The sequence below is a fragment of the Nostoc sp. 'Peltigera membranacea cyanobiont' 232 genome (genome assembly GCF_002245985.1).
Classification (GTDB): Bacteria; Cyanobacteriota; Cyanobacteriia; order Cyanobacteriales; family Nostocaceae; genus Nostoc.
The window spans coordinates 1-57,671 of record NZ_NOLK01000044.1; the positions used below are offsets into that span (position 1 = coordinate 1).

The following is a 57,671-nucleotide window of genomic DNA, read 5'->3' on the forward strand; positions in this document are numbered from 1 at the left end:
ATACCCAAGGAACTCACACCAGCACGACGAGGAGTACTTCCTGTTTTCCATTCTGCTAGCTTTGCATTGATATAAAAGGGGCTGTTGGCAAAATCTATCTGGGGATTTGGCTGCTCAAAATTCAAGCTTGCTGGTATCTGCTTGTGTTTCAGGGCTAAAACTGTTTTAATCAGTCCGGCAATCCCAGCTGCTGCATCTAGATGACCAATGTTTGTTTTCACTGAACCAACGGCACAGAAGCCTTTTTTGTTGGTACTGCTACGAAAGGCTTGAGAGAGGGCGGCAATTTCAATCGGATCGCCTAAAGCTGTACCAGTACCATGAGCTTCAATATAGTTGATTGTCTCAGGCTCAACTCCCGCCAGCATCATCGCTTCGGCAATCACCTCTGCTTGACCATTGACGCTAGGCGCTGTGTAGCCAACTTTACCAGAACCATCGTTATTAATGGCTGAACCTCTAATTACAGCATGGATGCAGTCACCATCTGCAAGAGCATCGCTCAATCGCTTGAGGACAACAACTCCTACACCATTACCAATAGTCGTTCCCTGTGCTTTGGCATCAAAAGCACGACAATGACCATCAGGAGATAGTGTTCCTCCCGGTTCATGCAAATAACCTGTTTTCTGGGGTACGTGGATAGAAACCCCACCAGCTAAAGCCATATCACATTGATAATTCAACAAACTTTGACAAGCAAGTGTTGTTGCAACTAATGAGGTAGAACAAGCTGTTTGGATCGTAATACTTGGGCCAGTTAGATTTAATTTGTAAGAAACACGGGTAGTCAGAAAATCTTTATCATTACCAATTAATGTTTGATAGCATTGCGCCGATCCTATGGGATCGCGGTTTAAATCTAATGAATAATAGTTATTTAGGCTAGCACCAGCGTAAACTCCGATCCGACTATCATACCTGTTGGAATCATAACCAGCATTTTCTAATGCTTCCCAAGCACACTCTAAAAAAATCCGGTTTTGCGGGTTAGTAACTTCTGCTTCTTTGGCATTAAAACTAAAAAATGCAGCGTCAAATAAATCGATATTTTCTAATATGGCACTAGACTTTACATAATTGCGATCGCTAAGTGTAACGGAATCTATACCGTCAGATATTATCTCTTCATTTGTGAAGATAGAAATTGACTCTACACCAGATTGCAAATTCTGCCAAAATTCATCAATATTTTTAGCACCGGGAAAACGCCCTGCCATCCCAACAATGGCAATGCCTTCTATAGCATCATTATCTATAGTGCTAATCATAAATCTTTTTACCTTGCTTACTCAATTGTTGTTTTTTGCGATTTATAGCCTCAATTTGCTTATTCGCGCGATCGCGTGTTCCTGTAAAAGAAAGCTGTCGCTGTTGACTTAAATATTGCGCCAGTGAGTAAATAGTCGGGTTCTGAAACATTTCTACAACTGATATATTTCGCTGCAAATTTCCTTGCAGTTTATGATTAACCTGAATCATCAGTAATGAATGCCCACCAAGATCAAAGAAATTATCATGAATACCTACTCGATCGAGATGTAGCACCTCTTGCCAAAGTTTTGCTATCTGCTGTTCCATTTCCGACTGGGGTACTTCATAAGTAGTCGTCAATGTTGGACGCAAGTCTTCTGGTACAGGTAAAGCACGACGGTTTACTTTTCCGTTAGGCAAAAGTGGTAAGGTATCTAAAAAGATAAAAACACCAGGAACCATATATTCTGGTAACAGTTCTTTGAGATAAGTTCGGAGTTCACTAGTTGTAAGTGTTTCGTCTGGTAAAAGAACAATATAAGCCACCAATTCTTTAACACGTGGTTTATCTTCTCGCGCCAAAACTATAATTTTCTGCACTGCTGCATGTTTGAGTAATGCATTCTCAATTTCACCCAACTCAATCCGAAATCCTCTAATCTTAACTTGATGATCGATTCGCCCCAAGTACTCTAAATTCCCATCAAGTAAATAACGAGCTAAATCTCCAGTTTTATATAGCCGCGATTCAATTTTTTTATTAAATGGATTAGATATAAACCGCTCCTTTGTTAACTCTGGTCGGTTTAAATAGCCTTTAGCTAAACCAGCACCACCAATATAAATTTCTCCTGGGACACCAATTGGTACTGGTTGCAATTTAGTATCAAGCAAATAAATTTGTGTATTGGCAATGGGACGACCAATAGTTACGTTACTATCTCTATTTACTTGAGCAAATGTGGAATAAGTTGTATCTTCAGAGGGGCCATAAAGATTCAAAACTTTCTGAATACGATCGTTTTGATAAATCTGCTGCACAAGTTGATTTTGTAGTGGTTCGCCAGCAAGATTAACCGTCCTGACTGAAGAAGGTAAACCATCTACTTGCAGTAATTCTGCAATGATGCTTGGGACTGTATTAACCAAGCTTACCTCAGCAACCAACGAGGGTAAGTGCAAAGCATTCTCTACAAGAATTACTCTACCACCCCAACTTAGGGGAACAAACAGTTCAAATACTGATAAATCAAAGCAAATAGAGGTTGATGCTAAAACTCCAGCAAGGTCATCATCTGTAAAAACTTTTCTTGACCATGTTAATAAAGCAACACAACTTTCATGAGCGATCGCAACACCTTTTGGTACACCAGTAGAACCAGAAGTATAGATGACATAAGCTAGGTGATTGGATTTTACTTCACTCAACAGATTTTCTCTGCTCTGTTGGCTAAGTAATTGTGAATCTCTATCAATACAGAGAATATGCACATTCGATTTGGCAAACAATTCAACTAGATGGCTTTGAGTCAGCAGTACCTTGGTCTGACTATCTTCTACCATGAAAGTTAAGCGTTCCTGGGGATAGGCTGGATCTAGTGGTACATAAGCCCCACCTGCTTTTAAAATAGCCAATAATGCAATCAGCATTTCTGGGCTGCGCTTCATGCAGACACCTACGATTACTTCTGGCTTTACCCCTAGTCTTTGTAAGTAGTGTGCTAGTTGATTAGCTCGATCGTTTAACTCTTGGTAGGTTAATTTTTGGTTTTCAAAAATAACAGCAATATTAGATGGCGTTTTCTCTACCTGTGCTTCAAACAGTTGATGAATACATTTATCTTGTGGGTAATCTGTCTCGGTATTATTCCACTCAACTAATAACTGCTGTACTTCAGATGGTGAAAGTAATTGCAAGTCTGAAATTCGTTGTTTGGGATCGCTAACTATACTTTCCAATAGAGTCTGGAAATGTAACAGCATCCGAGCGATAGTATCTGCATTAAATAAATCTGTGTTATACTCGCAATTCGCAATTAACCCTTGTTCGTTATCCTCCATAAATAATGTCAAATCAAATTTTGATGTGCCGTTATAACCCTCCTGATAAGTAAGAGAGACATCTGACAGTCTGGTATTTAATATTGGCACATTCTGGAGAACAAACATCACTTGAAATAGTGGATTGTAACTTAAGTCTCTATTTGGCTGTAGTTCTTCTACTAACTTTTCAAAAGGTAAGTCTTGATGAATGTATGCCTCTAAAGCTGTTGACTTCACCCGCGTTAGTAACTCCTGAAAACTCAGGTCGCCAGAAAGGTCTGTACGCAACACCAAAACATTAACAAAAAAACCGATTAATGACTCAACTTCTGCTCTGTTCCGATTGGCGATTGGCGAACCTACTACAATATCAGTCTGACCAGTGTAACGATACAGCAACGTTTTGAAGGCTGTAAGCAAGGTCATAAACAGAGTTACTCCCGAATGACGGCTCAAATTCTTTAGCTCTTTTGTCAGAGTTTGAGATAGAACTACTTTCTCTTGAGCGCCTTTGAATTTTTGAACTGGTGATGTCTGATGATAAGAAACAAAGCTTCTACGCGGACGGTCAGTTGGTAAATTTAGTATAGGTAGCTCACCCTGCAACTTTTGTTTCCAATAAGTCAATAAAGATTGAATACGCTCAAAATCAAGCCATTTTCGTTGCCAATTGACAAAATCCCGATACTGAATGGGTAATTCAGGAAGTGGTGTTCGCGTAGCGTCTCGCAGAGAGAGTTCGCCCGTGGAGAATGCTTCATATAATACAGCTATTTCTTTGATCAGAATACCGATAGACCAACCATCTGCAATTATATGATGCAGAGTGACAATTAAATGATAATTTTTGTCAGTTAATTGTAAAATTTTAGCACGCAAAAGCGATTGAGCAGATAAATCAAATGGCTGCTGTGCAAATTCTGTAGCCAAACGTTGTGCTTCTTGAGAACGTTCTCTTTCTGATAGTGAACGCAAATCTTCAACCGCCAAAGTTAAAGATGGTGCTTGATTTATAACTTGGGCTGGTTGTCCATCAACTACCGTAAAGCTCGTCCGTAATACTTCGTGTCGTCTAATAATTTCGTTAAGACTATCTTGTAAGACTGCTAAATTAATGCAGCCTTTTAAGCTAATAACTATCGGAATGTTATATGTAGGACTATTGGGAGTTAGCTGATTGATAAACCATAATCCCTGCTGGCCAAAAGATAGAGGCTGAATGGATGTATTTTTCTCTTGTTTGGTAAGGGATATTGACGGTAGTGCATCTGTTGTCAGTTGAGCGAGGATCTTTGTAGCTAGCTGTTGCGTACTCATCCCTGCAAAGAAGTCTGCTACTGATACTTCTACCTCTAAATCAACCTCAACTCGGTTTTTCAACTCAAACACTTTTAAAGAATCAAGCCCCAGAGCGCTTAATGGTTCTTCAAGACTGATATCATCTGGTGCGATCGCCAGTACTCTCGCTTCCTGTTCAATCAGATATATTTCTAAAAGCTGTTGACATTCCTTGGGAGAAAGCGCCAAAAGCTCAGAACGCTGTAATCGAGTTTCCTCTCTGACAATATTGCTAATTTTGAGAATCTTACTGATAATAATATTCAGTTCACCATTTTGAAACTGAGCGCGAGTTGCACGACGTTGAATCTTACCGCTAGAAGTTTTAGGAATACTACCTGGTTTAATCAAAACCACAGCATAAACTTGTACTTCATGTTCTTCAGTCACAGCTTGGCGAATTGCAGATATAACTTCTTCTAAATTTGGCTTGGCGCGAAACTTCAATTCTTGGACGATTACCAGCCGTTCTTCGTTGTCAACCTCGACTGTAAATGCTGCACTAGCACCAGAATTTAAAGATGGATGACTGCGTTCTGCGGTTAATTCTATATCCTGTGGGTAAAGATTTCTACCGCGAATAATAATTAAATCTTTGGCTCTACCTGTAATGAAAAGCTCGCTATTCTGCAAAAAGCCTAAATCTCCCGTCCGCAGAAAAGGGCCTACACCTGTATCTGATAAATAAGCATGAAAAGTTTCTGCTGTCTCTCGATCGCGATTCCAATAACCTTGACCAACACTCGGCCCCGATACCCAGATTTCCCCAATTTCATCAGGTTTACAACTACTGAGGGTTTCGGGATTAGCGATCGCCACTTCCTGTTGTGGTATGACTCGACCACAACTAACGAAATGATAGACATCTTCAGTACTCTGGGACTGGGTACTGGGTACTGGGTACTGGGAAGGAAGGGACTGGGTACTGGGTACTGGGTACTGGGAAGGAAATTCTTTTAAAGCCTCCACTTCACTCGGCTTTAATATTTGGTTCGGATCTGAATCCTCATGCAAATCTTCCCGCTCCCCAGTCCCCAATTCAACTACCCGATTCAATTCTAATGCAGACTTTTGGACTGTCTTGATAATCGGTGATGTTGCCTTCTGCACACCAGAAACCATCAGAGTTGTTTCAGCCATTCCGTAACAAGGGTAGAATGCCTCTTTACGGAAGCCACAATCGGCAAAAGCTGCTGCAAAGCGCTCTAAAGTATCATACCGAATCGGTTCCGCGCCGTTAAATGCTACACTCCAACTACTCAAGTCAAGAGTTTCTTTTTGTTCAAGAGTAATTTTTTGAGTACATAACTCATAAGCAAAATTCGGGCCACCACTGGTTGTACCTTTGTAGTGAGAAATAGCCTGCAACCAACGATAAGGACGTTGGAGAAAGGAAGTTGGAGGCATGATGATGCAAGGAAAACCTCCATACAAAGGTTGCAATATTCCCCCAATCAGACCCATATCGTGGTACATCGGCAACCACGTTACGAACTTACTTTCTGGAGAATGCTCCATAAATTGGTAAGTTGTGTCAGCATTGTGCAGTAGGTTCCCATGACTAATCATTACACCCTTGGGTGTCCCTGTAGAACCAGAAGTGTATTGCAGAAAAGCTAAGGTATCTCTATCAATGGAGGGTTCTTGCCAAGCATCTTCTATTCCCTCTGCAAGATTATCAGTAGTCAGCCACTGTAAGGATTCTAAATCAGTGTTATGCGACATTAAAGACCGCACTGTAGGCAGGATTTCTGTTGTGGTGAGAGCGATCGCTGCTTGTGCATCTATAGAAATAGCTTTTATTCTCGGTGTGTTGCGCTCATTTCTAGGGGGATATGCCGTTACAGCCACAACTCCCGCATATAAACAACCGAAAAAAGCAACCAAAAAATCTAGTCCGGCTGGATAAAGTAGTAAGGCGCGTTCTCCAGTCAAACCCAATGCTTGTAATTGAGCAGCTATTCGACGCGATCGCCTATCCAACTCTTGATAGGTTAGCGTTGTTTGTTCTGTTTCTCCATCCAGCAAGAAGGTAAAAGCATCTCTGTTTGGCTGGGTAGAGCTTCTCAAGCGCAGTAAATCAACAAATGTAGAACCACTGCCAGAAGTTTCAAGGAAGCAATGAGAATATTGATTCATTTTGATTTTCAACTAGATGCGACCCTGATACACTGCTGCTCTTTTTCCCGCTCTGACTAGAGAAAAATAAAGAGGAAATCCTTAATTAATTCAGCCAATTACTTAAAATTGCCTAAATCCTAATTAGTGATTTTTTGGGAGCAATATCTAGCTTATTGCGATTAATTTTTATTTGCCTTCGATTACACTAACGAGAATGAGTTGCTTTAGCAATAGAGAAATTATAGAAAGTTAGTATCAACAAAATCACATTACATAAGTTTTGCTTATAAAAGTTTATTTATATCTGTAGATAGATGATAAATATACAAACGTCATTTTAAGACAGTCAATTATGGTAAAATCAATATTCCCTGACAAAAGACAAATGACCAATGCCCCATATTCAAGTTAAAACTCCACGAGCGATCGCCCGCAACCACTCGATGGAAATTAACTTGTCCTCATCCCTAATTCCTAGACACTAATCCCTGTTTTCAATACAGAAAAGTAGTTTTAGCTAGCAATACAATTTCTGATTATGTGTCAAGCAAATAAGCTGTTTTAGAATAATTTATTATTTAGTATCTATAGCTAAATGAAAAAAACTATTAATTATCTTGTGTCTTGCATTGCTTCATAATATGATTCAAATAATTTCAACTTAAATGACAATTTTTTTTAGAGATCGTCATTGTATCTTCAGGTACAACCAAGTAGTGTGATTGAGTGTAAGCGGATAAATGAAGTTAGATAAATTGTTTCAAAGCCTGCTGCTGACAGGTACGGTAGTTCTTTGTATCAGCGCTCCTGGTAAAGGCGAGGAAGTACGAGAAGATGTTCAAGGCGAATCTTTTACCAAAGTGATAGGGAAATCTACTTCACCGCAAACAGCAAAGTCTGGTAAAGCAAGTAAAAACATTTCCCAACTTAGCGAAATCGAACTTCCTGCAACTAGCGCTCAAATGCTAGTACAGATACCAACACCAAGCAACCCCCCGAATCCAGAACAAAGAAGTGGGGATCGAGTTGTACCAATCATGGGAGTTAAAGCCAATCCCACAAACAAAGGTGTGGAGTTGATTTTAGAGACGACTCTTGGGGAACAACTACAAGTAAAAAATCGCAGTACGGGTAATAATTTTATTGCAGATATACCTGGCGCACAGTTGCGTTTAGCATCGGGAGAAGCTTTTACATTTCGTTCCGAAAAACCCCTTGCAGAAATTACTGAGATAACTGTTACAAATATTGATGCAAATACTGTCCGAGTGACGGTGGTGGGTGAGAAAACTTTACCCACAGTTGAGTTATTTGATGATAAGACAGGGCTGGTGTTTGGTATAAATTCTGCGGCAACGGCAACGGCAACTTCTCCACCGCAACAACCCCAAACACCACAAGATCAACAAAAGCCAGCAAGCGAGACACCGCAGCAAGAACCAACAGCACAGCAGGACGAGCCGATTGAGTTAGTGGTGACGGGGGAGCAAGATAGGTATAACGTACCAGAAACGTCAACTGCTACTAAAACCGACACACCATTGCGCGATATTCCCCAATCGATTCAGGTGGTGCCGCGACAAGTGCTGGAAGATCGCAAGGTAAGAAGTGTAAATGAGGCAGTGGAAACGGTCAGTGGCGTTGTTGATGGCGGAACCAACTTCGGTGCGCCTTCAGGAGGCAGAGTTATTAGAGGATTTGTGCAGAACGGAGATTTCCGCAATGGGTATCGAGATACAAATGATAGCTTTTCGCTGACAGGCATTGGGACAATCGAACAAGTAGAAGTTCTCAAAGGCCCCGCCTCAGTTCTATTTGGCGCTGTAGAACCAGGTGGAATCGTCAATGTTATTACCAAACAACCTTTGAGCGAACCCTACTACAGTCTCGGATTTGAGGCAGGAAATTTTGGATATTATCAACCCAGCATCGATTTTTCAGGGCCATTAAATACTGATAAAACTGCACTCTATCGCTTTATTGCGACCTATCAAGATTCGAGCGGATCTCAAGATTTCGTCCACACAAATATAACCACGATCGCACCTTCAATCACTTTGAAATTAGGCGATCGGACAGACCTGAATCTATACTATGAATACACTAACTATAAGGGATATCCGAATCAGTCTGGCAGTTGGTTTTTCAGTGATGGTAGCTTCCTGCCTCGGAATCTCTTTCTCGGTTATCCTGATTTAACCTTTATTGATGCCACAACTCAAAAATTTGGCTACACCCTGAATCACAAGTTGAATGACAACTGGCAGATTCGTAACAATTTTTCAGTGGCTGCTACTAACACTAGAGACGGATTTGCCTCAGGATTAGATATAGTCAACGATCGTTTACTAGTAGGTATTGACACTGAAAAACGTGAATACACAATAGATAACTATTTTGGACAGATCGACTTGCTTGGAAAGTTTAAGACGGGATCGATTTCGCACCAACTTTTAGTAGGTTTTGATTTTAATCGCAATGTTCAGACTTTTGAATCTCTGATTGCCGATCCTGCCCTTCCCGATCTAGATATCTTCAACCCAAATTACAATATTTCAAACCCCGTATATATTCCAAATTATAGTTTCGATTCAGCTACTCAATCTTACGGTGCTTACCTTCAAGATCAAATCAGTGTTTTAGATAACCTGAAGCTATTGATTGGCGGGCGGTTAGATTGGGTTTCACAGAATGTAACAAATAGCGGAATTGATTCTCCTGAACAGAATGATAGTGCTTTCAGCCCCCGAGTTGGATTGGTGTATCAGCCGAGCAAATCTGTTTCTCTCTACACCAGCTATAGTCAATCTTTTCTCCCTACCTCTGGATTCAATCCTGATGGTAGAGCGTTTAAGCCAACCAAAGGAACCCAATATGAAGCAGGCATTAAAGCTGACTTTCTAGACGGAAAGCTTTCAACAACATTGGCAGCCTATCAAATCACCAAAACGAATGTTACAACTCCCGATCCAAATAACCGTGATTTCTCAATTCAAGTGGGAGAGCAAAGGAGTCGAGGGATTGAGTTAGATATTGCGGGTGAGATTCTACCAGGGTGGAAGGCGATCGCTTCTTATGCCTATACTGATGCAGAAGTTACCGAGGATAATGCCATTGCTGTAGGCAACAAATTGCTGGGTGTACCAGAGAATCAAGCTAGCTTCTGGACAACCTATGAAATCCAGAAGGGGGATCTCAAAGGTTTGGGATTTGGTTTAGGGCTTTTTTATGTGGGTGATCGGGCGGCACTTTCAGACAACTCGGTTGAACTACCCAATTACTTGCGTACCGATGCGGCAATTTTCTACCGTAGAGATCGCTTTAATGCTGCGATCAATATTCGTAATCTATTTGATACGGACTATTTCAGTTCTACCTACGGTTATACTTTAGGTCTTGAAAGAGGTGCGCCCTTGACAGTCATCGGCTCTATTCGTTGGGAGCTTTAACTCGCTGTTGTGTTGGTAATCGGCTGAACAACGTGTTGCAATTATCCTATTGATACTTATCCTCAATGTTTTTACGTCGCTTCATGTATCTACTATTATTAGGAGTTTTGATGTTTGTACTTGTTTCGGCTTGTAGCAGAAATTTGAATTATAGTGCTACAAGCTTGAAACAGCCAACGCAAAACTGCCGAAAGGTGGAACATTTGATGGGAAAGACTTGTATCCCTCTCCAGCCTCAACGGGTGATAACGATATGGTCAAGTTTTTTGGCTGATACTTTAGCATTGGGGATTAAACCAATTGCAACGGGATATGATTCTAGTGAGCCTTTTCCAGAATATCTTCGAGACAAAGTAGATGGAGTTGATTTGATTGGAAGCGTAAATGAACCAAACCTCGAAAAGATTTTGCTCCTGAAACCCGACCTAATTTTGGCTCATCCTTATATTCTGAATGTTTATTACAAGCAGATATCTACGATTGCGCCTACCGTCATAATAGGGCATCCCGATTTACTCACTCATCGTTGGGATCAAGATTTGGTAGACCTTGGCAAGGTCTTGAATAAAGAAGAAGCTGCCAATCAATTCATGAAGGAATATTGGCAGCGGATTGAAAAACTTAAACAAGCCTTAGGTAGTCGCCGTCATCAAATGCAGGTTTCAGTTGCCTCGACAAAAGCATTATCTGGAATTTGGTCTTATGGCGAAAAAAGTCCTGTTGGCAGAGTCCTTAATGATATTGGGCTAGAACGCCCATCCTCACAAAGGGGGAATTTTTTCTATATAGAAAATATTTCTGAAGAGCGTCTGTCTGATATTGACGGTGATGTTCTCTTCTTTTTATCTTGGGGAAGCAAGAGTGCTAAGGAGACTTTAGAAAAGCTTCAACAAAAACCTTTATGGCGACAACTGAAAGCGGTTCAACGAAATCAAGTTTATTTCGTTGACGGGCTGCGCTGGCATGAAGGCGATATCTTCGCAATCAATACAATAATTGATGACTTATTTAGATACCTGATCGATCGTCCCAGGTTTTAGCACCTCACCAAATAGCTGCGACTTATACCCAATAGAAGAATGTAGCGAAGTAATAGACCATCATCCAGAAGAATGTGCAGGTTGTGGAGGAATCCTGACTGGAGTTGATACAAATCCCTTGTACACTTTCTCCGCAAGCCCTACTTAGAGAGTAACTGCGCGTTTAATGCTTTGGTGATGCGATCGCCAGAAGCTTCTAAGTGGGCTAAGGTGTAAATATCAAGGCTTTCAGTAAGTTGCTTAAGTCTGACATCAATGGCTTTTTGCAGTTGACGCAATTCATACCAAGCCAATGTCCGTCCATCTTCAGGTGTATTAGTAGTACCCAACATCATCTCTAGCAGAATATTCAAATATTCCCGTTGCAGCGAACGGCGGACGCTAGAAATTGGCTTTGGTTCTCCTGGGGTTAAAACTTCTGTCCAGATGCCTGTTTGCAGAGTGTTAAACAGTTCTGGGATAGAAAGTGCTTGCCCAGGCAGCGTTTTTAATTCGATATCTTGTAAACGATTCAGGCGATCGCTGTCTAATAGCGATCGCAGCACCGCACTTTGAAACTTCAAAATACTTTCGTGAATTGGATAATCAAGGCGGTTATTAGGTACAGAACTACCCCAGTGTTCCCAGTGCGATGGTGCTAGTTGATTGAGCAATTGTGGTGAAAAACTGAAAGCATCGTCAGCAAATACATACTCTTGCAACTTAGTCAATGCCTGACGTTGTTTTAAAAGTGAAACTGGTACAAATGTCCAAGAAGCATCATCACTAGCATGGAGACGGCGAAACGATTGTCCACCAATGTATTTAGAAAGCAAAGTGGCGTTCCGAAAATAATATTTAAAAACTCTATTGAATGAGACGCGCAGGTTACTATAGCTTTCTCCTTTTGATAGATAACCCTTATCAAGACGCTCCCACATCACGCGGGCATTATCCATTTGCCACTGCGAATAAAGTAGCACATCACTACTCATATCCCAGACATTTGCTAAAGGATTAATGTCCCAAATATCCTCATCAGTTGCGTAAGATAATTCTGGTTGAGGCGATGCCAGTGCAATCTGTTCTAAAAAACTTTTTTCTGATTCTGGAATGATTCCCTCAATTTCTACTGATGGGCTTTTTTTATAACCATACTCAATTGCCCATTCGTCATAAGGCCCAACAACTCCTGGGAAATAGTCACCTTGCTGTACTCCCTGTGGTGCTATATTCACAGGTAGATAGTCCATCACTGAACCCACTAAACCTTTGGTGTGAGTGATTTCAGTATTATTTAATTCTTCAGGCGTTAACATCGTGCTGCCGTGAAAATTGTGGCGCAACCCAAGAGTATGCCCAACTTCGTGAGCAATCAGAGAACGCAAATATTGATGCACATACTCTTTCATTGTTTCACTGCTGGGTGTAATATTTGGCAAAATTGACAACGCCAGTGCCCCCATCTGGGCTTGATTTGAAGATTCCATACCATAGCAAAACTCAGAGTTTGGCAGAAGATAATTCTTAGCATCTGCATTCTGCTTTCGCCAGAATACTTGACATGATTTTTTGTCCACTAAAGATGAATTGACTTCCATCAATGCATGATATTCTTGCTGAACTGAACGCACCATATTGGCATCCACAATAATATCTGCATCCAATATTTCTCCGGTGAATGGGTTAACGCGCATCGGCCCTCTAGCAAAACCTTCATCCAAAGAGTTGAACCAGCGAATAGTATTGTAATGTACATCTGCGGGTTGCCAATCAGCATCATCTGGCATTTGCTGCACTTCAATGGCATTTTGAAATCCGGCTTTTTCAAATGCTTTATTCCACATCAAAATGCCTTCACGAATTGCATCGCGGTACTCTAGTGGCACAGCATTTTCAATCCAATACACAATTGGCTTTTTGGGTGGAGATAAAGCAGCATTAGGGTTGTTGGAAGTAGAAGAGAAAATCAGAGAGAGGTAATCCACTATAAATTCCCCTTTCCCCAACGCCTGATTCTAATGTTACTATAGCTAGGTAATCTTTATTTAGCTGCTCTGGTTTGATTTCTAAGTAAATTTTGCCCGAATTATCCGTGCAATAAAGTGTGAAGAGTCCTTCTAGTTTATCTATCCCTTTGACAACCTTATTAAGTCGGCAAAAATCTTGCTTTCTATTCTTAGCAAGATTATTATCAGTACTTACTAAGTTTTCAACTACTGGGAGTGCATTTACTTGCTGCACATCATTTGAAAGTTGGTTTGCTGCTGCGTAATCACTTGAGAGAAACAAGTTATACAGTAATACTATAAAGATTGCTAATTTACTTATCCAGTATTTCATCCTTTGGCTTTCCACTTGAAGCAACTCTCGTGTTGAGAAAAATGTGGATTGATTTTTCGTCTGCAAGCCCTTCAAATATCTAGGGATGACGGTATAAATCCACTCAAAAAGTCGTGTGACTATTGATTGTTATTAGTGGCTCTTTCGGAATTTTCCATTAAGCATCTATGTTTGAAGATAGATATGTTCTCAAACTAAAGATACATGTTTTTTTTACTTGTATATGTATTAAAACCCAAATGTAGCATCGAAAATGTATTTAGTGCTACATTTGCGAGTCGAAGAAATATCAAGCATGATTTATAAAGAAAGAATCAGACTTTTAAGAAAGCTGTTATTAAGTAGGTAAATGCTTTTTTCGGATGAATTCTGGAAAATTGTGGTAATTTCAAGCATTCTGTTACATAGTCAAAAATTATTGAGTCGAACCCACTCTCAAAGGTTTTTAGCATTGCCTTGATAATTTTAGGACTTACGCAAAACTCAATGCTGTAGAGGCAAATATCCTGCGGCTAGTACAGCTTGGCAAAAATAAGCAGACCATTAAAAGCCACAAAAATTCAGTAGACTGCAAGGCTTAAAAATGGTATGTATATTTCCGCCGCATGATACTAGGGTTTCGGCTATTTTTTGCGTAAATCTGGAATTTTTCGGAGAATAGCCCAGAAATCTGTTGTTCTGATTTCAGGTGAGTTGGCAATAAAATGATTCTTAACCTTTGATCGACTTAAAGATAGATCCAGAGATACGTCTAATTCGATACAATTTATAGGTAGAGAGAGCCGAGGAGAACAAGGTGGTCTTATTAAAAGGCTTTGAGATTGAGATGTATACTGGCACGCCTCAAGGTGAAATCGTCGGCCTCTCCGACAAAATTGTTGCAGCTTTGGATGGATTTATGCGGGAGCCAGATAGCCGCAACGTTGAATATATAACCCAACCATCCCATAATTACGATAATTTATTGTGTGCGTTGCTGCGTCCCCGGCGGGAGTTGCGAAACTACCTGAGTCGCTTGGGCGATTACACCTTGATACCGGGAAGTACTTTATCTTTAGGTGGGGGCGATCGCTTTCAACGTTCCGATCCAGCCAACGCTTATCATGATTATATTGAGAACACCTACGGGACGAAGGTAGTCACCGCCAGCGTACATATCAATATAGGCATCAGCGATCCAGAAGTATTGATGCGGGCCTGTCGAGCGATTCGGATGGAAGCACCTCTATTTCTCGCCCTCAGCGCCTCATCCCCCTTCCTTGATGGTAAAACTACTGGCTATCACTCCACCCGATGGGGCTTATTTCCGCAAACGCCTAGCCACGTGCCGTTATTTGCCAGCCACGCCGATCATATCCAGTGGGTGGAAGATCAACTCGTTGCCGGAACTATGCAAAACGTGCGGCATTTGTGGACATCAGTCCGGCCAAATGGCGATCGCCGTCCTTACGATCTAAATCGCCTAGAATTGCGAATTTGCGATTTAGTCACAGATCCCATTGCTTTGCTAGCCATTACAGCCTTATTAGAAGCGCGTTTGTTGCAAATAATCGAAAATCCCAGCATCGATCCCTTAACCCAAAGTATTTTCTCTGGTGAAGAACTTGTCACCCTAACTGCTGAAAACGAAGCTGCTGTGGCGGCTGCTAGTCTTGATGCTCATTTGAGACATTGGCAAGATGGTAGAAGCATTTTAGCGAGAGATTGGATTTCGGAAATGTACCAAGATGTTTGGGCGATCGCTAAACAACAAGGCTTTAGCTGTTTCCTTTCTCCATTGCACAAAATCCTTCGCGAAGGCAATGAAGCTCAACAGTGGTTGCAGTTACACACAGTCGGTTTTGACCCCCAGCGCGTCGTCTCCCAGGCTATTCTCGCCACCCAAGAGCGCGAAATGGAACTCGAAGATAAATTGTGTTCGTCCCTGCTGACTTAATTGAAGAGGTAGAGAGGCATTAGGTATGGAGAAAAGGCAAAGAGGCAGGGGAGAAGTTGGAGTAAATCTTTCCCCTTTTTACCTCCTATTGCCTCTGCACCTCTACCTTTTCCCTATTCCCTACTCCCAGAATGCAGCCACTGCGTGCGGGAAGAGTTAATGACAAATGCTGAGTTTCTCCTTCACGATTCCACTCAACTTCAGCATTACCATATAACAGCTTGTTAGGTTGAGTATGCAAACTAACCACATCTGCATTCGCTGTTGCCGAACTTGTACCAGCGTTGATGCCAATTATCAATTCCTCTGTTCCTAAAGTTCGCGCAAAGATATAAAGTTGTCCTTGAGCATGGAGAACTTGATAATCACCTGTACGCAAGGCTGGGTAAGTTTGGCGGAGGGTAATTAACTGACGATGAGTATTGAAAATTTCTCGCTCCCACTTGGCTTCTAAAGGAAAGCCACGTCGTGAGTCGGGATCTATGCCACCAGGTAAACCAACTTCATCACCATAGTAGATGCTGGGCGCACCGGGAAAGGTGAGTAGCAGTAAAGTTGATAATTCTACACTGGCTACATCGCCGCCTGCAATGGTCATCAATCGGGCTGTATCGTGACTTGCTAACAAATTGAGTTGAGTTAGCTGAATTTCCCAAGGGTAAAGTTGCAGGACTTCCTGAATTTTGGTGGCGTATTCGGCAGCAAATAAGGGTGGGTAGGGTTGATAGTCGCGGCCTTGGACTTGTTCTAAGACTACGCGATCGCCAGCTGCAAAGGCAATTGTCGGCCCAGCAAATAGATAATTCATCACGCCGTCAAATTGCGTTCCATCCAACCACTGGCGGGAATCTCCCCACACTTCGCCCACAATGTAAGCTTCAGGATTGACTGCCTTAACGCGATCGCGGAATTCCTGCCAAAAACCAGGAGTTTTTATTTCAAACGGTACATCCAATCGCCAACCGTCGATGCCGAATTTAATCCAATATTCGGCAATTTCCATAATGTATTCCCGCACTTCTGGATTGTCGTGGTTAAATTCTGGTAAAGCGCGATTTCCCACCCAACCCACGTAGTTTGCAGGAAATTCACCATTATATGGTGCTAGAGGCCAGCCTTCTATTTTGAACCAATTTACCCAAGGCGAATGGGGGCCATTTTCTAAAACGTCGTGGAAAAAGAAAAAGCCACGACTGGAATGGTTAAACACACCATCTAGAACGACTTTGATATTCCGTTTATGAGCAGCATCTAGCAATTCCTTAAAAGCCTCGTTGCCCCCCAGCATCGGGTCAACTTGGTAATAATCGTGGGTATGATAGCGGTGATTACTGGCGGATTGAAAGATCGGTGTGAAATAAATCGCGTTAATCCCCAAATCTTGGATGTAGTCTAAATCCTCCATAATGCCCCATAAATCCCCGCCTTTATAACCTTGGAGTGTAGGTATAGCGTCCCAATCTTCCCAACGGGCTTCGCGCAACAGCCGTTTGCGCGGTTGTTTGCTTCTGGCAAAGCGATCTGGGAAGATTTGGTAGAAAATAGCGTGCTTTACCCAGTCTGGTGTTTGAATTTGCATGAATAACTTTTTGTACGTTCAGAAGCGATCGTTGCAAATATTAGCTTCTTTATGGCTCCTACTTATGATAGAGAATTTCTTATTTGTCAGTGTTCGTTAGCAAAATCAATTTTTTTTAACAAACAACAAAGGCGCAGAGAAGCCTGTCTATTGCTGGGGTTCCTCCGTTGTAGCAACTTGCGCGACACTCAGAGAAGAAATAAATACTTAACCAAACTATCTTTTTTTATACGCAGTTTGTATTTAGTTGGTTAATTACTCTTATTTATTCTTAATTTTCTTTTCTTCACTTTGTCCGTAATGATTTAGGCAGACACTGGATTAGTTTAATAGGCTTATAAAAATTACCTGTTACCCCAGTATTGGGTAATTCTGAAATGCCGCTGTTCAAAGATGTCTCATGATTATACATCGGAAATATGAGTTATGAATTAGTAATTGTCTTAGGAATAACTTCCCGCCTCCTAAACTTATTTGATGTTATCTATAAAAAAATAGATAACTATAGTCGCATCAAATAATCAAGGCGAAAAAACTACATAATCGGCACTAATGTGAGAGCGACTTATCCCGAGCGACTACTTTGCTTTCGCCCAATAAATTAAATTTGAGGTAAAAATGAGACACGAAAAACTTTCTCCCGGACTACTTTTGGCATTTCAAGACTATCAAAATGAAGGAGATAAAGCTTTAATTACACACAAGCGATCGCTTGGCATCATTGCCCACAAAAGCCCAGTCAAGCCTACCAAGAGCGTTGTTTTTATCTACTGCGATCCTGATGCAGACTTAAGTCACCTATCACAATATAATATTGAAGTCAATCAAAACTCTGGAAGTGTGCGGACAGCTTTTTTACCGATAGAGAGTTTAGATGTCTTATCTGAAGAAGATGTGATTCACCGAATTAAGCCATCACGCAAACTTCATTTGCGAATGGACACTGCAATGGGAGCAGTCAAACTGCCGGAGTTCCAGAAAAAAAGCAAACTGACTGGTAAAGGAGTAATCATCGGCATTATAGACAGTGGTATCGATCCGAAACACCCTGCTTTTGCTGGACGAATTTTACACATTTGGGATCAAACACTGCCAGGGCCAGGTGTAACAGAGGGCGGCTATGGAGCGGAATTTACGGAAGCGCAACTGACAATCTCTCAGGATACAGCCGGTCATGGTACTCACGTTGCTGGAATTGCTGCCGGTGCTGATACTAACTATAGCGGTGTAGCACCAGAAGCAGAATTAGTTATCGTCAGATCGGATTTACAGGATGCCCACATTGCTGATGGTGTGCGTTACATTTTCCGAGTTGCTAGAGAGTTGGGACGCGCAGCCGTGGTAAATCTCAGCGTGGGTGGACATGCTGATGCCCATGATGGTAGTGATTCCCTATCTAAAGTCATTGATGCCGAAACTGGCCCAGGAAGAATTGTTTGCTGTGCTGCCGGTAACGAAGGAAACGCTAACATTCATGGACAAGCGATAATACCCAGTGGACGCACTCGTGGTATGCGCTTTAATGTTCCTTTGAATCAAATAGGCATAGTTTGGTTAAACGCTTGGTATTCCAAAGATAGTGAGTTGGAAGTGTCTGTGCGGAGTCCTAACGGTTTTGTCACCCCTTACCAAAAAATAATTACTGAAGGTAATGCTGCACAAGATTACCAGTTACCAGATGCACGGGTGCAATTAGCAACACCAGGGCCAGATCAAGCCAACGGCGATCGTAATTTCTTTGTACAAATACGTGGTATTGACCCCTCGCCAGTCATGGGAGGTGTTTGGCAACTGCGAGTCCGCAACACTTCTTCAACTGACACACGTTTAGATGTTTGGACACTAGATGACACTTCCTCAGTGTTTTTTACAGGTAAAAGTGTGAAGGATGCATTAAAAATTGGTTCACCAGGAGCCGCCAGCAGTGCAATTACAGTTGCAGCTTATACGACTAAAAGTAAGTACACAGATATTGATAACCAAGTGCGAGAAATGGGGTTAGAATTGCATACTATTACGGAATTTAGTAGTGAAGGGCCTCTACGCAATAATGGACAGAAGCCCGATGTAGCAGCACCAGGGGCAATGATTGTTTCCACCCTTTCCGCCGATGCGAGTTTTGACCGCTCATCGATGATTAATTCCAAGTTTGTGGTAATGGCTGGTACGAGTATGGCGACACCCTTCGTCACTGGGTTAGTAGCACTGCTGTTGCAGCGCGATCCTAAACTCGATCCGGTTGCTGTGAAAGACCTGCTACGTAAAAATAGTGCAATTCCCAGAAAACCCGCAGGCACATTTGATGACAAATGGGGTTATGGAGTGATTAATGCTTTAAATCTGTAATTAGATTGAGAAAGATAGATATTATTTCTGCACAAGGATAGGGGATAAAAACCTATAACTTTGATAAATTTGGGTAGGCAGTAATTGCCTACCCTTTTTGCCAAGGAATTGCTGATGAATTATCAGAAGTTAGATGCCGCCCTTGCTACAGCGCTAAGTGATGTTCAAAATTCAGAAGAATCGAGTTTGGGGGTTTTCATCCATACTGAACCAATTTTAAACTCGGCTGCAACTGCTGTTTTAGAAAGTTTAGGCGTTAGTGGTGTTACCAGTGGCAAAGATATTTTCACCGCAACACTGTCACTAAATGCTATTTCCCAGTTGTCAGAGCAATCTTGGGTGAAGTATTTGAAGCGATCGCAGCAATTAGGTTTGGTTAATAGAAAAATAAGTATAGGGAAGTTGGGTGTTTAATGGGCATTGCCTACCCCTAGACTGCGCTGATAATTTTTTGCAGTTACTGTGGATCGGGTTGTTGTTTTTCTGCAAACTTACACTTCACCTCAATTTGCAGATTACTTTCAGCTGAACCTTCGGTAATGTAAGGAATTCCTGCTTTCCCACCCAATTTAATGCCAAATGTAAGTTTGACTTCCTCAATCTCAGCAGTATTGAAGTCTTTAAAAGCACTAAGGGCATAGATAGTATAAGAGCGAATCATTTGGCGAGCTTGTTGCATCCGAGCGATCGCATCTGTTCGCACATCCTTGTATTCTATGCCATCGTCGTCTTCTTCAATTTCCTGAGTTATTTCGGTGGCTGTGACGTTGATCTCAATCTGCTCAATCTCCCCGTCTGCTTGGAAAAATAATTGCTGTACTTCTGACATAAGCTACCTCGGTTAAAGTTTTGTAACGTATCTGAATAAATTTCAGCTTGCTTGCAGAAAAATAACAAATGGTATTGTTTCTAGTAACACAGCCATGATTGTGTCTGTCAAGATTATCCCGCATTTACCAACCAAGGTGTGTTAAATGGCACGATACGCGCTTGTTATTGGCATCGCCGAGTATCTCAGCCCATCATTACCGCGTTTGTCGAAAACTACAAATGATGCTGAAGCGATCGCGCAACTCCTAGAGCAATATGGTGATTTCCAGTCTGTGCAAAGACTACCTCAGCGCTGGAATAAAGAGAAAAATGGCTATGAAATGGCAGCGTCAAAAGTTACTGGCGCTCAACTTGGCCAAGATTTGAGAACTTTTTTACTAGAGCAAGCTACTAATAATGAAGCGCTGATTTATTTTAGCGGGCACGGTTTCACCATTTCCGACAATTTGGGACAACAAAAGGGATATTTGGCAAGTTCCGATTGTCAGATTGAATTTAAGGATAACGAAAATGTTGAACAAAAATATGGTATTCCCCTGAATAGCCTTAACGACTTAATTCGAGATTCGCAATTGAGTAGTTTGGTAATGCTACTAGATTGCTGTCATAGCGGCTATTTCTTAGAAAGACAATTAATAGAAAGAACTCTTAACGCTTTCAGTTCGCAAAAGGATTATTACTTAATTACAGCTTGTCGTGGCTTTGAACGTGCGGGAGTGATTAAAAGTGAAGAATACAGCATTTTCACAGGTGCAGTTGTTAAGGGATTAACGGCAGAAAATGCAGGTAATAGTAGGCGAATTAGTGGCGATCGCTTATTTGATTTTGTCAGCAATGAACTTAAAGGTTCCGTACAGGAGCCGATTCGCATGGGTTGGGGACGTTCCATTACTTTGGTAACTTATCCCCAATTAGATGCTACCACAGCCGAAAAAGTTGCTTTCAATCAGGAAAATCCTTATCGGGGACTTTATGCTTTTGAATCAGAGCAAGCGCAATATTTTTGTGGACGAGATGAAGCAGTTCGTACCTTAATTTCGCGTTTAGCAGAGAGTCGTTTTTTGGCTGTAATTGGCTATTCAGGTAGTGGTAAATCTTCTTTAGTAAAAGCGGGTTTGTTACCGCAACTGAAAGGCGATCGCCTCCCTGGAAGCAGTGAATGGGCGATCGCATCTTTTACACCAGGAGAACATCCATTAGGTAAATTAGTTGACATTTTAGCTCGACAACAGCAGCAAAATCAGTCACATCTATTATTTATCGATCAATTTGAAGAAATATTTACCCTTTGTCAAGACGATGAGGAACGCAAAACTTTTATCCGCTTAATAGCACAGGAAGTAAAAAAGGCTGAGGTAGAAACGCGGATAATTTTGACAATTCGCGGTGATTTCTTAAATCGTTGTGCTGATTATCGAGAAATTATTACTCTCATTAATAATATTCCTCCCACATCATTCATCATCACACCGATGTCTTTTGCTGAGTTAGAAGAAGCAATTGAAAAACCAGCCAAATTACATGGGGTAACATTTGAGCGTGGTTTAGTTTCACAAATTTCCGCCGATGTAGTCAACCGTCCTGGTGTATTACCCATACTGCAATATGCGCTTAAGGAATTATGGCGAGTTTGCATTGAAGAACCTGAATCGCCAGAACCGCTTTTAACTCGTAAAGGTTATGAGGAAATTGGCGGGGTTAAAGGAGCTTTAGACAAACGAGCGACAATTTTGTATGAAAGTTTAACGACTATAGATCAAGCCTTTGCGCGTTGCTTGTTTATGGAATTGGTACAGTTAGGTGAAACTGGAGAAGTGACGCGGCGGCGTGCTAGCTGGGAGAGATTAGAAGTAGTTGCAGATTCTTCACAACAATTACAACGGGTTGTAGGATTGCTGGCGGGTTCTCAACAACGTTTAATTATCACCGATGAAAAGACGATTGAAGTAGCTCATGAAGCACTTTTATCTGAGTGGAAATTATTAAATAGTTGGATTGCTGAAAATCTGGAGAATATTCGTCTGAGTCGTTCTTTAGAGGAAGATTGCCAGGAATGGGTACAAAGATTTAATAAATCGGATGATGCACTGTTAACAGGTGCAAACTTGGCTGTAATTTCTGAGTGGGTGAATAAGACTCATCCCAGACTTACGCCATTAGAAGGAGATTTTTTGCATAAAAGTTTGGAGAGACGCGATCGCCAAAATCAGGCAGAATTAGAGCAAGCAAAAAAACTCCAACGAGAAGCAGAAGCCAAAGCCAAAGCTGAATCACAAAGAACTAGATTTGCGATCGCTTCTGCAACACTTGTAGCTTTATCTCTGGGATTGGGACTACTGCTGCAACAACGGACAGTAGAGAAGAAACAAGGAGATGCGATCGCTTCTGGCGCATTAGTTGGAACATCTGAGCAACTTTTGGAAGTAGGCAATCAGTTGGAGGCGATGATATCAAGTGTTAGAGCACTCAAGAGCTTTCAGGATTTAGGTGTAGATAATGCTGACACACTCAATCGACTCAAATCAGTAATTGATGGGGTGCGGGAGCGTAATCGTTTAGAGGGACATACAGGTTCTGTTAGCAGTGTAAGTGTTAGTCCTACAGAAAACCTTATTGTTTCTGGAAGCAGAGATAAAACTGTGAAACTTTGGAAGTTGGATGGCACTCTAGTTAAAACTATGACAAATGATGCTGCTATTTATAGTGTAAATTTTAGTCCTGATGGTCAGTATATAGTTTCTGGTGGTGATGATAAAAAAGTTAAATTATGGAAGAAAGATGGTACTTTCATTGATTCGGTTGCAGAAGATAAAAATATTTATTTTGTCAATTTTAGTCCTGATAAAAAAATAATTTATACTACAGAAGATGGCACTGTAAGATTATGTAAATATAATTTATCAAAAATTATACAAAAACCTTGTAAACCTACACTAGCAAATGGCAAAAACCACGTTTGGAGTGCAGAATTTAGTCATAATAATAGGGGTGAAAATATTGTCACTGCTTCCGATGATGGAAAAATTAGAATATTCACCAAAGATGGGACTTTTGTTACTACCGTACCAGCACATAACGTACTAGCACATAATGCAGCAGTAAGTTACGCAACTTTTGGTCTTAATAACGATACTATCATTTCCTCTAGCTACGATAATACAGTTAAAATGTGGCAAAGGAAAAATGATAACAAACAATGGTCAGAAATAAAATCGGTGACGGCTAACAATCCCTACAAAGTTAAATTTAGCCCAAACTATAAAATTATTGCTGCTACTAGTATTGATGGAAATATCCAACTATGGAAAGATGCTCAACTCACTCAAAAACCTCTTTTTATAGGAAGACACACAAATAAAATAAATGATTTGAGTTTTAGCAATGATAGTAAATGGATTGTTACTGCTAGTCGTGACCAAACTTTAAGGATATGGAGCTTAGATTTTCAGCTTGAAAATACATCACAGGCAAACACTGCTAGTTTATTAAAAAAAGGCTGTAGTTGGCTATCGGAATATTTAAATAATAATCATAAGGCACAGCAAAAATATGTTGATGTTCGTCAGATTTGTGAAAATATCAAAAAATAGAAAGATTTAATATGAGTAGAATACATAATTTAACTGTATAATAAAAATGAAAATTATAAGGAATTATAGTAGTATGGAAAACTTAGAAGCTAATTCTGATAATTCCGAATCCACCAGCTTCAAAGTCAGGATGCTAGGAAAAAATACAACCCCCTTTGAAGAATCAGGAGAACATGGACCTGATAACACTGAACCTGGACCTGATCACACTGGACCAAATGCCCCTAAACTCCCCTTTGAAGAATCAGGAGAACATGGACCTGATCACACTGATCCACCACAGGGACCACATAGAGCAAATGAATAGCCGTCTGACGATCAAAGCAATTCTCAGTGCAGGAATTTGACGATCGCACAAATGGCAATTATTTAATTTTAATTAATTAGATTCTTTTTCTACAATTCTCTCTGGAGGGAATTTAATTGCTTAACTGATTTCAAGCGATCGCCTGAATCTATAACCATAACTAGCAAATGGGTTATTAGCAAATAGACCTCTTGCAAAAGTCAAAAAATTAAAAATGTCATTCTGAGCGGAACGCAGTGGACAGAACAATCTCACTACTCTGTTTAGCTCCGCTCAATATGACAATTTAAGCATTTATGCAAAAGGTCTAATCTCTTTAAACTTATGTTTTTTACCATAACCTGAAATTCAGTTATGTCTCTCAGCATAAGTGTAGTAAGCGCGATCGCACCCTATTGTTCATCCCAATTAATACAAATGTTCTATATTTCTACTTATCAGCCGCATCATCTATACACTACCAGCATTCTGTAAAATTCATCCCAAAGAATCAGACGATCCCCCTTACCTATGGTGGCAGACAGTCCTAAACTGAGAATGAGAGTTGAAAGGCAGTCGGGAGAAATTTTGTGAAAAAAGTATTATCAATCATCCTTGGTGGTGGCGCGGGTACTCGACTTTACCCACTAACCAAACTCCGCGCGAAACCAGCAGTACCAGTAGCGGGGAAGTACCGCTTAATCGATATCCCTGTTAGTAACTGCATAAATTCCGAAATTTTCAAAATCTACGTCCTGACACAATTCAACTCAGCTTCCCTGAATCGTCACATCGCCCGTACCTACAACTTTACCGGTTTCAATGAAGGTTTTGTGGAAGTGCTAGCAGCACAACAAACACCAGAAAACCCTAACTGGTTCCAAGGTACAGCCGATGCTGTGCGTCAGTATCTGTGGTTAATGGAAGAATGGAATGCAGAGGAATATCTGATCCTCTCAGGAGATCACCTCTACCGCATGGATTATCGCCAGTTTATCCAGCGCCATAGGGAAACGGGGGCTGATATTACTCTCTCAGTCATTCCCATCGATGAGCGCCGCGCCTCAGATTTTGGCTTGATGAAAATCGACGATTCTGGTAGAGTCATCGATTTTAGCGAAAAACCTAAAGGTGAAGCGTTAATCCAAATGCGCGTTGATACAAGCATACTAGGATTATCAAAAGAACAAGCCCAGCAACAGCCTTACATCGCCTCAATGGGGATTTATGTCTTTAAAAAAGAGGTTTTGTTCAAGTTGTTGAGAGAAGGTGTAGAAAGGACTGATTTCGGCAAAGAAATTATTCCTGATGCCTCTAAAGATTACAACGTTCAAGCTTACCTTTTTGATGACTACTGGGAAGATATTGGGACAATCGAGGCATTTTATCATGCCAATTTAGCACTGACTCAGCAGCCCCAGCCACCCTTTAGTTTCTACGATGAAGAAGCGCCAATTTATACCCGCGCTCGCTACTTGCCTCCAAGTAAACTTTTAGATTGCCAGATTACAGAATCAATTATCGGCGAAGGTTGTATTTTGAAAAATTGCCGCATTCAACATTCGGTGTTGGGAGTGCGATCGCGAATTGAATCTGGTTGCGTCATCGAAGAATCTTTGCTCATGGGTGCAGATTTTTACCAAGCTTCTGTAGAACGCCAATGTAACGTAGAAAAAGGTGACATCCCTGTAGGTATTGGTACTGACTCAATTATTCGCGGTGCCATTGTTGATAAAAACGCCAGTATCGGTCACGATGTCAAAATCATCAATAAAGATAACGTGCAAGAAGCTGACCGCGAAAGTCAAGGTTTCTATATCCGTAGTGGTATCGTTGTCGTGATGAAAAATGCTGTAATTCCTGATGGAACAATCATTTAGTCATTAGTCATTGGTCATTGGTCATTGGTCATTGGTCATTAGTCATTAGTCATTAGTTATTCAGAAAGGACAAATGACAAATGACAAAAGACAAAGGACAAATAACAAATGACTAAACTAATATTGCTGATTGGTCTTCCAGGTAGCGGTAAGTCAACTTTTGCAAAACAATTACTGGCAGAATGCCCCCAGATGTCGCTGATTTCTACAGATGCCATCCGGGGGCAATTATTCGGTTCCCAAGCCCTTCAGGGGCCGTGGCTGCTGATTTGGCGGGAAGTAGAACGGCAATTTCAGCAAGCTATTTCTACAGCAAATACAGCCATTTTCGATGCCACCAATGCCCAGCGTCGCCATCGCCGTGAAGTCATTGCTTTAGCCCGTGAATTGGGCTTTACCCAAATTACGGCAATTTGGGTGGATACACCAGTCTGGTTGTGTTTAGCACGTAATAAAAGGCGATCGCGCCAGGTTCCTGAAGAAATTATTTTGCGGATGCACCGTCAACTCCGGGATGCTCCCCCTAGCCTGGAAGAGGGGCTAGACGGGCTGATCCGCTTATCAGAAAAATCGGAGTACGGAAATTGCGATCGCGCGGTGAGCAAGAACCACACTTGATTTTCTATATTCTTTGTTAATTTAAAATCAGATTGTTTTGCTTTGGCACTATACCTAGCAATTAAATATCTTGCGATCTTAAAAAAAAACATAACAGGAATTTCTATAGGAGGCTAGTAGATGGCTGCAACCGACTTCAAAGACTATTACGCAATTTTGGGAGTTAGTAAGACTGCCACTCAGGACGAGATTAAACAAGCCTTTCGTAAACTAGCCCGTAAATATCACCCTGATGTCAACCCAAATAACAAACAAGCAGAGGCACGCTTTAAAGAAGTTAGCGAAGCCTACGAAGTTGTGTCAGATGTAGATAAACGCAAAAAATACGACCAATTCGGTCAATATTGGAAGCAAGCTGGTGAAGGTTTCCCATCCGGTGGCGGCGTTGGTGCTGATATGGGTGGCTTTGACTTCAGTCAATACGGCAATTTTGATGAGTTCATTAATGAGTTGCTAGGACGCTTTGGCGGTGCTACCCCTCGCGGTGGACGACAAAGTTACTCTTCTTACCGCACTCCTACAGGTGCGCCAAGTGGTTTTGGCGGCTTTAACGATTATGGATTTCAAGATCCAGGTGCGGGTACTTCCCAAGATAGTGAAGCTATAATCACCCTAAGTTTTGCTGAAGCATTTAACGGCGTACAAAAGCGCTTCAGTTTGGGTAACGAAACAATTGATGTTCGTATCCCATCTGGGGCTAAACCTGGTACTCGTCTGCGCGTGCGGGGTAAAGGTCAAATCAACCCAATGACTCAACAACGAGGGGATTTATACTTAAAAGTGGAACTTCAGCCGCACTCGTTCTTCCAAATGGAAGGTGATAACTTGGTGTGCGAAGTGGCAATCACACCAGATGAAGCGACTCTGGGAGCGTCTATTGATGTACCCACTCCTGATGGTTCAGTTAATGTCAAACTACCAGCCGGAGTGCGTTCTGGCCAATCACTGCGTTTGCGTGGCAAAGGTTGGCCTCTCGCTAAGGGTGGACGTGGCGATCAGTTGGTGAAGGTGGCGATCGCACCACCAAAAGACCTCAGCCAACAAGAGCGGGAATATTATGAAAAAATCCGGGCTATCCGTACTTATAACCCCCGCAGTCATTTGCAGCAAGTCAAGCTGTGAAAATTGCAGATTGTAGAGACAGTAAATTTACCGTCTCTACATTTAAGTATGAATTTACCGCGTATTTCTCGCTATTATGACAGATTTCAACGTTTCCATTGCCTCTGGCGTAGCCTGAGTAGCTTGCCATGATGGACGTGCAATTAAGCGATCGTGCCAAGCATTCAGTTTTGGATAATCACTTAAAGAAATCCCTACACTTGGCAGCACAGTTACTACGGTTCCAGCCACAACTTCGGCAAGAGTGAGGTTGTGACTAGCAAAGTAAGGGCGATCGTCAAGTAAATTTTCAAAAAACTTCAGCACTGTGGGAATTTTTTGCTGTGCCTTCTTGATTTTTTCTGGATCTCCTCCAGGTAAGCCTAATATCTGAGGTAAAAACGTGGTGGTTGCTGGCAAAAGCTCATTCACAGTTAGCAGTTGTACCATCCGCGCGATCGCTAAATCCTTGGCATCTTTAGGCAACATTGCAGGTGTGGGATATTTTGCCTCTAAATAGTCCAGAATTGCTAAAGATTCTACTACATTAAAACCGTCATCCACTAAAGCGGGAATGTGATGGAAAGGGTTAATCGCCAAAAAATCTGGTTTAAATTGTTCCCCATCCAATTTTATCTCTACCAATTCAAACTCAAGTCCTTTTTCCAGTAGAGTAATCCAGACGCGGCGTGAGTTGGGAGAAATCGGCATGTGGTAAAGTTTCAGCATGAGAAAACCTCACAGTTTGATAATTAGAGCAGACATTGCCAATTTTACACTTTATACTCAATTGAATTGTTCTAATAAAGTCTCAACACTAGCATTGCGATCCAGAAAAGAAAATAAATGCCAGTAGCTGAGTTTTCCTTCTTTATCTAATACAAACTGGGCTGGTAAAGGCGCTCCTAGTGCTTGCCCTACTTGATAGTTACGAAATACTCGACAACTAGGATCGCTCAATAACGGCATTTTTAAGCTTAAATCTCTCACAACAATTTGACTCTGCCGTTCATCGGTACTAGTAATCATTAAAACTTCTATACCACGATTTTTAAATTGCTCGTAGTTCTTATTCAAGGCTTTGATATGAGGAAAACAAAATGGACAATATTGCTTTTCAGTAAAGATGCGAGTAAAGGCAAGTAAAACTGGTTGCTTGCCTTTATAATCAGACAATTTTACTAAAGCCCCGTTGGTAATATCTGGAAGTTGAAAATCAGGTGTTCCTACTCCCAACCTAAGCTTATTTGTAGCTGGAACTGGTAAAAAATTGCGGAAGAAGCGTTCATTTAATAAGCCACTAAAATCAGTTGAAGTCAACATATTTATTAACCCTGATGATTTAAATACTATTTTATGAAAAAACCACAGATAGATACAGAGGTTGACACGGTTTCACGTATATCTCTATTTATCTGTGGTTTTCATTGATTTTGCTGTCAACTCCAACAACTTGAATTAGAGTTGGCTAGCTAGCGAAATTTAGACAGCAGAGAAGTATACTTTAGACTTCACTGGATCGGGATTCATTGTCTTGTCACCAGGTTGCCAACCAGCTGGGCAAACTTCATCGGGGTGAGACTGAACATACTGAATTGCTTGTAATGTCCGCAGGGTTTCATCAACGCTGCGACCAAAAGCTAGGTTGTTGATGGTAGCGTGCTGTATGATACCATCTTTATCGATGATGAACAGACCACGCAAGGCAATACCGGCTGCTGGATCGAGAACGTTGTAAGCGGCGCTAATCTCTTTCTTAATGTCTGAGACTAGAGGATAATTCAAGTCGCCGACACCACCAGACTTACGATCTGTTTGAATCCAAGCGAGGTGGGAGAATTCACTGTCAACGGAAGCCCCAAGGACTTCGGTATTGATTTTCTTGAATTCTTCGTAGCGATCGCTAAATGCTGTGATTTCAGTAGGACAAACAAAGGTAAAGTCTAGTGGGTAGAAAAATAGGACAACATACTTACCGCGATAATCGGAAAGTTTGATTGTCTTAAATTCCTGATCTACCACAGCCGTTGCTGAGAAATCGGGAGCTTGTTGGCCAACGCGGATGCTTCCTTCGGTTCCGTAAGTAAGGGACATTAACCTAATTCTCCTTTATCGGTTTATTAGCGCTGGAATTCGGGTCAAGTCAAACTCGCCCATCCACGCTCTCACAGTTTAATTACGATCTGTTACGACTATATCATACTCATAACGATTTTGAGTAGCAAATGCTTGATTTAGATACAAGAGAATGGTTGCTTACCAATGGCTTAGGAAGTTTTGCCAGTGGTACAGTTTCTGATGTCCGCACGCGCACTTATCACGGTTGGCTATTTACCGCTACAAACCCGCCTTCTGGGCGAAATCTGCTGCTTTCGCACTTAGACGCTAGCTTAGAAGTATCTGGGAGCGTTGTGGCGTTAGGGACAAATGTTTGGGGCAACGATCGGATTGAACTGACAGGCTACCAACTGTTGCGGTGTTTTGATATTAACCCAGTTCCAAAATGGACTTGGGGTCAAAATAACTGGCAGTTAACCAGACAATTAGTGATGCCTTATGGGTTAGTAGGGATTGGGGATTGGGGACTGGGGACTAGGGACTGGGGATTAGGAGCGAAGAACGAGGAACTGGAAATAGGAAAGAATACTTCCCAATACCCAGTACCCAATACCCAGAGGGGGCCCCAAGTTCCCCAATCCCAATTTTGCCATCGAATTTTGATCCAATATCGCTATGACGGAAGTGATACAGCAATTTTACGGCTGCGACTGCTGATAGCAGAACGTGATTTTCACCACCAGCAAACTGCTAGTTCAGGATTACAGTTTTCAGAATTGCTTGGGCAACAGCAAGTCTGTCTGCAAGCAAAAAAATCTGGGAATTTCGGTATACCTTGGCACTTGCGCTGGACACAAGGAAAATATCAACCAGATGCAGTTTGGTATTGGAATTATGGATTGTCTGAAGAGACAAAACGGGGATTAGGTGACAAAGAAGACCTCTACAGTCCTGGTTACTTAATAGTCACACTGCAACCAGGAGATGTGGTCACTTTAGAAGCACGAGTAGGTTTTCCTGACTCAATGGCAGGTGTTCTCACCTCTGAAACCTTTGCAGAAGCCGTGGAGGTAGAGCAAGAGCGGCTCTCTAAGATTTTTGGATGGAGTGAAGGAGGGACTAGGCAAGAGTTATTAAACTCCCAATCCCCACTCTGGCAAAAACTACTCAAAGCAAGCGATCGCTTTATCGTCTATCGAGGCTCAATAGCAGGCCCCACAATCATTGCTGGTTATCACTGGTTTAATGAGCGAGGACGCGACATATTAATTGCCTTACCTGGGTTGGCACTAGTTCCACAGCGCTTTGACCTGGCAAAAGGAGTATTACGGACTTTTGGGCATTACTGTCGCCACGGTTTAATGCCTAATGCATTTCCTGATGATGATGGTGAACCACTTTATAACAGCATTGATGCGGCGCTATGGTGGATTGAAACTTTAGGGCTTTATTTAGAAGCTACCCAAGACTGGGAGTTTTTGGCAGAGCAATTTCCCATAGTTCAACAAATCCACAAAGCCTTTGTTGGTGGTACACACTACAATATTCAAGTTGATGCTATTGATGGATTAATTAGTTGGGATGCTTGTGGTGTAGCTCTCACTTGGATGGATGTGGTAATTGGGGCAAACCCCGTCACTCCCCGTCACGGTAAGCCAGTGGAAATCAATGCGCTGTGGTATTCAGCGTTATGTTGGCTGAGTCAATGGGCAGAACGCTTGAGCCACTTGAGCCAGCTTAAATTTGGCGATCCAGCGCGTCTCAATAAGCAAGCACAGCGCTATGCTTTACAAGCACAAAAGGTTAAAACCTCGCTGCAAAAGTTCTGGAATCCTCAGCTAGGTTATTTGTACGATACTATTGAGCCAGACGATCGCCGGAATTTTCAAATTCGTCCTAATGCGGTTTTAGCGCTGTCGCTGCACCATTGTGGATTTTCTGAACAACAAGGGTGTCAAGTACTAGATTTGGTAACTGCCAGCTTGCTGACTCCTTATGGTCTTCGCAGTCTCGATCCAGGAGATCCCGAATACAAAGGGAGATATGAGGGAAATCAAGAGCAACGCGATCGCGCCTATCATCAAGGCACTGTTTGGACTTGGCTAATTGGGCCATATATTCGGGCTTGGCAACGTTTTTATCCACAACAATCGTTGCCTTTTGATTGGCAACCCTTGCTAGATCACTTCCTATTTAACGCTTGTCTGGGTTCTATTTCTGAGATTTTTGATGGTGACTCACCTCACACACCCAGAGGTGCGATCGCTCAAGCGTGGTCAGTTGCTGAGGTCATCCGTCAAATCCAAAAATAATTCGTAATGACGCTCTCTACGAGACGCTAAAAGCGATCGCGGACTCGCCTTCTCGTGTCGCTAACGTAATTCGTAATTCTTAAAGGATGTTTTAAAAATTCCAGAAGTTATGGTTTGTCTTAGCTATGGATGCAGTAAAATATTTTACCGTCTTCATCTACAAATTTTTCGGATTTAATGACTCGAAGAAGGTTATTTTCTGGGTGTTTTTTGTTTAGTAAAGCATAGCCCAATATATGTACAATTCTAAAGCGATATCTACAACGAGCTACGCTTACGCTATCTCTCACACCCCATCATGAGCAACATTCCCCAAGTCGGACAACCAGCGCCAGATTTCTCCACTCCTGACCAAAATGGCAATGCAGTCACTCTCGATGACTTCAGCAGTCAGTGGGTTGTTGTCTACTTCTACCCCAAAGATGACACACCAGGCTGTACCACTGAAGCGACAGATTTCACCGAGTTGTATCAAGACTTCAGCGCACTCGGAGCAAAAATCTTAGGCGTAAGTCCAGATTCGGGTAAGTCCCATTGTAAATTTATCAGCAAACATAACTTGTCAATCACCCTGTTGAGTGACCCAGAACATATTTTGACAGAAGCCTACGGCGCTTGGCGCTTAAAAAAATTTATGGGCAAAGAATATATGGGTGTTGCTCGGTCAACATTTCTCATTTCATCTGATAAAATTATTGCCTATGCTTGGCCGAATGTAAAAGCCAAAGGTCATGCTCAGGCAGTTTTAACTAAATTACAGGAATTAGCAGCCACGTAAAGTCCCAAGTGAGTCATGCAAACACGATTGGATGCAGGTAGACTCACATTCTACTTGATGTCAGCAAAACTTCAGGAAGTGAGCAACTAGCACTAGAGTTTGCGTGTAAGTTTGCCAAAAAATGGTCTTGTGTTGTCTATAATTCAAGTCAAACAGTCTACTCAGAACAAGAATTGTTAGGGTTATGCCAAACACAACCAGGTTTTGTTTAGGAAAACTTTTAAGTTAATTATTTTTGCTTTTCATCCGTAGGTTAATACTGGAGCAGTGTCATAAGAATTATACTACATCTTTTCAAGAAATTATGGTTCAATTTATCCAAGCACAAAATGTCGGGCTTGCTTATCTGGAAGAAAGATTTGGTCTACAGTTAGCCGAAGAGGAGGCGTTCTTTATCGAATGGTTTGATAATTTACCGGAAATTACAGATTTAGAAAAGCAAGATTTAGACAGAGTAAAACTTCATTTTCTCCGTTTAGTCAAGCGTCCTCCTTTGTCAGAAGAAACTGTCAAATTAGTAGTTTTATCTCCTTTACTAAATTTAGCTGGATTTTATGATGAGCCTTTTTATATAAGAGGTGAGCAATCAATAGAAATTTCTGCGGAGAATGAAGAAGAAGTTATTAGGGGTAAAATTGATATTTTAGTTATTCAAGAAAAATTATGGTTGTTAGTAATTGAATCTAAAAGGTCTAGTTTTTCTCTTTTAGAAGCCATACCCCAAGCACTGGCTTATATGTTAGCCGATCCTAGTCAAGATAAACCTACTTTTGGATTAGTAACAAATGGCAGTGATTTTATTTTCCTCAAGCTTGCCAAACAAAATCAGCCAAGGTATGCTATATCTGACCAATTTACACTTTTAAAACGAAAAAGCGAATTGTATCAAGTTCTAAGTGTATTAAAAAACTTGAGTCAAATTTTGAGTTAATAATTATGTCCACTCGTCCTATATACCTTGATTGTCATGCTACTACACCCGTAGATGAACGGGTATTAGCAGCAATGATTCCTTACTTCACAGAAAAGTTTGGCAACCCATCTAGTATTGGTCATGTTTATGGCTGGGAAGCAGAGGCTGCTGTCAAACAAACGCGAGAGATTTTAGCAGCAGCAATTAACGCCACTCCCGAAGAAATTGTTTTTACGAGTGGGGCAACAGAAGCTAATAATTTAGCTATAAAAGGTGTTGCCGAAGCTTATTTTAAGAAAGGTCAGCATATTATTACTGTCGCAACTGAACATAATGCAGTTATTGACCCTTGTAACTATTTAAAAACTCTCGGTTTTGAAATTACTATTCTCCCAGTTAAAAAAGATGGATTGATAGATTTAACTGAGTTAAACAAAGCTTTTCGTCCTGAGACGATCTTGGTATCGGTGATGGCTGCAAATAACGAAATTGGCGTGTTACAGCCTTTGGCAGAAATTGGGGAACTATGCCGTGCTTACAACATCATTTTCCACACTGATGCAGCCCAAGCTATTGGTAAAATTCCCCTAGATGTGCAAGGGATGAAAATTGACTTGATGTCGCTAACCGCACACAAAGTATTTGGGCCAAAGGGTATTGGGGCGCTATACGTCCGTAGGCGGGAACCCAGAGTGCAACTGGCTCCTCAGCAACACGGCGGCGGACATGAACGGGGGATGCGTTCTGGTACATTGTATACACCGCAAATTGTCGGCTTTGGGAAAGCTGTAGAAATCGCTTTGGCAGAACAAGCAACAGAAACCCAACGCCTCACCCAGTTAAGACAAAGTTTGTGGGAACAGCTTTCCCAAGTTGAGGGAATTCATCTCAACGGACACCCTCAACAGCGATTGGCGGGAAACTTGAATATCAGTGTTGAGGGAGTGGATGGAGCCGCACTTTTGCTAGGATTGCAGCCAGTAATGGCGGTTTCTTCTGGATCTGCTTGCTCCTCGGCAAATACTGCCCCCTCCAGTGTTCTGACAGCGCTGGGAAGTTCCCAACAGCTAGCTTATGCTTCAGTGCGGTTTGGGATTGGACGGTTTAATACCCAAGAGGAAATTGATATTGTCGCGAAACATGCGATCGCAACTATTCAAAGTTTACGCAAAACCTCTTTTATGGATTCTCGCGCAGGAAAGCCCCAATCTGCTCTAGTTCCTGTTGATTGAGGCGAAATTCCCCAGCAGCGATGATTCCATCCACCTGCTGGGGATTGCGTGCGCCAACGATCGCAGCTGTTACCGCCGGATTATTTAAAGTCCAAGCGATCGCTACCTCTCCGGGAGAGCGATCGTGTTGCTTACCAATGTGCTGCAATACCTCCACTAGCTTCAGGTTACGAGATAGACGTGGTTCCTGAAATTCACTACTCTCTTTGCGCCAATCATCGTCTGGTAAATTGGCAATCCGCTCAGATGTCATCTTTCCTGTAAGCAACCCAGATTGCATCGGTGAATAGACAATTACACCGATGTTGTTTTCCTTACAAAAAGGCAGAATTTCCTTTTCGACATCAGGCTTAACCAGTGAATAAGGCGGTTGCAATGAGGTAACTGGTGCAATCTTCTGGATACGTTTCAACTGTTCAACATTGAAGTTTGAAACCCCGATATAGCGAACCTTCCCTTCATCTTTGAGCTTGGCGAGAGTTGTCCAGCCTTCTTCGATATCTGAGTCTGGATTAGGCCAGTGGATTTGATAGAGATCGATGGTTTCAATATCGAGTCGGCGCAAACTAGCTTCAACTTCCCGCCGCACAGAATCCGCCTTCAGGCTGCGACCAATTTCGCCCTTTTCATCCCAGATCATTGAGCATTTGGTAAAAATGTAGGGGCGACTAGATCGACCTTTGAGTGCCTTAGCAACAACCTCCTCAGAATGTCCCAAACCATAGATAGCTGCGGTGTCAATCCAGTTAACGCCGAGATCGAGAGCGCGATTAATTGCCTCAATGGATTCTCTATCGTCCTGCGCTCCCCAACCAAAAGCCCATCCACCTCCACCAATCGCCCAAGCACCAAAGCCGATTGGGGTAATGTGAAGCTCCGAATTACCAAGCTGTTTGGTTTGCATATCTACCTTCTTCAATGATTTTTGAGTCAATTGCTAGTGTAAACCGCAAATATTTTCTTAACCGCTATCTGAAGTGTGAATCACTACTAGTGGAAACACGACAGCCAATCACGACTTCTGTAAGATTACAACTCATCAAAAACAGCAGTGAATGCCATCACAGTTCTGTTAGCTGCTGAACTTAAAGATACCCCGATTAAAGTCAATGCTGCTGACCCTGGTTTCACAGCAACTGACATTAATCAATACCAAGGGTATCGCAGTGTTGAGCAAGGAGCGATCGCAGCAATTAAACTTGCTACTCTACCTGATGATGGTTCTAGCGGAGGGTTTTTTGATGAGAATGGTGTAGTCCCCTGGTAAAAAGTAAAGGAGCATTGGGCATTGGGGAGGGGGAGTTAAAACTTAGAGATTGAGCTTCTGAGGGTGGAAGTTGAGCTTCTGAAGGTGGAAGTTGAGCTTCTGAGGCTCAACCTTCAAGTTTTAACTCCCCATTCCCCATTCCCCATTCCCAATTCCCAAATCAATAAGGATTTGAATCAATCCGTCCCCTTTTAACACTTCTCAGATAGTACCCAGAGGTTGGTCTGTTTTTTAAGTTAAAGGTGTCACCACTGCGAACTCTCCAAATTTTGTAATTGGAAAAGGTCAAAGGCGTTCGGGGTTCGCATACTTCTGGCGTATGATTGCCAAGTACAAAGTATGCCGCACCCCTACCCATAACTTTCACCAAGCCGTTTTTATCCACAAGAACCGATGTACTTTCACTAACCGCTATGCCTAAAACACTGCTAGATATACCATCCTTAATTTGACGGGCAATGAAAGCCATAATTCGGCCCATTCTTTCCCGCCTGTCAAAGTGTGTATCTACGATAGTTCCTTTTAAATTACTCCAATTGAAAAAGTTGTAAGTAAAAGTAATGTCCCGGTAAGGATCTTCGAGTGCGTCTCTAGTTTCAATGCCTTTTTCAGAAGAAGCACAAGCATCATAGACACAATCACTTTGGATCATCGCCCCCGCACTAGTGCCACCAACACCGCCTCCCTTAAGGTAAACTGACTTAACAGCAGCTTCAAGCTTGGTATCTTTCCAGTTGCGGATGTATTGACATTGGTCGCCGCCAGCAAAGAAAACTACATCAGCTTTTTTGATTTTTTCAAAAATCTCGGCTTTGTTTGCTTCTTCTCTATTGCGAATCAGAAGAGTTTCCACAAAGTTTACACCCGTCATGGCATAAATTAGCCGATTGTAATCGTGATTACCATTCGTGCGGAGAACTACAACATTAACCTTGGTAGCGGAGTTACTACCTCCCCTAACTTGGTTAATCATCCACTGGATAGCATCATCGACATCGGGGCCACCCCCTCCCAAACTCAGGACTGGGCCCGCTAAGGAAGGACGCACATCAAAGGAGGGTGAGGGGGAAGGGCTGACCTCAACAGTGTCACCCAAGAAGTAGCGTTTCCAGTTTTCGATAAAACGGGTTATTAGGAAGGTTCCCATGTTCAACAACTTGATTCCTATATTTTTCAAGCGCCTTGCTATGCTTGGGAATGCCTTTGTCATACTAAGCTTCTGGAGCAAACTGCAATTATTGCTAGGCTGTGACACATTTTGATTGCTTATTTCTTCGTGAAATTTGTCTTTTGTCATTAGTCAGTTGTCCTTTGTGAAGAACCAATGACAAATGACAGTCTTAACGAAAAATATGCAATTTAGACGTGCATTAGCTTAACTGTCGCACCTTAGTGGGTAAAATTTCCAGCGTACAGGGCTTGTACTGTTTTTTCACGTAAAATAACGCAGAGTAATCATTAATTTTCTGCGCTACTAAGTAAGTCGGTGAGAAAAATTCAATGTATATGAAGAAATATAAATTAGCTGTAGGGTGTGTTATGCCGTAGGCTAACGCACCTGAGATTGTTGACGGTGCGTTGCGCTCTGCGACAACACACCCTACATTAAAATTCCTTAACATAGCTGGAAATATTTGCACCGACTTACTTATACAAAAATCTCCACATTGCTTGTGGTGTTTAATTCTGGTCAGATGAAATCTCAAATAGACTAGGTATTACTTGTCACTCTTAAGATTCTTCCGTAGTTGCTGAGAATATTTAAAAATATTCTGAATAGCTAGGAATGCCGACAAAGAATCCAATTCTGTTTTCGTTAGGGACTTCCAAATAAAAAAATACCCCACAAGGTTAGATAATTTATTTGTTGGAAGTCCATAATGTTATCAAAGTTACATTAATCATATCCCCCAAACATAAACAGAGAAACTTGTTCATCTGTAGCATTCATTAAAGCGTGAAGATTACCACCTTTGAGCATGGCAAAGTGTCCGGCTTGTAGTGTACGGATTTCAAAGCAGCGTTCTCGCTCTGGCATTTTGCACCAATCTCCTACTACCATGAAGCCTTGACCATCCATCATCAGAAAAACTTCCTGGTTATCACGATGGCGATGTAAACCAATCCCACAACTAGCATTGAGGACGTGCAAATCCATGTAATCTACCGCAAAGAATCGTTCAAAACCGTTGCCATGATTTTTGCTACCAAAGGCGTTGAAGTTCCATGAGTTTAACTGGCGGCCCAATTCGGGTTTGCTAGAATAGCGTCCATAATTAGACATTAAATTACGATACTCTAAAAAGCCAATACCACCGTGAGGGTTAGAACTGATACCTGTTCCTAAAAAATGATCCCATCCCCGGACAATCATGTTGAATTCGTACTGGTAGTTTGCCCCATTCTGGGAGTCCCAAATTTTCTCGCTAAAGTCTGCCCAAGCAAGCTCTACATGCAGAGGTAGTATCGGATGCATCGTGTTTGTGGGGGCAACATCTAGTATATAGCGATCGCTTAATGCTTCCCGGTTGAAGTCTGCTATGCTGCCATGTACTAAATCATTTCGTACCTGGAGTTCACCGCGATCTAGGGCATTGCGTCCTTTGTCGTCTAGCTGATCTCGCAGATCGTTGCCTGGATAACCCCAAAACTCAACTTCATAGCGATCGCTTAAGGGATTATACGGCACCAAAATCAGTGATGGAGTTGCTACACCTGCGACTTTAATCCAAAGTTTAATCTTTTCCCCCAATTTATGGTTTGCAGCAACAGATAGTTTAGTATCAGGGCCGCCACGGTAAGAAACTCGCAAAAACGGCCCTGTCCAGTCTCCCACAGTCACCAAACCCCGAATTAAAAAGGTATCGGTACTAACAAAATCCTTGACATTTTGCTTTTGGAAATCTGTTTTATTATCCTGCACAGTCGGGTCGAGAATATTCGCATCATTCCCCTGAGGCCCATATAAAACTAGAGACTCATAAGGAAATAGGTATTGCGACTCCCCTGTTAAATAGAATTCACGTTCAGCTGCTAGTTGGGCGCGTTCGAGAAAATTCAGCAACTTCAGCAACGGATTACCCCGATTATAGTCAGGCGGGGTATTGGGATCGACTTTAAAAACACTGTCAGAATGAACAATAAACATAGCAACAGTTGTTCAGAATTAGGTACGGAAATTAAATTGTGTGATACAAGAAAGCAACGAACTTCAGGGGTTTTGTACCAGGGTTACGAATGCCATGCATCCCACCACTTTTGGTAAAAATGATGCTACCTGATTTCACCGGGAGTTCTTTAAATTCGCGGTTCCCCAGTCCCATGACTTGACGTTCTACAGTTGGGTATTTGTCTGTGGCTGGATCGTCGCCGACACGCATATAAGCAATGCCTTCTCCCTCGGTGATGTAGTACAATTCTTCTGTACCAATATGTTGGTGAGTGCCTTCCACTTTGCCGGGAGGAATTGTCACTTCGTGGAAGAAGATGTTGGAACCGCCTAGTTCCCGTTGAACAATCCAGCGCATATCAATAATGTTGTCGTCTGCTCGATCTGGATTGTCGCCATCCATCATTGCATTCCGATAGCGCACAGGCTGAATGTCTGGTGCTTGCAAGAACCAACCGCGTTGGAAGTTAATTAGGTAGTTTTGATCTGCAATCGTGTTTTGCTGTGAACTGGGTTCTTGAGTCCGGGGTTCTTGGTGCGATCGCGAATAGTCATTATCCCAACATGCATCAGCATCACTAATTTGGTAGCCAGTGGGTAAATTGCGATCGTTTTCCCGAAATGCCAATTCTATCTGCTTTAGTGCTTTGATATCTCGCAAAGCTGGGTTAAATGCCTTGACTCGCGTAATTGGCCCGTTACGCCCCATTTGATCCAAAATTTGAAAATCGTGGTAGCTGGTATTAGGAGCTTCTAAGGTTTCCCAAATCTCTACTTCGTAAGCATCAATCCACGGGCAATAGTGCAGCTTTACCCTGCTTTCTCCTTTCTTACTTTCATCTTCCGGTAACAGTTTCACCCAGGCAATCAGATCGTTACTGAGCAACCGTTTTTTCTCGCGTACTTGCTCTACTAAACGACTGGATCTGTATTCCAGTCGCAGAAAATTACTGATAAATTTCCCATCGAGATATACCTCTCCCTTGAGGGCATTGATACCCAAATAGCTGCGAACCTCTCGCACATTGTAACGGTAGCGGGGGCTGCGGGTAGCGTTGAGGTATTCGGCATGGTAAATGCGATCGGGAAAAAAGACGACTTTAAAAATCTCGTTCCACGGATTGGTTTGAATGTCGTTAAATGCTGGATCCATAAAGTTAAAGCCTCTTAAGTAATTCGTCAGCTACCCGAAAAGAATTGGCCTGAATTGTCAACGTGGGGTTTGCGCCTCCCGATGTCGGCATAAATGAGCCATCGGTGACGTAGAGGTTATCAAAGTCCCAAACTTTGCAATTGCGGTCTAGCACCGAGTCTTTGCGGTCAGTACCAAACCTAGCTCCGCCAAGAATATGGTTAGCAATCCGTGCTAAGGCGTTTTCTGCCAGGTACACGCCACCTTGACCTTGAAATTCAAATTTGAATTCGCCTGGAATTGAATTACCACCCAACTTCAAAACCTGGCCGCACATTTCCGCCAAGGTGTCCATGAGATATCTATCGTGGCTGTGCCATTCTTTGATGATGTGAGCCACAGGACGACCCCACTTATCTTTAATTGTGGGATGGAGTTCAATTCGATTGGTCTTCAGGGGTACTTGATTGGCCATAAAGCTGACGGATAAACCCCTACCCATGTTGTTGTCCAAAAAGTCCGTCAACCCTTGAGCCGCTAAACTAGTGTCTTCGATGAAGCCTTTCCAAAGTGTGTCTAAATCACGACTACCGTGGGTACGTCCGAGAGAAATAGGCAAGGCTTGATCGGAAGTATTGTTGTAGATTGCCCCACCTGCCCAAAGTCCTCTGCTTTTGAGAAAGTCGTCAGTGGCGCAAACATCGGTTGCCCAATCAGCATCAAGAGCTAAGGTTTTATCGCTGCGAGTGGGCATCAGGGCGCTAGCACCTCCAAAACAGTGGGTAAGGAAGTATTTACCTAATAAATCATTTTGGTTGATGCGTTGATTGAATTCGGAACTCAGCTGTCCTGACAGCTTCAGCAACCGAATCGATTCAATGGCAGAACAAGCGACGATTACCAACTTTCCTTGAGCAAACCGGGTTTTGCCGCTCGGATCGCGGTACACGACTCGGCTAACTTTCGATCCCTCACTTTCGAGATGGGTGACTACGCAGTTTGTGCGAATTTCAAAATTTGGTTGGTTAGCGATCGGGCTAAGTAAAGATACCCAAGTACTTGATTTCACACCTAGAGGACAGCCAAAGCGGTTCACATAACTGGTTTTGATGGTTTCGGGATCTTTGGGAACTTTGCGTCCACTAGGTTGATGATCGCGGGTAATCACCGCTAGCGGTGTGCGGTAGGGCTTAATCGGCTGACCTTTACCCAATTGTTCGCCTACCTTGTCCATACCAAATTTCGCATAGTTGCTAATTGGGTTAGGTTCTAGGGGCGGTTGATAGCTATCTTTACTAAAAGGCTTGAGTTGATTGTCTGCTGTACCGTTAAGACCTACAAGATATTCGGCTTTCACATAGTACGGTTCTAGCTCGTCGTAACTCACAGGCCAATCACGCGCTTCTCTTTGCACATCCCCATTCGGGTCATTCTTTAAGTCTTTACGTCCAGCATTAAAGCTTTGGAGCCGTAAATCGGTGGGTGTGAACCGCAGGGAAACGCCACCATAAAGTTGAGTACCCCCGCCTACTACTTGAGCCGTATAACCTTCAATTGTGGCTCGGTCTTGTCCATTGGGATCGCGGTAGATATGCGGCTCGTCGTTAATATCTGGTTCAACGTGGCTAGAATAAAAGGCTTCGTTCTGATTAGCAACTCCAGGAACGCGGATACGCTTTTCTGGGCCATCAGCAAACAATTCATCGCGCTTAAAGTCACTTAACCCTTGAGGATTCTGATACTGGGGTCGAAATAGTGGGCCTTTTTCCAGAATCAGCACTGATTTCCCAGCCTTCACTAAAGTGTAGGCAATGGGGGAACCTCCAGCGCCACTACCAATAATCACTACATCAAATTCTGTTTGCATATATCTTCTCCTGGGAAAATCAATTAGCCTCGATAATCGCTGTTAAGTCCAAGGGGTGCTTCTATCGCTCTGCGCCAATCAAATAAGGTTTTGCCGCTCTTATCTGTATACCTTTCTGATAGATAAGCCCAACCTGTTCCTCCCACATTTCCACCATATTTAGGATGAGAAAATGCACCTGTAAATGTGTGGCGGCGCAGTAATTGCAGGAAGAAAAGGGGTTCTTGATATTGCTGATAATTCCAACCGTTAACTTTGTTTGTAGCCATTTCGTTATACAGGTCGATGTACAACTCTTTAGAGACATCTTTTGGCTCAACGTAGGGATTGCGCTGCCGTAATATCCGGCTAATTTGACCTAAGCAAATTTTGTAATCAATTAAATGATGATTCTCTTCCCTAGCTAAAATGTTGTCAATAAAGTTTGCTGCTCCTACTGATTCATCTAGACGATAAGCATAGGCGTATTGCACCTGTTTATCTTGTTTACCCAAAAAATTGTAATAACGGTTCAAAAAGTTTTCCCCTTCCTTAGTTCGGAAAGGTAAAATATGATCTACTAATCGAGCTACAATGTCAAATTCCCAATCTTCAAAGTTCAATGGCTCAGTACATAATTGGGTAAAAAATCGCGACCATAATTGACCGTTGTCAAGCTGGGTACGCTGAGGATTTACTGGGTCTATTATTGCTTGCCCATCGACGATAAATTTGTAGGTGTGAAATTGTCCTTTCGGTACGATAATCGATAAAGCATAATATCCTGTAGGTTCGCCAACAAAGTTGACAGACTTGAGTGGAATTGGCTCATAAAGGTTGGCAAAGGTTCCAATCACAGCAACATTTTTTGGTGGCGTGGCTCCTGGTTGCTGATATACGAAAGTCACTACATTAGAAGAATAACTTTTGACAAAATCACTACCATCGCTGTAACTATCGATAATCGGAAATCGCCAAGCTTCAGAAATACGAGATCGCGGATCGTCATCACTCAATTGTCCAAAGTTATGGCGAGGGTCTGTATTATCTCTGGCAAGAAATTTAGTGCAGTGGTTTAGTACGTATTGGTCATCTGTTTGCAAGATTTCAATAGCCATTAATTTTTCTCCTGGTAGATAAATATCGACCAAATTAATTCACAACAAATAGCAGCAGTTAGCATTTGGTAATTAATCCAAATTTGCTTTGCTGGACTACACAAATAGTTGTGTTTATGGAAACAATAATAACTTTAATCTTTCCGGAAAATTGACTAACAATTTCCGAAAAAATTATTAAGTTTTATCAAAACAGAATTCAGAAGTCAGAATGAAAAATGTATTCTGTATGGCTGACGGATAGCAAGTCTGTAAATGTTTGAATAAATGGGTTTAAGACCCCCAGCAAATGATAGATTTGCTGGTCTTGATTCTGATTTCTGGATTCTTCTTCAACCGTAATATTTGGCATCAGGCACGAGGATAATTTTACCAAATGCCTGTTTGTCCTCAATTCGCTTGTGGGCAGCACTTGCTTCTTGTAGGAGCAAAACGGAGTCAATCACAGGTTGAAATATTCCGTCGGCGAAGTGTTGCAAAATTTGGTCGAAATCTTGCGGTTGAATCAGATCAAATGAACCTTGAATGCTGGCGTTTTTCATCAGTAGATCCATGACATTAATTTCTGCCACATCACCACTGAGAGTCCCAGCACAAACAATCCGTCCTTTGTTTGCCAGCATACTAATAGACGATCGCAATGTTGTCCGTCCTACTAAGTCCAGCACAAGAGTAGCGCCTTGTCCCTCGGTTATCTCCATCACCTGCTCTACTAAATCAGGAGAGTGGCGATCGAGGACAAAATCGGCTCCTAGTTGGTGTAATCGCTCTGCCTTGTTTTTGTCACTGATGGCGATCGCTTGAGCATTCTGCCAACGCGCAATTTGAATTGCAGAGGTTCCCACTCCACTAGATGCTGCATGAATCACAATTCGCTCTGCCTGTTTTAGCACACCGTTATAAAATAGGGCAATCCAAGCAGTTGTGAAAGCTAAACCAATGCTGGCAGCGTCAATGTAACTCAGTCCATTGGGAATACGGTGGAGTTGGTTGATTGGGAGGGTGGTATATTCGGCATAAGCACCATTTCTTTCTCTTCCCAAGGCTTCAAAAGTAGCAACTATGCGATCGCCTATTTGCCAATCTTTTACCCCTGCACCCAATTCTACGATTTCCCCTGCTACATCCATACCCAAAATATGGGGCAAATTTTTTTGAATAAAAAACCTTCCTGAGCGGTGAAATATATCTGTGTGATTTACCGTAGCAGCATGAACCTTGACTAAAACCTCATTAGCGATCGGTTTCGGTGTTGGAAAGGTTTCGTAGTGTAGGACTTCTGCATCCCCTCTTTCATGCATGACGATCGCTTTCATGACTGTATTCCTCACAGAACTTACGCAAAACTTTAGCCAGAACCCCTATTCTCAAGTAGGGGCAATTCATCATAGTTCGTAATTCGTAATTCGTAATTCGTAATTACAAATTATGAATTACGAATTGTTTAAGAATTGCCCAGAGCGCATGTAGTTTTGTGTAAGTCTTGTTATTGAGAGAGAATCAAGACGCTATAAGGGCCAATGCCAACATTGGCACGGAAGGGCATTCCATCAGAGTCATTGCGATCGGCAAAGGTATCATAACCAAGATGGTTGCCAAAATCTGGGCTGTAGCCGTTCCAGTCGCTGTTAAATCTTATCTTCCAAGTTCCGCCACGAGGAAAGCCCAGACTATAGCTATCGTAGGAGCGATCGCCCATATTCACAACAACAACTACATCATCCCCTGCCCCGCCGTTGTCCCAACGATGAAAGGCAATAACTTTGTCGTTATTGTTGACATGATGTACATTTACATGCTGTCCCTGCAAACCTCTGGTATTGTTATTCCAGTTACGGCGTAAACGAATTAACGACTGATAAAGATCCCAAATACCACAAAATCTATCTTTTTTGCTCCAATCTAAAGTGCCAGAGTCTTTCCAACTTCCCCATTCCAGAAATTCCTGACCTTGAAAAATCATCGGAATTCCAGGAGATGTAAACACGAGAGATGCTGCTAAGGTAGAGCGTTTGCGGGCAAACCAGCTATCTGCATTACCACGCCAAATTGCTTCTGGGAGGCGAACTTTGTGGTTAAGATCCGCTACTTCGTCATGGTTTTCGCTGTAGATAACTCGCTTCCAAGCATCAGTTTCAAACCTTTGCAAAATTGCGTCCCGAACGCTGTACATATTACGGGCGCTATCACTTGGAGCCACCACCGCTTCCAAAATTGAATAATAAAAGAAACTACCCCACTGAGAATCAAATCCTGCTCCCCCGGCTCCTGTACTACGGTTAATCCATTCGTTATTTTGCAAGTCTTCGGCAATGGTAATCTTCCACGGCATCTTGCTATTTATTTCATTGTTGATCCGTTGCATCAAATTCCAGCCTTCTGGAATATCATTTGCAGGCTCGTTGTTTTTGCCGTAAATATTACGAATGTTCACAGTGGAATCAAACCGTAAACCATCTATATGATATTCTTCCAGCCACATCAGAGCATTATCACGGATATATTGCCGCACTTCACCCCGACCATAGTCTGGGCGAGGGCCAAAACCACTTTCTACTCGTCTGTCGTTATAGAAATAGATTCCATCCTCATTATTTTGATTCCAACCATCAAACTGCCGTAGAGAATAATCTAGTTCTCCACTACCAAAATGGTTATAAACTACATCGAGAATGACGGCTATGCCAACTTTATGGGCTTCTTTGACAAAGTTTTTAAATTGACTAGGATCGCCATAATTACTTTCTATATCAAAGGGGAAAGCAGGGTTATAGCCTAGAGAGTATTCTCCTGGGAAACCAAAAATCGGCATCAGTTCAATAGCATTAATGCCTAAGTCTTTTAAGATGCCTAGTTTCTCGATAATTGAACTGAAATCTCCGGGCTTTTTCTCGGTTCTATTAAAAGAAGCTACATGCAACTCATAAATCACCAATTCATTCCACGATGGCATATTGAAGGTATCGCTTCCCCAGTCAAACTTATCGGTGACAATTACACCATCCGCGCCGTCATTATTGAGGACATGTTTGCAGTAAGGATCGGTACGCCACCATACAGAATCAGCAGGAATGAAACCACCTTTAATCACATAGCGGTACTTTTGACCTTCTTCAGCTTTAGGAACATCCACAGACCAGTATCCATTATTTTCAGAGGCGAGGAGATTTGCAGTTGTAGACCAGTTATTAAAATCTCCAACCACATAAACTGCTGAAGCAAATGGCGCCCAAACCCGAAAGGCTGTTCCTCCTTTGTAGGGAATAGCCCCCATTCCAGTACGGGTAGAGGCTTTGATCGCAGACGTACCTGAGTTAACACTTAGTTCGGTTGAGATCGCCATAAATTAGATTTCTCTCTAGGAGATGACTGAATAGGAAAGTTTGGCGTTGCTGATTCAGTTTGATTTCAAAACCTTTGTAGAGGTGTGAACTATCCCGTCTCTATTATTTGGATTGATACATACTGCTATTAAGCAACGCCAAAACCAGATTAAATTTGCCCTGCTGAAGAAATTACAGCAGTGCCTATTGTGGATTTATCAAAAGTTGATTAAGATTTTATGCAACTTTAAACAAAGTTTACATTTATCCACTTGTCAAGGACAGCTAAATGAAGCTGTCCCTGATGTCATATATAGAACAGTATACTTGATTGATTACCAGGCAATTTGCGATCGCTCCTGGACAACTAGCTGATATACTTCTTCAGTTTGCCTAGCTAATTTCGGCCAGCTAAAGCGGCGCTCTAAATCCTTATAAGCGTTATCTACCAGCCATTGCCGATAACCTGGATTTTTCAAAACTTCCAAAATTCCCCAAGCTAAAGAATCGGGATTGTTCACCCAAGTCACAATACCTGTTTTGGTATGTTGCACCACTTCAGGAAAACCACCAGTATCAGAAACCACTACAGGAACACGGGAGGCAAAGCTTTCTAAAGCGACAATCCCAAAGGGTTCGTAAAGGCTGGGAAACACAGCACAATCAGCAACAGTTTGGAATTTATCTAAGTAATCATCAGAGAGAAAACCGGTAAAATAGCAATGATGCCAAATTCCTAAATCCCAGGCTTGGCGCTTGAGATGGTCAGTATTGCCGCCACCGACGATGACAAATTTAACATTACCTCCCATTTCTGAAAGGATCTTGGGTGCAGCATTGAGTAATATCGGTACACCCTTTTCGTAAGTCATGCGACCAAGGTAATAAACGATTTTCTCATTGTCTGTGGCAAATTGGCGGCGAAAATCCAGCGCATGAAAATCTATGTGATGCTGCTTCTTTTCGGCTCGGATACCGTTATAAATGACATCGATTTTGTCCCAAGGACTGTGTAATGCTCGTTCTACTTCTTGGCGCATATAATCACTACAAACGATAATCCGCCAGGCGTTGAAAGCCAGCAAGTTTTCTTTGCCATTTATATAGCCTTGGATGTCTGTGTGAATACCGTTATAGCGTCCGTATTCTGTAGCATGAATTGTGGCAACTAGTGGTATTTTAAAACTATGCTTGAGTGCGATCGCTGCATCTCCTACTAACCAATCATGGGCATGAATTAAATCAAACGGCCCTTCTTCCAAAATCAACTTACCACCGTGATGTCCCATACTCAGGTTGAGATTGACTACCCAGTGGAAAAAGTCGTTACTATACGCCACAGGCACGCGATGTACCTTTACTCCCTCAACCACCTCATACATTGATGCCTGACCAAACTCGGCCGTAATCAGGTGGATTTCATGCCCCAGCTTTACCAGTTCTGGGTACAACTCCGCTACATGCCGTGCAATTCCCCCAACAATCCTGGGCGGAAACTCCCAACTCAGTACCAATATCTTCATCTGCTAGACTCCCCGACACTTTACAAATACCTAAAAAACTACATTTACCTAAAAATACAAGGGTGGCAAATGTAGTGAGTATGTTTACTAAAATTGTTAGATTTTTTAACTGTTATTTTGTTAAAGCTTATCAAATATCCAAATAAACAAACCACTCCAGACACAGAGAACACAGAGACAAGAGGTTAAAGCGCTAAGTTCGGAGAGTTCTAACTCTACATCACAGGGCTATATCCCGCTTGCTAGAGTGTGATTCATTCACGTAGAATATAATGCCATTGTTGCAGCAGTTCTCATGACTTCATCTGCGTCATTTGACACATTAGAGTCTTTACAGGCGGATATCGCTGAATTGATCGCTCGTTTACCGACATTAAAAAATCGGCAACTTATTCAGCAAGCACTTGCCACTATTATTCGTCTAGCTGATACCGAGATTGAGCGTCTTGACTGGAAAATCTTGTCGGCTGCATTAGCAGATATGGAACGCGGTTTCCAGTTGTTTTATGATTACCGACACGTTCGCAAAGTCACCATCTTCGGTTCTGCTCGTCTAGCACCAGATACACCAGAGTACCAAATGGCCCTTGAGTTTGCTCGTACTATTTCTCAATTAGGATTTATGGTGATGACCGGCGGTGGCGGTGGAATCATGCAAGCAGGTCACGAAGGGGCTGGGCGAGAAAATTCCTTTGGATTAAACATTCAGTTACCCTTTGAACAAGAAGCAAACCCATTTATAGAGGGCGATCCCAAGCTAATTAACTTCAAATATTTTTTTACGCGCAAACTGTTTCTCCTCAAAGAAAGTGATGCTGTAGCCTTATTTCCGGGAGGGTTTGGCACTCAAGACGAAGCTTTTGAATGTATGACATTAACCCAGAATGGGAAATTTGGCCCAGTACCTCTGGTTTTAATCGATCGCCCTGGTGGTGATTACTGGCGTTCTTGGAGCGAATATATTGATCGGCAATTAGTGGAAAATGGTCTTGTCAGTCCTGAAGACCCCAGCCTTTACACGGTGACAGATAACCTGGATGTGGCTTATGATGCCATTACTCGTTTTTACCAGGTTTATCACTCCTGTCGTTATGTCAGTAATCAGTTAGTTATTCGCCTGAAGACAGATATATCAAACGCTCTTGTAAAGCAACTCAATGCTGATTTTAGTGACATTCTTGTTAAGGGACGGATTGAAAAAAGTCAGGCATTACCTCAAGAAGCACAAGATGAAACTGCTGAACTACCCCGCCTCATTTTGTACTTCAATCAACGGGACTTGGGGCGATTGTATCAGATGATTGCCACAATTAATCAGATGGGTAATCCTTCACCAGAGGATGCAGCGCATCCAGAAAGGAAGTAGCTTTTAAGGAAAGGGAGAGAATTGGGAATTACTTTCCCTTTCCTAATTTTCAGGTTATAAAATGTCAGAATTAAAGACTCATAATTCCCAAGGCTTCACTTTTTTATTTACCAATTTTGCATTTCTACTAATTCCATACACAACTCATTAATTTGCTCTAAATTAGGTTTGTGAGGTAGGGCGGACTGTTCGTAAACAACTTCCATTTCAGCAACCAAATCTTCTGCCATTTTCATCACCTGCTCATAAGAATACTCACCCTTTAAAATAGCTTTTAAATCATCAACATCACCAGCTATTCTTCTATCTACAATCACTTCACCTTGCTGCAAGATTTCTACTCCACTGCGTAACAATCTAATGCAGTGCATCCCATGTTTTAGGTCAAAACCCGACTGTCTTTCCATTTCTGCCCTAGCCGGATTTCTATTTTCCTGCCAAGATAAGTAAGCTTTCCATTCTCTTAAAGCTATTTGATAACTTTGGCTTTTTTGAAGCAGACGGATAAAATCTTTACGGCTATTGGTTAAATGTTGAGTATATTCTAAAGTCTCATCGGGTAAAGTATATTGTTTTAAGACTCCTTTAAAATCAATATCTGCTGTTAACAATTGGTATAACTGCTCCGCTTCTTCTAAAAACTCAATCCGTCCTCTGATTAAGTTATAAAGATACTCCAGAAAAGCATTTAGCTCATCTTTACTGAGGGGTGCTTCGTCTTCTATGGCGAAGTCAGATGGAATTGGTTTTTTTTGCGGCGGCTTTAATAACCATTTGCGATGAGTTTCCATCTTTTTAATTTGGGCGAAGGCATAACCAGTGTAAGTATGTTTTACCTTCTTGCTCAAAAATAGCTGCTTATGATTAATTAAATGCTGTCCAACTGCGTTGACAAAAGGATAGTTATTTAACCAGAGCAATTCTAAAACATTGGGATTTGCACCCGCTAATAACTGGAGAATTTTTCTTAATTCATATATAACTGTGTCTTTGTTACCATCAACAAATGGAAATATTCCTGGTTCATCCCAACCAGTATCTTTTTGTTCGATGCGATCGAATCCCAAGTAGTATCTTTTAGGTGCAATAAATACTCCCCGATAATCAAAGTCTGAATCAGGACGATTTAAACCATAGCCGTGGCTACCAGCTAAACCAATTAAAATAGTTCTTTGCTCAACTTCTATTCTTTTCATATCACCTGATTAAAATATAGCCATCCTAACTCATGAGTTAAGCGGGTGAGAAGATAGTAAGCAAAGTTACTGAGTTTAATAGAAATGCTCCTCAAGGAGATGATCCAACGGTGTCCCCTTGAGGAGCAAAACTTATCAATTGAGTTGTTCCTATACTTTCAGTTTCTTAGAATAGGAATTATCTAGGATTAAGGTGCCGTCTAGTTCCCCATCCTGGATTAACGATGGCGGCTAAATCTTCTTCAGATAACTTGTTGATTTCATTTTCCAGTTCATCAGCCGTGAAGTCATAGCCACGCTCTTTGGCAATCTTGATGAAGGCTTTTGGATCGGCTGTTGCCTTGAGTCTTTGCTGTAATGCTTGATCTTGTTTTACAGCTTGAAAAAGTCGGGTGGCATTTTGCTGTGTCATGACAGTCCATCTCCTGTTTTGAAGATTGGGTTTAAATGTATGAATTTGATTTTTGTCGATTCCCTTAACTCTGTAAAGAACTATTAGATTAAGCGCGTAAATTTCATTTTAAAACAAAGAATAAAAATGTGTGGATATTGACAAGAAACTATAAGTTTGAGTCTAAAATATTTCTTCCAGTTTGTAGAAATCATCCCTAAGATGGAAGCAGTATTTAACTAATAAATATTGATTCTGGTTTTTGGGTAAGCGATCGCCACCACGAATTTTGGCAAATAAAAGCTTGACTTACCACCTGTGAATAAAATATAATATTAGATTGTCTGTCTAATTCCTGCTCGGATCAGGTAGACATATTACAAAAGCTGGCAAAAGCCTCTCTACAGGAGATAAAAACCAGCTACCTGTACGGCAACCTCAAGGACAATTTAATGACCTACGCAATTATTGAAACTGGCGGCAAACAAATACGAGTAGAGCCAGGGCGGTTTTATGATATTGAACTGCTTCCTACCGAACCAGATGAAAAAGTTACAATAGACTCCGTATTACTCGTGCAGCACGATGGCGAAGTCAGCATTGGACAGCCACTAGTGACAGGTGCGACTGTAGAAGGGACTGTAATGCGACATTACAGAGGTCGTAAAGTCTTGGTATACAAGATGAAGCCGAAAAAGAAAACCCGCAAAAAACGGGGGCATCGTCAAGAAATTACCAGACTTATGATTGACTCCATCACCCTTAACGGTGAAGTGTTTGTTGCCCAAGGAGAAGCGGAGAAGGAAAGCCCCGTTTTAGATGAGACTCCTGCCGAAGAAGTTGAAGTCGCTGCTGAATAATAAAAAGAAGTAGATACAAAAGAGGAAATCATGGCTCATAAGAAAGGAACAGGTAGTACACGTAACGGTCGTGATTCTAACGCTCAACGTTTGGGTGTCAAGCGTTATGGCGGTCAAGTTGTGCGTGCAGGAAACATTCTCGTGCGTCAGCGCGGTACTAAATTCCACCCTGGTAACAATGTCGGTATTGGTAGCGATGACACTCTGTTTGCCTTAATCGATGGTGTTGTAATGTTTGAGAGAAAGGGCAAAACCCGGAAAAAAGTTAGTGTTTATCTACCCATAACTGCTGTTCAGGCAGCCCCTGCTGAAGCTGTAGCAGGTTAGAGTGTGAGGGTGGGTAACATTGCCCACCCTAATCGCTAATTAGCGCTGGCATAATGGTCAGATTTATATAGATTTCTAAAATTTTCTAAAAGTCGCTTTGTTTCTCTGTTAACCATAGATTAGTATCAGGATCGTTAAAGCGCAGATATTCTTCACTAACAAAATATTACAAAAGAAAATTTGCTTGCGTAGCTTGCTGCCGTATATATTTTATATCAAGTCTTAAGCACCAATTTTTGCATGTTCTAAAGTTCAGATAGCTCATGGACTTCAGCATGAGGTTTTGCTGAGATAATAGATACCTAAATTAGGTTCTGCTTTGAACTACCATGAATACCTGAGAAAATGCTGAGAATTAACTGAATTTTCTCAAGGGATAAATTTATGAAAATCATGGCTTAGTTTCAATAAGCTCTCAGTCCTCATAGAGATACTTTGGATGTTGGGGATAAATCAAATGTCAGTACCAAAAGTTTGATGAAATCCTCTATAAAAAAGGCATCTTTTTTACCTCAATAGCCTTTAAGAATGTGCTATAGCTTAATTTCCCTGAGTCAATCAATACAAAAAGAACTATCCAAAGGACGAAAAAAAATATGAACTGGAAAATACTTTGTTTAATTGCTGGTTTAAGTTTAACCGCCAGTCTCACTGCTTGCTCTAGCAGTCCTGCAAGCAACAATCAAATTGCCCCTGAAGCCTCTCCTGCGATGAGCAAAGATAAAGCTGGCGATGCGATGGGTAAAGATGCGATGGGTAAAGATAAGGCTGGCGGTGCGATGGGTAAAGATGCGATGGGCAAAGATAAGGCTGGTGACGCGATGAGTAAAGATAAAGCTGGCGGTGCGATGGGCAAAGATGCAATGGGTAAAGATAAGGCTGGTGACGCGATGAGTAAAGATAAAGCTGGCGGTGCGATGGGCAAAGATGCTATGGGTAAAGATAAGGCTGGTGACGCGATGAGCAAAGACAAAGCTGGTGATGCTATGAAGCAATCCCCGGCTTCCACCAAGCCCTAGCCACAGCTTTGCATCTCACTTTTCTTGTAAGATTAGGGGCTGCTTACCAGGAAAATCTTAAGCCAATCCCTATACTTTGGCGCTTTGACATCAACAGGAGAAATTCTGATGAATCACAACCTGCTCCACCGTCGTCAGTTACTTTTTTATATTGGCTTAGGGGTTGTCGGAATCGGTGCAGCCACAACACTTTCCAACTTCAGAAAAGTGAATGCCCCTTCTATCTCTCCGGCAATAAGTAATAATACGCAAGACTCGGAAAGTATTGCAGTAAAAACTCCCGTAGGAAAGAGTTTACCAGAGTTTCAGGGTATCAGTCAGTGGCTTAATTCTACTCCTTTAGCGATCGCCGATCTCAAAGGCAGTGTTATTCTGATCCAGTTTTGGACTTTTGCTTGTATTAACTGTCAGCGTACCCTGCCCTACATTACTAAATGGCATCGGCAGTATGAGGCGCAGGGACTCAAGGTGATTGGTATCCACACACCAGAGTTTGCTTTTGAGCGAGATCCGAACAATATAAAAAAGGCGTTGCAAAAACACCAAATTACTTATCCGGTTCCAGTGGATAACGAATATAAAACTTGGAACGCCTACGAAAATCAGTATTGGCCCCATATATTTCTAGCCGATCGCCAGGGTTTACTACAATATGACCATATTGGTGAAGGGGCATACGAAAAAATAGAGCAAACTATCCGCCAGCTATTGGGGTAGAAGGAATTATGACGACTTCTACTTTATCAATTAGTCTCGCTTTACTGGGGGGAGTTTTGAATGTCCTTTCACCCTGTGTTTTACCGATTTTACCAGTGCTATTAGGCCGCTCGCTCCAATCCCATACTTACGGCCCAGTCGCGCTGGTGGGGGGATTAATCGCTGGTTTTGCACTGGCAGGTAGTTTAATCGGTGTAACATCAGCCTGGTTTACGGGTTTGGCTAATTTATTACGGAATGGCGCGATCGCACTTCTTTTATTTTTAGGATTACTCGCAATTTTCCCCACCTGGAGTTACCGAATATTTACTTATATTCCGGTCGGTAATTGGGCTAAGAAACCCCCACGAATTGGACTTATGGGAGAATTCTGGTTAGGGACTCAGTTGGGGCTTTTGTGGACTCCCTGTGCTGGGCCAGTTTTGGGAGGAATTTTAGTCTTAGCGGCAGTTAATCATCAAGTCGCAGGTGCATTTTGGCTGCTGGTTGTTTATGGAATCGGAGCAGGTTTGCCTTTATTAGCGATCGCCTACGGTGGGCGAGTACTTAGCAAACGCATCTTCAATGTCCGCCGCCATAGTGCAGTGTTGCAGCGTGTAGGTGGTGTTGCGATCGCAGCGACAGCAATTGCTATTCTTCTCGGTTGGGATGTTCAGATACAACTTTGGTTGGCTCCCTTCTTTCCTACTCAACCGATATAATTCGTAATTCGTAATTGGAGAACTGGGCAACTAATTTTAGTTATGGAAAATAAAAAATGCGTATTATCTTTATTTAAGATAAAACTGACTTATCTATGCACTTTTAACTACGAATTACGAATTACGAATTACGAATTATCATGGTTTCATCTAAACGCAAAGTCCGCTCAACACCAAGTCAGACTTTCCTCTCAAAGACCTTTCACTGGATTAATATCATCAGTCTCATCTTGATGATTAGTAGCGGATTGCAAATATATAATGCTAACCCAGTATTTGGCGGGCGTGCAGGTTGGCATTTTCCTGACTTTTTGTTGCTGGGGGGTTGGCTTGGGGGTGGCAGAAACTGGCATTTTACTGCTATGTGGCTATTTTCACTAAACTTACTTTGGTATGGAATCTATATCTTTGTAACTCGTCGTTGGCAGCGTCGCTTTGCCGATGGCGGTGATTTAAAAGCATTGCAAGTCAGCCAGAACCCAAAGCGCAAAAATTACGCATGGCATCGGCTAGTTTATACTGCTATCATTCCCGTGTTGCTGCTGGCAATCTTGAGTGGTCTGGCGATGTACAAACCTGCCCAATTGCATTGGCTTTCGGGGCTGTTTGGTAGTTGGCAAACTCTCCGCACTGTTCACTTTATTACTGTTCCTACAGTCATACTGTTTACAATTGCTCATTCCTTACTTGCCCTGAAGGTAGGAAGCATCCGTCTAGTTAAGTCTATGTTCCTGTAGAGGTCTTATGAGTCTGATTCTTCCCAAACGCACCCTATCCCGTCGTCGATTACTCCAAGTATCTGGACTTTCAGGGGTAGGCTTTCTTTTAGGTGGCTGTGGGACAAACTTGTTCTCAGATAATCTGCGGCAAATATCTGAGCCGCTAAACCAACGTCTAGAAGCACTCCTGTTAAGTCAGAAACCAGTTCCAGAATTTGCTGTAAGTGCCATAGAAACAGACAAATTGCTGGTTAATACCTTTGACTTCACGCCACAAATCGATCCGGCGCAGTTTCGCCTAAAGATTGATGGCGAGGTTAGCAACCCGATGCAATTGAGTATGGGGGATATTGAAAAACTTCCCTTAACTTCAATGGTAATTCGCCATGTCTGTGTTGAAGGCTGGGCTGCGATCGTTCAATGGGGAGGTGTGCGATTGCGAGACTTGGTAGCGCTGGTACAGCCTAAGTCAAATGTCCGTTATGTCTACTTTAAATCTGCTGATGGCTATTATGAAAGTTGGGATCTTGCCTCTGCTGTACATCCGCAAACCCTGATGGCTTATCAAAAGAATGGACAACCTTTATCAGTTGATAATGGTGCGCCTATGCGTCTAGCATCCCCAGTTAAACTGGGCTACAAACAAAGCAAGTGGGTAACTCAAATTACATTTGTCAGCAATTTGTTACCTCTTAAAGGTTATTGGGAGGATCAAGGATATGAGTGGTTTGCAGGGCTATGAGGGAGCAGGGGGGCAGAAAATTTTACAATCGATTCTTAGTTGGGATTACAATCATTGAGAAATAGGGTACTTTATCTGGATCGACTTCATCCAGGGGTATAATTCGTTGCTGCGACGTTGATGCCCGCTCAATATATCTTGCTCGTGATGCTAGCCCTAATTTATGCAGAATATCCCGTACTTTGGTAAAGTGACGACCTAGCTTCATAATTGCTGCTGCATCAGTTATCAACAAATGTGTAGTTAGTTCTTCTGCTGGCAATGGGGCGGGTAAGACTGTGAGAATATCGGTGTAGTAAGTGAAAGGTACACCCAAAGCTACCGGACAAGCCATCAGCGAGGAAACTCCGGGGACAACTTCTGTTTGGTACTGGTCAGATAATCGTGTGAACAGGTACATGAACGAGCCATAGAAAAATGGATCGCCCTCGCACAACACCACCACATCTCGACCGGCTGCTAAATGTTCGGCGATTGGTTCAATTTCTTTATCGTAAATAGACTTGGCCTTTTCTGGTTCCAAAGCGCGGGGGAGATGAAATAACACCTCGATTTGATTGCCAGGAAGATATTGCGCCACGATCGCTCTAGCGATACTCTCTTTACCTGTGGCTGATTGATAAGCTACTACAGGAGCCGCACGTAATAGCCGCAGCGCTTTCAAAGTCAATAGTTCTGGATCGCCTGGGCCAACACCAATTCCATAGAGACGACCTTTAGTTTTCATATTCATTCTTCCTCCGTTGCCAGGGCGTTAACTGCTGCTGCTGCGATCGCACTTCCACCGCGCCGACCATGTAAGGTTAAAAATGGTACATTCCTGCTATCTGCCGCCAATGCTGCTTTCGATTCGGCTGCACCGACAAATCCAACTGGGAAGCCTAAAATAATTGCAGGTTTAGTAGCTCCTTCATCAAGCATTTCTAACAGTCTAAATAGTGCTGTGGGCGCATTCCCAATTGCGATTACCGATCCTTCCAGGTGCGATCGCCATAATTCCAAAGCTGCTGCCGACCTTGTAGTACCCATCTTTTTAGCAATTTCTGGCACTTCCGGCTCGTTGAGGGTACAGATAACTTGATTGTTTGCAGATAACCGTCGTCTGGTAACGCCATCGGCAACCATCCGGCAATCGCATAGAATTGGCGCTCCCTCTGCTAAGGCTGCCCTTGCAGATTGTACTGCTGTTGGTGAATATCCCAAGTCAGTAACAATATCCGTCATCCCA

Annotated in this window: 42 protein-coding genes and 2 pseudogenes (1 of these 44 running past the window's edge); 23 read left to right on the forward strand and 21 right to left on the reverse strand. The window is 42.1% G+C overall.

The features are described from left to right. The coding region (locus CDG79_RS16615) for a type I polyketide synthase (protein WP_143855501.1) at positions 1–1,271 on the reverse strand (1,271 nt) is incomplete at its 3' end. Next, positions 1,264–6,774: a non-ribosomal peptide synthetase gene (locus CDG79_RS16620; RefSeq protein ID WP_223278184.1), complete on the reverse strand. Its 5,511-nt coding sequence runs from the start codon at positions 6,772–6,774 to the stop codon at positions 1,264–1,266. The genes CDG79_RS16615 and CDG79_RS16620, both read right to left, overlap by 8 nt. 722 nt (positions 6,775–7,496) lie before the next feature. On the opposite strand from CDG79_RS16620, the gene CDG79_RS16625 reads away from it, so the two are divergent. Together CDG79_RS16625 and CDG79_RS16630 are read left to right on the forward strand one after the other, a co-directional pair. Further along, complete coding sequence (locus CDG79_RS16625) at positions 7,497–10,205, forward strand: TonB-dependent siderophore receptor (RefSeq protein WP_094343098.1); 2,709 nt, start codon at positions 7,497–7,499, stop codon at positions 10,203–10,205. Positions 10,206–10,315: 110 nt separating this feature from the next. Further along, positions 10,316–11,245, forward strand: a complete 930-nt coding sequence (locus CDG79_RS16630) for an iron-siderophore ABC transporter substrate-binding protein (RefSeq protein WP_223278185.1) — start codon at positions 10,316–10,318, stop codon at positions 11,243–11,245. Between the two features lie 140 nt (positions 11,246–11,385). Here CDG79_RS16630 and CDG79_RS16635 read toward each other — a convergent pair. Further along, positions 11,386–13,567 (reverse strand): annotated as a pseudogene (locus CDG79_RS16635) (zinc-dependent metalloprotease). 796 nt (positions 13,568–14,363) lie between these two features. Between CDG79_RS16635 and gshA the strand changes: the two are divergent. Then, positions 14,364–15,503 (forward strand): glutamate--cysteine ligase, encoded by a 1,140-nt coding sequence (gene gshA / locus CDG79_RS16640; protein WP_094343100.1) that lies wholly within the window; start codon positions 14,364–14,366, stop codon positions 15,501–15,503. Positions 15,504–15,588: 85 nt separating this feature from the next. On the opposite strand, the gene CDG79_RS16645 is transcribed toward gshA, so the two are convergent. After that, positions 15,589–17,082, reverse strand: a complete 1,494-nt coding sequence (locus CDG79_RS16645; protein ID WP_094343101.1) for a glycoside hydrolase family 13 protein — start codon at positions 17,080–17,082, stop codon at positions 15,589–15,591. A 618-nt stretch (positions 17,083–17,700) separates the two neighbouring features. On the opposite strand from CDG79_RS16645, the gene CDG79_RS16650 reads away from it, so the two are divergent. Further along, positions 17,701–19,428, forward strand: a complete 1,728-nt coding sequence (locus tag CDG79_RS16650; RefSeq protein ID WP_094343102.1) for a S8 family peptidase — start codon at positions 17,701–17,703, stop codon at positions 19,426–19,428. 114 nt (positions 19,429–19,542) lie between these two features. Next, on the forward strand, positions 19,543–19,842 hold the full coding sequence (locus CDG79_RS16655) for a hypothetical protein (protein WP_094329605.1): 300 nt from the start codon (positions 19,543–19,545) through the stop codon (positions 19,840–19,842). Between the two features lie 43 nt (positions 19,843–19,885). Here the strand turns inward: CDG79_RS16655 and CDG79_RS16660 are convergent, their stop codons facing one another. Next, the gene (locus tag CDG79_RS16660; protein ID WP_094343103.1) at positions 19,886–20,257 is read right to left on the reverse strand and encodes a CU044_2847 family protein; all 372 of its coding nucleotides are present in this window, start codon (positions 20,255–20,257) and stop codon (positions 19,886–19,888) included. A gap of 145 nt (positions 20,258–20,402) precedes the next feature. Between CDG79_RS16660 and CDG79_RS16665 the strand changes: the two genes are divergently transcribed. The 5 genes from CDG79_RS16665 (at position 20,403) to CDG79_RS16685 (ending at position 27,755) form a co-directional block, all read left to right on the forward strand. Next, complete coding sequence (locus CDG79_RS16665) at positions 20,403–23,849, forward strand: nSTAND1 domain-containing NTPase (protein WP_094343104.1); 3,447 nt, start codon at positions 20,403–20,405, stop codon at positions 23,847–23,849. A gap of 73 nt (positions 23,850–23,922) precedes the next feature. Then, entirely contained in the window at positions 23,923–24,156 is a 234-nt protein-coding gene (locus CDG79_RS16670; protein WP_094343105.1) for a hypothetical protein, read from the forward strand. Positions 24,157–24,725: 569 nt separating this feature from the next. After that, positions 24,726–26,015 (forward strand): glucose-1-phosphate adenylyltransferase, encoded by a 1,290-nt coding sequence (locus CDG79_RS16675; RefSeq protein ID WP_094343106.1) that lies wholly within the window; start codon positions 24,726–24,728, stop codon positions 26,013–26,015. Positions 26,016–26,123: 108 nt separating this feature from the next. Next, positions 26,124–26,633: an AAA family ATPase gene (locus CDG79_RS16680; protein WP_094343107.1), complete on the forward strand. Its 510-nt coding sequence runs from the start codon at positions 26,124–26,126 to the stop codon at positions 26,631–26,633. Between the two features lie 120 nt (positions 26,634–26,753). Next, positions 26,754–27,755 (forward strand): DnaJ C-terminal domain-containing protein, encoded by a 1,002-nt coding sequence (locus CDG79_RS16685; RefSeq protein ID WP_094343108.1) that lies wholly within the window; start codon positions 26,754–26,756, stop codon positions 27,753–27,755. Positions 27,756–27,809: 54 nt separating this feature from the next. Here CDG79_RS16685 and CDG79_RS16690 read toward each other — a convergent pair whose 3' ends face one another. The 3 genes from CDG79_RS16690 to CDG79_RS16700 all read right to left on the reverse strand — a co-directional run bounded on the left by CDG79_RS16690 (position 27,810) and on the right by CDG79_RS16700 (position 29,828). Further along, positions 27,810–28,463, reverse strand: a complete 654-nt coding sequence (locus CDG79_RS16690; protein WP_094343109.1) for a glutathione S-transferase family protein — start codon at positions 28,461–28,463, stop codon at positions 27,810–27,812. A gap of 57 nt (positions 28,464–28,520) precedes the next feature. Beyond that, positions 28,521–29,057 carry a peroxiredoxin family protein gene (locus CDG79_RS16695; protein ID WP_094343110.1) on the reverse strand — a complete coding sequence of 179 codons (537 nt, stop codon included), beginning with the start codon at positions 29,055–29,057 and terminating at the stop codon, positions 28,521–28,523. Between the two features lie 159 nt (positions 29,058–29,216). Next, positions 29,217–29,828, reverse strand: a complete 612-nt coding sequence (locus CDG79_RS16700) for a peroxiredoxin (protein ID WP_094343111.1) — start codon at positions 29,826–29,828, stop codon at positions 29,217–29,219. Between the two features lie 131 nt (positions 29,829–29,959). On the opposite strand from CDG79_RS16700, the gene CDG79_RS16705 reads away from it, so the two are divergent. From CDG79_RS16705 to CDG79_RS16720, 4 genes are all read left to right on the forward strand, one after another. Continuing rightward, positions 29,960–32,104 (forward strand): amylo-alpha-1,6-glucosidase, encoded by a 2,145-nt coding sequence (locus tag CDG79_RS16705; RefSeq protein WP_094343112.1) that lies wholly within the window; start codon positions 29,960–29,962, stop codon positions 32,102–32,104. 298 nt (positions 32,105–32,402) lie between these two features. Then, complete coding sequence (gene bcp, locus CDG79_RS16710; protein WP_094343113.1) at positions 32,403–32,882, forward strand: thioredoxin-dependent thiol peroxidase; 480 nt, start codon at positions 32,403–32,405, stop codon at positions 32,880–32,882. Between the two features lie 304 nt (positions 32,883–33,186). Then, positions 33,187–33,813 carry a type I restriction endonuclease gene (locus tag CDG79_RS16715; RefSeq protein WP_094343114.1) on the forward strand — a complete coding sequence of 209 codons (627 nt, stop codon included), beginning with the start codon at positions 33,187–33,189 and terminating at the stop codon, positions 33,811–33,813. Between the two features lie 5 nt (positions 33,814–33,818). Further along, a complete protein-coding gene (locus tag CDG79_RS16720; protein WP_094343115.1) occupies positions 33,819–35,027 on the forward strand; it encodes a cysteine desulfurase family protein in 1,209 nt (402 codons plus the stop codon). Here the strand turns inward: CDG79_RS16720 and CDG79_RS16725 are convergent. Next, positions 34,975–35,931, reverse strand: coding sequence for an aldo/keto reductase (locus CDG79_RS16725; protein WP_094343116.1), 957 nt, complete (start codon positions 35,929–35,931; stop codon positions 34,975–34,977). The genes CDG79_RS16720 and CDG79_RS16725 overlap by 53 nt on opposite strands. A gap of 138 nt (positions 35,932–36,069) precedes the next feature. Here CDG79_RS16725 and CDG79_RS16730 point away from each other — a divergent pair. Further along, positions 36,070–36,294 (forward strand): annotated as a pseudogene (locus tag CDG79_RS16730) (short-chain dehydrogenase); the annotation flags it as partial. Positions 36,295–36,454: 160 nt separating this feature from the next. Here CDG79_RS16730 and CDG79_RS16735 read toward each other — a convergent pair. From CDG79_RS16735 to CDG79_RS16770, 8 genes are all read right to left on the reverse strand, one after another. Further along, complete coding sequence (locus CDG79_RS16735; RefSeq protein WP_094343139.1) at positions 36,455–37,504, reverse strand: cyanophycinase; 1,050 nt, start codon at positions 37,502–37,504, stop codon at positions 36,455–36,457. A 687-nt stretch (positions 37,505–38,191) separates the two neighbouring features. Then, positions 38,192–39,442 carry a cupin domain-containing protein gene (locus tag CDG79_RS16740; RefSeq protein WP_094343118.1) on the reverse strand — a complete coding sequence of 417 codons (1,251 nt, stop codon included), beginning with the start codon at positions 39,440–39,442 and terminating at the stop codon, positions 38,192–38,194. A gap of 31 nt (positions 39,443–39,473) precedes the next feature. Beyond that, on the reverse strand, positions 39,474–40,616 hold the full coding sequence (locus tag CDG79_RS16745) for a cupin domain-containing protein (protein ID WP_094343119.1): 1,143 nt from the start codon (positions 40,614–40,616) through the stop codon (positions 39,474–39,476). Between the two features lie 4 nt (positions 40,617–40,620). Beyond that, positions 40,621–42,462 carry a GMC family oxidoreductase gene (locus CDG79_RS16750; protein WP_094343120.1) on the reverse strand — a complete coding sequence of 614 codons (1,842 nt, stop codon included), beginning with the start codon at positions 42,460–42,462 and terminating at the stop codon, positions 40,621–40,623. A 23-nt stretch (positions 42,463–42,485) separates the two neighbouring features. Further along, positions 42,486–43,559 (reverse strand): gluconate 2-dehydrogenase subunit 3 family protein, encoded by a 1,074-nt coding sequence (locus CDG79_RS16755; protein WP_094343121.1) that lies wholly within the window; start codon positions 43,557–43,559, stop codon positions 42,486–42,488. A 332-nt stretch (positions 43,560–43,891) separates the two neighbouring features. Beyond that, the gene (locus CDG79_RS16760) at positions 43,892–44,875 is read right to left on the reverse strand and encodes a quinone oxidoreductase family protein (protein WP_094343122.1); all 984 of its coding nucleotides are present in this window, start codon (positions 44,873–44,875) and stop codon (positions 43,892–43,894) included. A gap of 170 nt (positions 44,876–45,045) precedes the next feature. Next, the gene (locus CDG79_RS16765) at positions 45,046–46,902 is read right to left on the reverse strand and encodes an alpha-amylase family glycosyl hydrolase (RefSeq protein ID WP_094343123.1); all 1,857 of its coding nucleotides are present in this window, start codon (positions 46,900–46,902) and stop codon (positions 45,046–45,048) included. Between the two features lie 315 nt (positions 46,903–47,217). Continuing rightward, positions 47,218–48,405 carry a glycosyltransferase family 4 protein gene (locus CDG79_RS16770; RefSeq protein ID WP_094343124.1) on the reverse strand — a complete coding sequence of 396 codons (1,188 nt, stop codon included), beginning with the start codon at positions 48,403–48,405 and terminating at the stop codon, positions 47,218–47,220. A gap of 295 nt (positions 48,406–48,700) precedes the next feature. Between CDG79_RS16770 and CDG79_RS16775 the strand changes: the two genes are divergently transcribed. Continuing rightward, the gene (locus CDG79_RS16775; RefSeq protein WP_094343125.1) at positions 48,701–49,771 is read left to right on the forward strand and encodes an LOG family protein; all 1,071 of its coding nucleotides are present in this window, start codon (positions 48,701–48,703) and stop codon (positions 49,769–49,771) included. A 107-nt stretch (positions 49,772–49,878) separates the two neighbouring features. On the opposite strand, the gene CDG79_RS16780 is transcribed toward CDG79_RS16775, so the two are convergent. Then, the gene (locus CDG79_RS16780) at positions 49,879–50,967 is read right to left on the reverse strand and encodes a nucleotidyltransferase domain-containing protein (RefSeq protein ID WP_094343126.1); all 1,089 of its coding nucleotides are present in this window, start codon (positions 50,965–50,967) and stop codon (positions 49,879–49,881) included. A gap of 178 nt (positions 50,968–51,145) precedes the next feature. Continuing rightward, positions 51,146–51,379, reverse strand: coding sequence for a Nif11-like leader peptide family natural product precursor (locus CDG79_RS16785; protein WP_094343127.1), 234 nt, complete (start codon positions 51,377–51,379; stop codon positions 51,146–51,148). Positions 51,380–51,810: 431 nt separating this feature from the next. On the opposite strand from CDG79_RS16785, the gene rplU reads away from it, so the two are divergent. The 7 genes from rplU (at position 51,811) to CDG79_RS16820 (ending at position 56,443) form a co-directional block, all read left to right on the forward strand. After that, entirely contained in the window at positions 51,811–52,218 is a 408-nt protein-coding gene (gene rplU / locus CDG79_RS16790; protein WP_094343128.1) for a 50S ribosomal protein L21, read from the forward strand. Between the two features lie 30 nt (positions 52,219–52,248). Further along, a complete protein-coding gene (rpmA, locus tag CDG79_RS16795; protein WP_094329576.1) occupies positions 52,249–52,545 on the forward strand; it encodes a 50S ribosomal protein L27 in 297 nt (98 codons plus the stop codon). Positions 52,546–53,141: 596 nt separating this feature from the next. Further along, positions 53,142–53,564 carry a hypothetical protein gene (locus CDG79_RS16800; protein ID WP_094343129.1) on the forward strand — a complete coding sequence of 141 codons (423 nt, stop codon included), beginning with the start codon at positions 53,142–53,144 and terminating at the stop codon, positions 53,562–53,564. Between the two features lie 108 nt (positions 53,565–53,672). After that, complete coding sequence (locus CDG79_RS16805; protein ID WP_094343130.1) at positions 53,673–54,281, forward strand: thioredoxin family protein; 609 nt, start codon at positions 53,673–53,675, stop codon at positions 54,279–54,281. Positions 54,282–54,289: 8 nt separating this feature from the next. Beyond that, positions 54,290–54,982 (forward strand): cytochrome c biogenesis CcdA family protein, encoded by a 693-nt coding sequence (locus tag CDG79_RS16810; RefSeq protein WP_094343131.1) that lies wholly within the window; start codon positions 54,290–54,292, stop codon positions 54,980–54,982. A gap of 140 nt (positions 54,983–55,122) precedes the next feature. Then, positions 55,123–55,719, forward strand: coding sequence for a cytochrome b/b6 domain-containing protein (locus CDG79_RS16815; protein WP_094343132.1), 597 nt, complete (start codon positions 55,123–55,125; stop codon positions 55,717–55,719). Positions 55,720–55,726: 7 nt separating this feature from the next. Further along, positions 55,727–56,443, forward strand: coding sequence for a molybdopterin-dependent oxidoreductase (locus tag CDG79_RS16820; protein WP_094343133.1), 717 nt, complete (start codon positions 55,727–55,729; stop codon positions 56,441–56,443). A 22-nt stretch (positions 56,444–56,465) separates the two neighbouring features. Here CDG79_RS16820 and CDG79_RS16825 read toward each other — a convergent pair whose 3' ends face one another. Then, complete coding sequence (locus CDG79_RS16825; protein WP_094343134.1) at positions 56,466–57,170, reverse strand: precorrin-2 C(20)-methyltransferase; 705 nt, start codon at positions 57,168–57,170, stop codon at positions 56,466–56,468. Between the two features lie 2 nt (positions 57,171–57,172). After that, positions 57,173–57,671, reverse strand: partial view of a precorrin-8X methylmutase gene (locus tag CDG79_RS16830; protein ID WP_094329569.1) — the 3' portion only. 128 nt of this gene lie beyond the right edge of the window; 499 of the gene's 627 nt are visible here — the last part of the coding sequence; its start codon lies off the right edge, out of view — the gene reads right to left on this strand; it ends in the stop codon at positions 57,173–57,175.

Excerpts from the sequence above, each read along its gene's own strand:
- CDG79_RS16725 (WP_094343116.1), bottom strand. The coding sequence starts at position 35,931 with ATGCAAACCAAACAGCTTGGTAATTCGGAGCTTCACATTACCCCAATC.
- CDG79_RS16625 (WP_094343098.1), top strand. The coding sequence starts at position 7,497 with ATGAAGTTAGATAAATTGTTTCAAAGCCTGCTGCTGACAGGTACGGTA.
- CDG79_RS16715 (WP_094343114.1), top strand. The coding sequence starts at position 33,187 with ATGGTTCAATTTATCCAAGCACAAAATGTCGGGCTTGCTTATCTGGAA.
- CDG79_RS16785 (WP_094343127.1), bottom strand. The coding sequence starts at position 51,379 with ATGACACAGCAAAATGCCACCCGACTTTTTCAAGCTGTAAAACAAGAT.
- CDG79_RS16810 (WP_094343131.1), top strand. The coding sequence starts at position 54,290 with ATGACGACTTCTACTTTATCAATTAGTCTCGCTTTACTGGGGGGAGTT.
- CDG79_RS16700 (WP_094343111.1), bottom strand. The coding sequence starts at position 29,828 with ATGTCCCTTACTTACGGAACCGAAGGAAGCATCCGCGTTGGCCAACAA.
- CDG79_RS16705 (WP_094343112.1), top strand. The coding sequence starts at position 29,960 with ATGCTTGATTTAGATACAAGAGAATGGTTGCTTACCAATGGCTTAGGA.
- CDG79_RS16630 (WP_223278185.1), top strand. The coding sequence starts at position 10,316 with ATGTTTGTACTTGTTTCGGCTTGTAGCAGAAATTTGAATTATAGTGCT.
- CDG79_RS16805 (WP_094343130.1), top strand. The coding sequence starts at position 53,673 with ATGAATCACAACCTGCTCCACCGTCGTCAGTTACTTTTTTATATTGGC.
- rplU (WP_094343128.1), top strand. The coding sequence starts at position 51,811 with ATGACCTACGCAATTATTGAAACTGGCGGCAAACAAATACGAGTAGAG.
- CDG79_RS16750 (WP_094343120.1), bottom strand. The coding sequence starts at position 42,462 with ATGCAAACAGAATTTGATGTAGTGATTATTGGTAGTGGCGCTGGAGGT.
- CDG79_RS16800 (WP_094343129.1), top strand. The coding sequence starts at position 53,142 with ATGAACTGGAAAATACTTTGTTTAATTGCTGGTTTAAGTTTAACCGCC.
- CDG79_RS16780 (WP_094343126.1), bottom strand. The coding sequence starts at position 50,967 with ATGAAAAGAATAGAAGTTGAGCAAAGAACTATTTTAATTGGTTTAGCT.
- CDG79_RS16650 (WP_094343102.1), top strand. The coding sequence starts at position 17,701 with ATGAGACACGAAAAACTTTCTCCCGGACTACTTTTGGCATTTCAAGAC.
- CDG79_RS16745 (WP_094343119.1), bottom strand. The coding sequence starts at position 40,616 with ATGGATCCAGCATTTAACGACATTCAAACCAATCCGTGGAACGAGATT.
- CDG79_RS16660 (WP_094343103.1), bottom strand. The coding sequence starts at position 20,257 with ATGTCAGAAGTACAGCAATTATTTTTCCAAGCAGACGGGGAGATTGAG.
- CDG79_RS16655 (WP_094329605.1), top strand. The coding sequence starts at position 19,543 with ATGAATTATCAGAAGTTAGATGCCGCCCTTGCTACAGCGCTAAGTGAT.
- CDG79_RS16695 (WP_094343110.1), bottom strand. The coding sequence starts at position 29,057 with ATGTTGACTTCAACTGATTTTAGTGGCTTATTAAATGAACGCTTCTTC.
- CDG79_RS16740 (WP_094343118.1), bottom strand. The coding sequence starts at position 39,442 with ATGTTTATTGTTCATTCTGACAGTGTTTTTAAAGTCGATCCCAATACC.
- CDG79_RS16735 (WP_094343139.1), bottom strand. The coding sequence starts at position 37,504 with ATGACAAAGGCATTCCCAAGCATAGCAAGGCGCTTGAAAAATATAGGA.
- CDG79_RS16775 (WP_094343125.1), top strand. The coding sequence starts at position 48,701 with ATGACTTCATCTGCGTCATTTGACACATTAGAGTCTTTACAGGCGGAT.
- CDG79_RS16685 (WP_094343108.1), top strand. The coding sequence starts at position 26,754 with ATGGCTGCAACCGACTTCAAAGACTATTACGCAATTTTGGGAGTTAGT.
- CDG79_RS16815 (WP_094343132.1), top strand. The coding sequence starts at position 55,123 with ATGGTTTCATCTAAACGCAAAGTCCGCTCAACACCAAGTCAGACTTTC.
- CDG79_RS16760 (WP_094343122.1), bottom strand. The coding sequence starts at position 44,875 with ATGAAAGCGATCGTCATGCATGAAAGAGGGGATGCAGAAGTCCTACAC.
- CDG79_RS16820 (WP_094343133.1), top strand. The coding sequence starts at position 55,727 with ATGAGTCTGATTCTTCCCAAACGCACCCTATCCCGTCGTCGATTACTC.
- CDG79_RS16770 (WP_094343124.1), bottom strand. The coding sequence starts at position 48,405 with ATGAAGATATTGGTACTGAGTTGGGAGTTTCCGCCCAGGATTGTTGGG.
- CDG79_RS16670 (WP_094343105.1), top strand. The coding sequence starts at position 23,923 with ATGGAAAACTTAGAAGCTAATTCTGATAATTCCGAATCCACCAGCTTC.
- CDG79_RS16765 (WP_094343123.1), bottom strand. The coding sequence starts at position 46,902 with ATGGCGATCTCAACCGAACTAAGTGTTAACTCAGGTACGTCTGCGATC.
- CDG79_RS16690 (WP_094343109.1), bottom strand. The coding sequence starts at position 28,463 with ATGCTGAAACTTTACCACATGCCGATTTCTCCCAACTCACGCCGCGTC.
- CDG79_RS16645 (WP_094343101.1), bottom strand. The coding sequence starts at position 17,082 with ATGCAAATTCAAACACCAGACTGGGTAAAGCACGCTATTTTCTACCAA.
- CDG79_RS16755 (WP_094343121.1), bottom strand. The coding sequence starts at position 43,559 with ATGGCTATTGAAATCTTGCAAACAGATGACCAATACGTACTAAACCAC.
- rpmA (WP_094329576.1), top strand. The coding sequence starts at position 52,249 with ATGGCTCATAAGAAAGGAACAGGTAGTACACGTAACGGTCGTGATTCT.
- bcp (WP_094343113.1), top strand. The coding sequence starts at position 32,403 with ATGAGCAACATTCCCCAAGTCGGACAACCAGCGCCAGATTTCTCCACT.
- CDG79_RS16665 (WP_094343104.1), top strand. The coding sequence starts at position 20,403 with ATGGCACGATACGCGCTTGTTATTGGCATCGCCGAGTATCTCAGCCCA.
- CDG79_RS16620 (WP_223278184.1), bottom strand. The coding sequence starts at position 6,774 with ATGAATCAATATTCTCATTGCTTCCTTGAAACTTCTGGCAGTGGTTCT.
- CDG79_RS16720 (WP_094343115.1), top strand. The coding sequence starts at position 33,819 with ATGTCCACTCGTCCTATATACCTTGATTGTCATGCTACTACACCCGTA.
- CDG79_RS16825 (WP_094343134.1), bottom strand. The coding sequence starts at position 57,170 with ATGAAAACTAAAGGTCGTCTCTATGGAATTGGTGTTGGCCCAGGCGAT.
- CDG79_RS16680 (WP_094343107.1), top strand. The coding sequence starts at position 26,124 with ATGACTAAACTAATATTGCTGATTGGTCTTCCAGGTAGCGGTAAGTCA.